Below are 57,306 nucleotides of genomic sequence, written 5' to 3' on the forward strand. Positions count from 1 at the left end.
TACGAGCGCCGCGCAAACAGGCCGGACACACGTCTGCTTCTGACCAGTGCGAAATTACTTCAAATATGTCTTGCTATGCAGGAGCTATCCACACAGGCCGTTCAGTTATCCCCGTCACTCAGGTATATTGTCGACGAACCCGATCAAACGCGGAGGATTTAGTATTGAACGATCAGAAGATTGACTACTCAAAGATTGACGAGGTTACTGAAGACGGTGTTCGCCTCTTTAAGGTTTTGATGCGACTTGAATTCGCTCTGAAAGATGCCGGGTATGTCGTGGCTGGCCAACGGCAAGCTGCCGAAGTCCAGTGGGATCGCTATGCCAACGAAAAACTCGGTTCAGTTTTCTGGAATGAGATCAAGGAGGCTACAAGCGCAGCGGCCTTGATTGAAACACCACCCAAGCGGCAGGTCGTTGACCAAGGAGGCAATCTGGCTTGGGAAGAAGCTGGCGCGGTTAAGTCAGTTCAGGAACTGGTCGGAGCGCTGAGGCGCGTAAGAAACAACCTATTTCATGGAGGGAAGAGCGGCGATCCTGATGCTGAGCGGAATGCTAAGTTATATGCTGCTTCGCTCTACATCATCGATCAAATTCTGAGAGAAGATGACATAGTCCAAACAATCTTCACCGGACAATATTAGATGGTTGAAGATGGTCGAGTACGGAGCGAGTTGAATGTGAGCGGCATGGGCGCACTACATAGCCAGCTTCACGGCGGTCTCTGGCACACCACCCGGCCAGACCGGGTGCCTTCCATCGTAACCTTTGGTTCGATCATGGTCGAACCGAATATTGATGACAAGGAGCGCTGGGGGTCTCGGGATCGTCCCCCATTCGTGAGAAAGCTAGGAGGTATAAGCCTTTTCGATTTTGACGACTTCGATCCCGAGAATTATGCCGTCAGTCATCCACTCAGTTCTTGGCAATATTTCGTACCACATCGAGATGATTGGGGGGGAGCAGTCTGGCTGAATATCGACCGAGCGGCTGTGTCGAATAGCTTTATTTCTCCAGATGAAATCGTGGAGAGGTGGGACGTTACGGGAAACCGAGGCCACAATGTTATGCCGCGGATCGAAGCTGCGCATCTTGGAAATTTGCCGGTCTCGGCGATCCGCTCAGCATTCCTAACATGGGACGGCGGGCGTGAGGTTCGTGTCTTTGATATTCAGAATTTCGACGCTGGTCACTTCGAGGGTATCGTCGGCGAATGGCATATGGCGATAGGTAAAGGTCGTGAAGGATAGCTGACGTTCTTGTTTGCAGAACTTACGGTAAGCTAGTTGTGCCTGCCACGTGCGGACATGCCGCTGCCATTGCGCCATTCAGTGATTGTGAGTTTGCGGCATCGCAGCTTCCGAAAAGCTAGCGTTCAACCTATAGTTATCAGAAATACTAGGGAAGGTGGAATGATGGCATCGCTTCAAGAAGCAGTTACAACCAAGTTTCTCGAGACACTTGGGGGAGATGAGGCCTTTGATCAATCCAAGACCGTCAAACTTGAAGCGCTCCTGACTGCGGACGGGAAGATCAAAGTAGACGATCTAACGGCGATCTTCGCCCTCCCGGAAGGAGGCGAGATCCTATGATCAAAATCGTCTCTGCGCATATCGAAGAGTTTCGCGGCATTAGAAAATTGGACATCAATCTTGATCAAAAGTCTTTTGCGATTTCCGGCCCGAACGGCTCCGGAAAAAGCGGGGTCATCGATGCGATCGAATTTGCGCTCACAGGTCAGATAAGCAGATTGACCGGAACGGGAACTAAAGGGCTGTCGCTTTCTGATCATGGGCCGCATGTAGACCACATTAAGTTTCCAGACGCGGCATTTGTAGAGCTCGAGGTGAATTTTCCGACACTTGGCAAGAGCGCCAAGCTGACCCGAAAGGTTTCTGCGCCCAAAAAGCCGAAAATAGAGCCGAATGATCCGGACATTGTATCTATATTGGATGTGGTTGCTCAGCATCCCGAAATTACTTTGGCGAGACGGGAGATTTTGAAGTTCATTCTGGTCGAACCAACGAAACGCTCTGCACAAATTCAAGAGATTCTGAAAATCGATGAGCTGGGCCAAACCCGTTCGGCGCTACACACTGCATCTAGCAAACTCAACCGGGCCGCGATGGCAGCGGAAAAGGATACGCAGGGCAAGAAGAACACACTGCTGCAGCACTTGGGCATCGCGTCGCTGTCTGCAGCTGAGATGCTGGGAGCAGTGAATGCAAAGCGCGAGCTGCTTGGCCTCGCGATCCACGATGCCATGACGGCCGAGACAATCATTGACCAAGGCTTGGCAGAGCCCAATGATGAACAATCGCTCAACAAACTTGCCGCACTGATAGAATTAGACAAGCTCACCAAGATGATTACTGGGCTTGATCAGGTAACGTCGCCAGACGCAGAAGCCCTTGTTGTTCTAATCGAACAACTTGAAAATGACGCACAGCTTCTTGTTTCATTGCAGCAACGCGAGTTGGTGGAGCGCGGATTGAAGTTGGTGGATGGCCCTGCATGTCCGATGTGCGACCACGAATGGCCAGATGAAGCACACCTTCTTTCACATCTGCACGAAAAGCAGCAGAAATCGAAAGCGGCTGGGGAGCTAAAGCAGAAACTCACGGATCATGCAGCATTGCTCTCCACGAATGTGGGTAGCCTGAAGGCCTTATTGCTTGAAACACATCGCATCGCGAAGGTTGAGAACGCGGCCGACATGCTGGCTAGCGTGATCGCATGGGGTAAAGATTTGGCCGTTCTACAGGAACGGCTAAAGTCATTTTCAACGATATTGGAGCTCAAGGATCGCCTAGCATCCGGATGGTCGGCTATTCCCGAAGACTTCGAAACCAAGCTGAAAGCTTTTGTAGAGGCGATCCGTGCGAAACCCGATCAGTCAGCAACCTTGGCCGCGCAGAGTTTTTTGATCAATGCGGAACAGAGATTTAAGGACTACAAAGGGGCCCGTAAGATTGAGAAAAATGCCCAAAAGGCCCATGAGGCCGGGAAAATCGCTTATGACGCTTGGTGTGCTGCAATGGAGTCCGAACTCGATGCGCTCTATGAGGCTGTCGAGGATGACTTCAGCAATTTCTACCGCGTCTTGAATGATGGCGACGAGCAAAAATTCGTTGCCCGCTTTAAGGCCACAGAAGGACGTCTCGACTTCGACGTGAACTTTTATGAGCGGGGTCTCTTCCCACCCGGAGCCTTCCATAGCGAGGGTCATCAAGATGGGATGGGTGTGTGTCTCTACCTTGCCTTAATGAAGCGTCTCCTCGGCAACAACTTTACCGTCGCGCTGCTCGATGATGTTGTGATGTCGGTCGATGCAGACCATCGATATCAGTTCTGCAAGCTGTTGATGACAGAGTTCCGAAACACGCAGTTTGTGATTGCGACGCATGATAAAGTTTGGGCAGAGCAGATGCGATCAGCAAAGTTGGTGACGCGAAAGACGTCGATGGTATTTGACAGTTGGTCGGTCGATACTGGGCCGTTGGTGGAGTCGAACCCAGAGATTTGGGCGGAAATTGATGCAGCTTTGGCCAAGGGCAAGGTCGAAGTTGCAGCTCCGATCTTGCGTCGTCACATGGAATTTGTGTCGCGCCTGCTTGCGGATCAACTGGGAGCACAGACGGTCTTCAGAGCTGACAACAGCTACGATCTCGGAGGGCTGTTACCGAGTGCTATGTCTCGGTTGTCAAACCTTTTGGGAAAGGCAGTCGACTCGGCGCAGTCTTGGGGTAACGAGGACCAAAAAACCAAAGCATATGCTCGCAAAAAACGGCTCAAGCAAGCCAATACCCAAAAGGGCGAAGACGACTGGACGGTCAACAAAGCGGTGCATTTCAATGAATGGGCCAATTTCAGTCCGAACGACTTCAAGCCCATTGTTCAGGCGTTCAAGGATCTTCTGGCCTGCGCGCAATGCGATGACTGCGGATCATGGCTCTACATCACGCCCAAAAGCATTTCTCCAGAGGGTCTCCGGTGTTCTTGCAACCTTGTGAACTTAAACCTCAAGCAAAAACCTAAGTAACCGCACAGACCTCTAAAGATTGTTTGGCCAAACGCAGAAAACAAAGTCTGCTTTGGGGACTTTATCTTGAGTTTCTCGCACCTGCAGAGAACTTCCGTTGTCCGCCGTCATGTCCTGGGCTCGGCTCAATGCTGCGCCGGGCACGAATGTCGTAGAAGGGCTGGCTGCGGTCGCCTGCGGGCAGCACTGAGGTGGTTGTGGCGCGATGACTCCGTGCGCGCCGCCGCAAGTCGGCTGCACACGAAATCGACGCGAAATCGGAAGGCGAGCGGCGGCACTGCGGACCTTTCAGACCTTCGCTACAAGTGGGCCAAGGTCCGGTTCGGCGACCTTTCAACAAACGGTCGATTTTGGTGTGGATTACCCGATCTTCGCCCGCAGGTTAATGATGCTGAACAGGCGCGGCTACCTGTTCCATCCCGGATGATCATGCTTCCCCTCGGCGATCAGCCCTGTTCATGGCAAGATCGATACTGAGGGACGTTCGGGACGGGGTGCGACCATGTTGATCCATCTTCATAGCCAAGCGACGACGACGCCCAAGGTTCGGTCGGCCATCCAGGCCAGTGACGAACCTGCTTCGGTTCTGGCAGAGCGATACGGGACGACGGAACAGACCGTCTACAAATGGCGGCACCGCGACGGCGTCGAGGATCGCAGCCACACGCCGCACCGGCTTCAGACTACATTGACGCCCGTTCAGGAGGCCGTAGCGGTCGCCTTGCGTCGGTCTCTTCTGGTATCGCTCGATGACCTGCTGGCTGTTGTGCGCGAGTTCCTGAACCCGAATGCCTCGCGTTCTGGCCTGGACCGCTGCCTGCGTCGGCATGGCGTGGGAAGCCTGCGCGATCTGAAGGCCAAAGCACCGAGGCCGAAGCACAGCACCTTCAAAGCCTATGAGCCCGGCTACATCCACATCGATGTGAAATACCTGCCGCAAATGGCCGATGAAAGTTCCCGCCGCTATCTCTTCGTGGCAATCGACCGCGCGACCCGCTGGGTCTTCATCCGCGTCTTTCAGACCAAGACTGCGGCCAACGCCCGGCGCTTCCTGCGCGATCTGGAACGCGCTTGCCCGCTGCGCATCCGCACGGTTTTAACCGACAATGGAAAAGAGTTCACTGATCGCCTCTTCGGCCTGCGCAAGCGCGCCGCGACCGGCGGGCATGAGTTCGACACGTTGTGCGCCGCCCTCGACATCGATCATCGGTTGACCCCGCCGAAGTCGCCCCAGACCAATGGGATGGTCGAGCGGTTCAACGGACGCATCGAGGAGGTCCTGCAAAGTCACCATTTCCGATCAGGCGAAGATTTGGAGACGACGTTGCACCGGTATGTCTGGCTCTACAACCAGCAACTTCCGCAATCAGCCTTGGCCAGCAAGTCGCCCTTGCAGGCGATGAAGGACTGGCACAAACTCAAGCCAGAGCTGTTCAACAAACAGCCATACTACCTCCCGGGATGTGACAGCTACCTTCTCATAGGTAATGCGACTATTTAATGATGAAGTCCTAAAATACATAACTGCGGAATGGAGTTCATCTAATGGCAGTCAGGCGTTCTTTTGAACAGCGACATAAATATCTGTTTGGCACTAAGGGCCTTAGAGAGGATGATTATTTGTACATTTCTAAGGTACTGAATCGGTATGGAGCCGAGGTTATTTATCAAGCCGGAGAATTTGAGTTTTCGACAATAGAAGAACTTGTTGGATTTTGCAAAAAAAAGCAGTGCAATACGTTGCTTGCACTTGGCACCCTTTCAAAGGGAAAAATAAGGTTCTCTCTCATCATAGGGGGAAGCATGAGTATATGGGAAGTAGACAACCCAACTAACGCTTCGCCCGAAGAGGCTGCAATTTCAGCTCAAACATTCAATGAAATCAAGGCGAGGTTAAAGCAGCGGTATGACTTCATCCCGGGATTTCCTTGGCATGTTGCTAGAAACACATTGGTTTTGCTACCTTTGCTTTTACTGTCCAGCACAGTTCTCGTTCCATCACGAGCACCTGAAACAAATTCGATCTTTCAAATTACGCTTTCAGTAGCTTTCATCCATTACACTTGGGCATGGGTAGAGCGACGTCGGTGGAACAAAAGTATTTTTGTTCAGCGAAGTCCCTTGGCTTTAAGATTAGTCAAGATGTGGCCCGAAGCACTTTTAGTCATATTTGGAGCTGCTTTGGGACCTATCTGTAATTTTCTTCTCAAGCTAGTCGCTGAGAAAATTCTATAAGACACTTTTGCCTTATATCATATGGCTATGTTACAAAACGCTCGTTATCGACACGCCTGCAAAACATCCCATTTGACGCTGCCACAAACCCCGTTCAAAACCCAAGCAGTTGTTGAAGGTTTTTGGCTCGTTCGTGATAGCGGACATCCCAACATCACGCAGCATCGGTCAATTTGGGCTCACTGCCGACCTTCGCTGCACTTGCAAGCGAAATCAGCGTCGAACCGGAGGGCGAGCGCCGGCACTGCGGAGGGAGCTGCCGTTGCACTATTTCTACTTCTGGCTTCTTATCCTGCACGACAGGGAGTGCAGGAACATGAAACTTTGGCCAGACATCTCAATCGCGGAGGACTTCAGGCGGTGGCGGTCTGCCTCGCACCTCTGGTTGCCCGTCGTCATCGAGATTGCGCAAAGGGCAAATATAGATGCCGTCTCCCCCACTTCGTTTAAAACCGGCACCAATCTTGTTGTCGATTTGAATGGCAACGCCATCTTAAAAATTTTCCCGCCGATCTATGCCGCACAGTTCGCGGCTGAACGACTTGCGCTGCGCCAGCTCGACGGCCGTTTGTCCGTCCCTATTCCCCGAATACTGGCAGAAGGAGAGGACAGCGGATGGTCATGGCTGATCATCACCAAGCTGCCCGGCACAGTAGGGTCCGAGGTCTGGCCGGTGCTATCCGAGCAAGAACGCATCTACATTCTGGGCGACATTGGGCGCACGATTGCAGAGGTCCAGGCCGTCGATCCCGGAGAGTTGCTTGAGATGCAGCCAGCGTGGCCAGAGTTCGTCAAGCGTCAAGCCGAAGGCTGCATCGAGCGACATAGACATCAGGGATTAGAAGAAGCGCTGTTGGCCGAAATACCGGCTCTTCTGCGCGCGGCGCCCTCAGTACTGCCTGCGGAAGTGGAGCCTGTTATCTTGACCGGGGAATGGATTCCGGAAAATCTGCTTCTGACAGAAACGTCTGATGGCTGGCGGCTAGCCGCTGTCATCGACTTCGGCGACGTGATGACAGGCTGGCGCGAATACGATCTTTTGGGCCCGAGCACCTTCATGTGTGCGGGCGTCCCCGACCGCCTCCAGGCTTTCTTTAAAGGCTATGGTATGCCTGCGAAGAACTATGACGATGCAATGCGGCGACGCCTGACGACACTAATGATGCTCCACGGGGCCAGTGACCTGCGCCACATCGCGATCAGCGACTGGAAGTCCTCCGTCAGAAGGCTGGAGGATCTTGAAGACATAATCTGGCCCAAGATCCTGTAAGCACCAACCCTCACGACTGGTGGCTCTGGGCTTATTCCGTTGAAAAGCTCCGCTACGCGAAAAATAACTCGGAAATTTGGATTTTTTTCGCACCATGGGTGTTGATTGTCATTGAGAACTGACCCCACGGGGGCGGGTTGGACTGACCCAGAACAGACATGACCTCTGCCGTCATATCTGGTCGCTCTGGTCGCCTAGCTGGAGTTTTGGTGATGAGACCTGGGGCGCAACGGCCCCCTCGTTCGACAATCCTGACTTTGTGGAGGTCGTGCTCCATTCCTACCGGCATCGCTTTGGCGGTGTTTCAGGTGATCCGTCATATGACCGAATCGAGGCGCTGCTGGCCGCGCAGCCGTATATCGCCGTGCCATGCATCGTACTTCAAGGGCAGGATGATGGGGTCGATCCGCCTACAGATGAAGACTTTGACCGCAAACATTTTGCTGAGTTCTACGAGCGCAGGATCATAACTGGAGCGGGTCACAACTTGCCGCAAGAAGCACCCACAGCATTCGTCGCTGCGATGCTAACCTTGGCCGGAGCGCAGTAGGTCCAGCGGAGGCCAAAGGCAGCAAAGTCCGCTCACCGGACCCTCGTGCAGGGCGCGCCGCAAGTCCGGTCGGAGCCCACTGCGGTTATTGTCAGAATCTGCTTTGGGTTGCAAAGTTTGGCTAGGAAGAGTGAAAGGTGATGGATGGAACGACCGCCAATCGAACGCTGGGGCATAGCGGCTGAGCTCGTTCCGCTGGTTGGGGGACACCGGAACTTGGTGTTCAAGACGGCCGGTCTCGGATTCGGGCGGGAGCTCGTATTCAAGTCTACTCAGCGACCTGAAGCGGCCATGCGCTGGCTTGCGGGGGTCCAGGAGATCGCTCGGGCGACCGGCTTCGTCGTTCCCGAACAGATGGCGGGCCGTAACGGTCATTTAGTCGAGGAGGGCTGGATCTGTGAAAACTTCGTAGAAGGCGAGGCGTTCTCGCCACAAGATGTTCCGTCCGTTCTTCCACTTGTCTTGGCTTTACATGGTGCGACGGCCGGTGTGCCGCAGCGGCCAGGCTTTCTGTCCTCTCACGACCTAATCCAAGAATCTTATGGCGGGGACGTGGATCTGCGCGCAATGCCCATCGATCTCGTGTCCAGCTGCCGCGAAGCATGGCTGACTGTTTCAGAGAGGATGTATGCCGTCATCCATGGTGATCTCAACTCCGGAAACCTGATCAGATGCCCGGATGGGCGTGTCTCTCTGATCGACTGGGATGAATGCCGCCGCGACCTGGTTTTGTTTGATATCGAGCCGTTGCGAGGGGGCGATGAAGAAGAGCGCAGGGCGCGTCTTGCATGGGAAGTTGCATGTTCGTGGCTGATAGAACCAGTTCATGCCAGACAGATCGCCACCCGGCTTTGAACGACAGTCCGAAAAGTCCGCACTGCTGCCGGTCGGCCGTGCTTGAATGATGCAGCTGCAGCGAACGGCGGCTCCTGCGCGCGGCATCGCAGGATGAAACGCCGCCAGATCTCGCCAGAAGGCTGAGTTTGCACCGGCTGCTATCTGCGCGTTGCTGCCGCCGATGCAGGCTGCAGCGTCGAAAGGAGCAGCATTGCCTTGCAGAGCGTCTGCTTCAGGAAAGGTGACCTCGGAATCTCGTGCCTGCGGCAGAACGGATGCTGCACCAGGTCAAAGGTCCCGAAAGGGCAGACACCGGTAATTCGCCGCATGCGGTGAAAAACCGATAGTAGTCTTGTGTTGGGCACTTAGGAGCGTTTATGGGCAAAATACCGTTCCACTTTCCTGAAGTCGAAATCGGATTCATGGAGGGCTTCACCGAAGCAATCGGCGAAAACGCTCGTGTTTTGCGCGAACGGTACATGGCACCTGACAACGTCTTGAAGTTCAGTCATGGCCGCACTTGGGAGGCCCCGGCAAACGCCCTTGGGGACACGAAGGGGGAGATAAATGAGCACAGCACAGAGACGGAACTGAACCTGAAAGACATTGCCGCAGGTAAGGTGGAAGCGGTTTTCGTGGCGGTCTCACAGATTACAGATGATATGAATGCCCAAATGGAACGACTGCTTATTGATACGATGACTAGGTCGACAGAGCAAAGCGGGCAAGTTGTTAATGGAGCCGAAAAAACGTTCCCAGAATCGATGTACGAAATGCTGGAAATGATGGAGCTGCCTCTGGATGAGGACGGAGAACTGTCTATGCCAACTATGCTTATTCACCCGTCCCAAAGTTCGAAGCTGCAAGCTCAAATTGAAACTGCTGGTGTGGAATTTGAAAGAAAGTTCTCGGCGCTTAAGGAGAAAAAGAAATCTGATGCTCAAGAACGTGAAAGACAACGCCTTGCTCGTTTTGAAAGACGTCAGAAGTGAATTTTTCAATTTGCATTGCTATCGGGGCCGCGCACTACAAGGATAGTTCGATTTCGAGCCTTCCCGGTGCGACCGTAGACGCGAAGAATTTCTATGGCGCAGCGACTAACAAGGAATTTGGCACCTGTGATGAAACGCTTTCAAAGCTCTTACTTGATCCGACGAAAGAGGACGTCAGGGTAGCAGTAGCCGATGCAGTATCAAACCCTACTGTGACAAGCCTGACATTATTTTTCGCTGGGCACGGTGCAGAAACAAAATCGGGCTACTTCTTGACGTGTCATGATGCCGATGCCAGCCGATTGGCGCTGTCCGGCCTTTCTCTGACTGATGTCTTCCAGCTTCTGAATGAACGCTCCGGTTTGCATACTAACATCGTATTGGACGCTTGCCAGGCTGGCGGAGTTGCAATTGATTTGTCGGCTGTTACAAAAAGCTTTGAAGTCGGTGTCGCAGGTGGGTCTAGTGTATCAATCTTAGCCATGAGTTCCAGAGGCGAGGCGGCCCAAGAGGCGTTGGATGGCTCGGGAGGTTTTGGCACGCAAGCGCTGCTAAGAGTGATGAAAGGCGAGGTAGATACAGGCAAAAACGTTGCGGAACTCACATTGGCGGACATAGCACAAGCCATAGATGTTAGCGAAAACGCCCAAACTCCATCATTCTGGTCGTTTAATCTCCAAGGGACATCTGCTTTTTGCAAGAATGCGTTTGCACTGCAATTTCGCGCCGCCGAGGTCTATGAGACGCCAGAAATTTTTAGCGAAGTTCAAGTTGAACTATCTCAACCGCATCGTGAACAGCTTTGGCAGTGCTACTTAGATTTCCACAAATCCTTAGATACACGAAGAATTTACGACGTCTTGTCAACGGTTTTAAGTGATGAGGAATATGGAGATTCCGCACCTGCGATACTGTCTGGTCTCTTTGTGAGTTTTCTTTATCGGTCTCACACTTCAGATGATGCCTTTGCGCCTGTTCTGCTCACATCTGTATTTTCGATGATAGCATCTGAAAAACTGCAAAATTTGCAACTATCTACTCATTTCGTCAAAGTGCTTTCGGAAGAGCTAGAGCGCACTTTGACTGAACTAGCCGATGATCTAGATTCGGATGACTTGTTTTTGGTGCGCGGAGGCGGCGGCTACAGTGAGTTTTTTACCCTGCCGCAACGTATCTCTAGCTTAGCAGCATGGTCGCTTGTGGCTGCTCGAATTTCCGTCCTAGCCGGAGTTGATCCCACCGACTCTTCGGAGACTTCACGCCGAATACTTGCAGCGTTGTCGAGAGATTATATCGAATCGTTTAACTTGATGAGTGAAAGGCAAGCTGCTGCAATATCTGTAGTGTGTGCGCTTGGAAAAGACTTTGATGATTGCTGGGTTGAGATGTTCATAGGATGCCTCTACAATTCATACCTTGAGAACAGCGGAAAAATCGCACGCGTCGACTTACCCGCTGACAAGGCGTTTCCCTTCTTGATGCAGCGCACTTCAACTGAAAAAGCAGACTTTCAAGAGTTTTGCGAAAGACCATCTGAAGCGTTGTTTGCATTGTTTGCGGCGTTCTGGCACTTGGGGCTTCTAGAGATAGTCCGATATGATATCGCCGATTTGGACGACGCGGTATTGGGTACATTTATTCCTGAATCATATTCAGCGTTTTCGGAGAAGGTTATACGAGACGGCACCAACGTTCATTTCAAGATTGGCTTCGAAGTTTTCACGATATCAGATTTATCCGACTTCTTTGAAAACGAACTAATGCCGCGCGCAGTGGCGGCTAGCGAAGACCTAAGCGACATAGAGAAGGCGGTCGCAACTTGTGCTACACTTGTATTTCCAGACAGAGTCCCTTGGCATTTGTTTGCTCGGGTGTCCGAATCCGTCACTTAGCATCGAAACAGGAAGCACAATGACTTTAGACGTCTTGGCAACGAAATTCCTTAGCGTTTATAACTCTTTGCGCTCCTAATCTGGAAATACCTTCTACGGATGGGCCTTCTCGACGTTCTGACGTTGGCCCTGCCGTCGCCCTCACAGAGCGTCAAAGACGTTTTGACCGGGGAAGGGCTAGGCGACCTTGACCTTGCCCGTGGCGGCGCACTTGGGGGCATTTCTCGCCACCGACCGGCCTACTGTCGCGGCCCTGTGCGAACACCCAAACGAAGCTTCCCTGCGCGCCAAGAGCAACTGACGCCGGTTTGCATTCTCGGTCGCAACCATGTTGTCATTTAGTAGAAAGTGAGCAATCGCAGCACTTTGTTATCGGGCCGATATTCCAAAGCGGCCATAAGGCGAAATGGCTCTCCGTCTTCGCCCGGCACTTCAATGACTATGCTGAACTTGGTGACGTTGTGTTCTGCAAGATACGACATATTGTATATGTAGTTGGATCGCAGTTTCCCACGGATTATTTCCTGCAACTCTTGAGTCGAAACACCGCTAAGACCTGCATGGTGAAGCGAACCTGCTTTAGCCGTTTTGATATATCCAAGCTTTGCATCTTCAACCTGAACGTCGAACCCACCCAAAGTTGACGGCGAAGCGTTCACCGAATTGATTGCCATTTCTCTGTCGGCTTCAAAGCCGTCGAACACAGGGCTTTCAATCTTGTAGGACAGCAACACGCCCTCCAAGTCTGAGCGAACGCTAATACACTCATAGCCGTTTTCTTCGAAGGGCATTCCCGACATGTTCACGTTGTCCGAGTCGTCGCGGTCGTCTTCGTGTCCTTGAATGATCTTTCTGCCAGCCTTCACGCAAAGATTAACCAGCTTCATTGAAAGAAGCGTCTTGAAGAAGGAATGATAGGTCGTGTTTGCGCAACCCACATACGGTTCATAGGCTATCAGACCGTCCGCAAGCTTTTGGAACGCAGTATCCGTCAAGTTGTTGATGTAGACCACGTAGAATTGGCTGCTATGCCGGTAGTCGATGCGACGCACTGGGCAAACCGCCTCGCAGAAGGCTTCATACAGGGTCTCTTGTTGGCTGTTGCTTCCGATGTAGTCGCCAACCAAAATGCTGTTCTTCGTTCTTGGATCGAGTAGCGGAATGATGCGTTCGAACACTTGGTAGCCATACCAGCTATCTTCAATCCGCATCGTGTCGAAGATCAAAGCTATCTCAAGCTTTTCGCGGTCGGGCACTAACGCTGCTCGCAGGTCGTCGTAGTTGATGCCCTTAGACTTCAATGTTCGTGCAATTTGCGCACGCATCCCCTGTATCTCAAGCAGCATCCGATCCGGGGACAGCCCAAAGTAGTCGCGAATAACCTCTAGCATCCCGTTGCCGCGTGCGTTCAGGGTATGGATCGGTAGAATTTCTGATGCCAATTTATCACCTCTCGCCGCACATCTTACCCTGAAAATCGCATGGGTAGTTCATGGGTAGGATTGGTCGAGCGCCAATTTATCTAATGAAATCAATGGGTAATGGCGGAGATGAAGGGATTCGAACCCTCGAGACCCTTCCGGGCCTACTCCCTTAGCAGGGGAGCGCCTTCGACCACTCGGCCACATCTCCACTGACGCGTATAGCCAAGCAAACATAGGGATTACAAGGCAAAAATCCCTCTTTTTGAAATTTGCGCTCCGGGCCTCAAAACCACTCAAAACTGCACTGAGAGGCACAGAACAGCACTGGTTTTGGGCAATATTTGGTCATTTCCCCTCCGCGGGTTCGCGGCTTTGGGGGCATGGGAAAGCGCTCCGTCACCTGAGCCTCTCGAAGATATTGGGCAAAATTTCCAGTACGGCTTCCGCCTTGACGGGAGCGATCCAATCTCCTGAACAACAAGAGGTCGCAAGATGACAAGCATTGAACAAACACCCGGATCAGCAAGCGTCGAAGAGTTGAAGGCATATTGGAGAGAATACCTTTCAAGAGAACTGCATGCGAGCTCGCCTTGAAGCGAGGCGTGCGTCGCGTCGCGGGTCAATACCCATGGCTGGCGATCTGGGCGGCAGAGCGTATGGCGCCCCCCGCGCGCAAGCTGTGGGATGAACCCAAAAAATCACACCTACCCGACAACCGATCCGGGCAATTCATGATTGCACGCTCAAATGCGCCCATCGCGCCATCAGCGCTGTTTCGGTGCCGGGGCGGCAACCGGTCCGGCACCGCGAATTGACACGAACCGTTTCAAAAGGTCGAACCAGAACGGAGCGCCAAGCGTCATTGCAAGCGCGGTCAGGAAAATGCCCAGGCCTTTCAGCAGCCAGCCTTGCGGTGTGGTGGGGACGCTCTGGGATACTTCCGGGCCGGACCAGCCGAAGGGCAGGTCGGCGCGCAGAGTTTCCAGCTTGTCGAGTATCTCTTTGGGCACGGTTTCGTCCACTCGGGAGGTTTCGATGGCGGACACTACGATTTTGTCGCGCAGTGCATCGTCTTTCCACAGGACGGCGGCGATGTGCAGCGTATCGGCATTCATGGCGGTCGCGACCAGCAGGGCCACCAGGAACGACGTCAGCTGCATCCGGCGCTTGTAGACCCCGGTGGCGCGATTCATCACCTGATCGAACCAGTCCGACAAACCGCTTTGCAGGTTTTCGTAGCGCGCTTGTCCGTCGGTGGCCAAGGTGTCGATGACCGACTTGAGGATCGAGGATTGCGGAACGTGGCCAGCCAGGCCCACGATGTCCAGCGGTGCGTTCCGGGTCAACTCGGCGCCGTCGATCTTCCCGGTGCCGGACAGCGCGTGCAGCAGTGCGATGGAAAAGGTGTTTGACTCCATATAGCTTGGCGCTCTGTTTCCCTTGGTGGAATCTGGTATGCCAATGCTGTGACCCAGCGACCGGACCAGCCCCGAGGACCAGAAGGCCGCGTTCACATCGTCGACTTCGATCATGCGCGATACCTCAGAAAACAGTATCCGTGCGCGCAGGCGCAGCAGCCCGGCAATCGCTTCGTTCGCGCTGGTGCACAACAGGCTGAGCACCAGATAGATAAAGATGAGACCGATGGTGAGGTCGAGCGTCGAGGACAGGGTCATAGCAGTCTCGCTTTTGCAGAAGGGGGCGGTGCTGAGGCAGCGCAACAAAGCGGATTAGGTGTCTCGGAGCCGCATCAGTGCGGCTTCCTGCACTTGGTCGATCAGGCCGTGCACGATGGTGTCACCCAGCAGGATGTTCGGTTCGGCGGTTGTGCCCTTTTCCTGGAAGGCGACGCGCGGAATCCAAGTCTGCCCGTCGCCTTCGATACCAGTTTGCTCTTCGAGTTGAAGCATACCGAAAAAGCACAGATCGAAGAGAATGCCGGACTGTTCCTCGGTCGTGGCGTCGACGGAAAAGGTGACAAGGTCAGAGTTCCGAAGCTGGTGCGCGATGGCGGTGACATAGCGGGTCGCGAATTCGGTTGCGACGATCTTGAACCGTGGGTCATTGCGGTCGATGGGCATCGGAACCTCCTGAAGCGGGGTGCGGGTCAGACCCGGGTGATCGGCGCAAAGCCGAGGATGAAGGGCGTGGCGAAGCACCACAAAACGAGGGTGTCAAAGCTGTCCAGATCGGTGCCGGGGTTGATCGTGCCAGAGTGTCGACCGCTGACCGGGACGAGGTTGCCGGGCAGGTTCAGGAACCGTGTCCGCTGCATGTTGCTGCGAAGCACCAGATCATGACGGTCGGTGGGCGTGCCGACATTCAGGCCGAAAGCGGGCTCGGGCGAACCGTCGAAAAAGAAATCGTCGCTGGTCTGCATCACGACGTCGCCGTCTTGGCGGGTCAGTGTGTAGGTGCCGCGCAGAACGTGCGGCATACCGGGGGTGAAAGAGCCTGTGGCGATGAGCATCGCGTCCTCCTGTTCGGTGTGAAAGGCGGTCGGCCCGAGGGCTGGGCCGACCGGGGTGTATCAGTTGGGTGTGCGTCCGGGGGTGGCCGACACCGACTCCAGCGTGCCATCCGAGAGGATGCGGACGGCCGACACCATTTCGTCCTTGCCGATGCTGCCGTCGTGGATCAGGCAGGCGGGTAACGTGCGCGGGACCAGCAGCGGCACGGTCAGGGTTACCTTTTCTTCGGCATGGTACATCATCATCTGTTCGCGCAGGATGCCCAGCGTGATCGCCTCGCCCAGCAGTGCGGATTCGATGTAATCGGTGTAATAGTGCACCCCGGCGATGTTGCGCGCGTTGGAAATGTTCCACATCAGCTTGTTCAACTCGCCTTCAAGCGTCAGCCCCTGCGGCATCTTCAGGCCCAGCATGTCGATGTTCACCGAGTCCGGCGCGGCACCGCCATCGGGAACAAGCGCAATCCCATCCCGTTTAACCAGAAGGGCCGGTGAATCGGGAGCGTCTGGGTCCTGCATGTCGAAAAACGCCTTGAGCAGGGTGACGCAGGCACCCGCCACGGTTGCGTGGCCCGCGCCGTAGGACGGATGCATCGGCGAGCCTTCGGGAAAGGCCATCGGCAGCAGCCAGGAATTTTCCTTCGTCTCTTTGAGGTTGTGCGCCAGCACCGCGCTGAGGATCGGATCCAGAGCCGGCTCCGGTCCCTTCGGCTTGTCGGCTACATAGGGGTGGGTATAGGCCCGCGCGACGTCCCGAGCGATCTGCCAGCGCGCCTTGGCCTCGACCGACCCGTCGTTTTCGGCATAGGGGGCGGTGCCTTTCAGGCTCTTGTGCGGGTGGTATTCGGTGAAAACAGTGTGAAACAGCGCTGCCGCTGCTTCGGGCCGCAACCGGCGGTGGACAGAAAATTTCTGATAGCGCACCGCCTTGAGCGCGCGGCTAGACACTTCGGTCACTAGGGTCAGAAGGTGCGGCGGCCCGAATAGTGCAAAAGGTTCGCGATTGTCGCGCGACAGCGGGTTGGCCGATTTGCCGTGAAACGGCAGGCCAGGGTCAAACGGGTATTTTTCGTCAAGCAGGATCAACGCGGCGTTGAGATAGGCCTGATACAACTGGTCGTCATGCACATAGGTGGCCATGTCTCGCAGCCGGGCAATCGGGCGGCGGGCACCTTTGATGAACTCTTGGCCGCGGTCCTTGACCAGCGCGCGCTTGTTCAGACCGTTCTGTACATCGAGCCAGTCGGCCCAGGTCATCATGTAGTCCTGCCCGGGGATCGCGACGCGCACCTTCTGGTCGATCTGCTGTGCGCCATATCCGATCTGGCCGGTCGCACGCTGTCCGATCTCGCGCTCGCAACCGCCCGATCCCATCACCATGAACTGGGATAGGAACGGCGTGTCCCAGCCGTCTTCGCCCATCCCGCGGAACAGGTTCGTCGCGCTTTGCTTGTGGCCAAAGCGGCGGCGCTCGCGCTGTTCTTTGACCATCACATCCTTGTCCGTGTAGGTGCCGCCGAACCACCGCAGGGCGGACAATTCACCGGCGTATATGCTCACTGTGCGGTTGGCTTTCTTGATCAGGTCAATGGCGCCTTTGCCGACGGGCGTGCCGTTGATATTGATCAGGGTGGCGATCAGACTGTCGGGCATGAAGGCGGCCACCGGCAGGTCGCGGGCGCGGGCCATCTGATAGACCTCGGCCATTTCCGCGGCGAATTCTGCCGATCCAACCTCGGGGGCAGGGGGCATGGTCACGGCCTGGGGATCGGGGCCTTCCATCGCATAGGCATGACCGGCGGTCGGGCTTTCCCATTGACGGTAGACGTTGTGATCGGCCTTGCACTTCAGGGTGGCGAACTGTGCCGGGTCTTCGGTGAGGTAGTTGTCTTTGGCCGGCGGGGTATCGGCGAAGACACGCGGATCATGCGTCTCTGTCCCTGCCCGAAAGGTTTCGAAATGCGTCGGGTCGATCAACAGCCCGTTCGGGCCGTGTTCCAGCCCTTTCGTGAAGTTGAAAACATACGGCGTCTTGTTGTCCCGATTGGCGACGTGTTGGGGGTGTTCGGCGGCGCTCGAGAGGTCAGTCGCGCAGTTACGGCGCAGCCGCGCCTGTTCCCGGCGTGGTTTGTCCTTGAAGTCCATTTCAGTGTCTCCTGTGTCAGGGGGCGGCGGCAAAGCGCCGTTCTTCGGCATCGAAATGCCAGTTGACTGCGGCGTCGTAGGACGGCGCCGGGTCGGGAATATCGTGCAGGATCAGGCGGCCGACGGTCATGCCACTGGTGTGTGCGTGGCGACCGAAGGCCTTCAGCCCCAGACCCTGTTCGCCCTGCGTGAGGCGCGCCGCGCCGTCGGCGGGAAAGAATGTCCCCGCGACCTGCACACCGGGTGGCAGGTGCCGCACCATCAAAAACTGCGGCGCGGATGCATCCGGCTCGGCAAGCAAAGCCAGTATGGTGTTGCGTTCGGACAGATCGGCGGGGGGCTCGTCACTGTCGGGCGACTTGGCAACGCCGGTGTCCGAGATCTGCAGCAGCGCTCCCTCTGGGCCGGAGCGGGAGACGATCAGCCATTCCTGACCGGCCGCCTGTGCACTGTGCGGGGTACCGAAGGGACCAATGCGCAGGCTATTGCACATGGCGATTCGAAAGTCGTTTGGGATCATTGGACCTGTCCTTTGTTCGGGTAGTGACAGTGTCGGCACAGCGCATCAGTGGGCTGTCAGCAGGGCATCAATGCGTCGTCAAATCGGTGTCAATCCGGCGGTCGATCCTGTCATTTGGCCGCGCAAAATCTATCCGGCGCCCGGGGACAGCCGGGCGCCGGTCAGGTCTGGGACAGATCAGGGGTCAGCGCGCGCGGGGACCCAGCAGAACCCGTACTCCGGTGCGCTCGGGCGTTCGGGAGGCCGCGAAATAATCGGCGCTGCTGATTTCAGCCAAACGTCTCAGGTCGTCGCGCGACTTAAGCTGGGGGTTGGCAAGCATCGCGGCGATCCAGCGCGCCACCTGTGGCGCTGCGCTGGACGTTCCGGCAAAGCGAAAGACAGAACCACTGTGAGTTCCGGCGGCCAGTACACCCGGAGCGGCATGATTGATCTCGGTCACGGCGGCCAGATCGACGCTGGCGCGGCGCAAGGCGCCGCTTTTCGCAAGCGGCTCCCCGGCGCTGGAAAATGCGCTGGTGCCGCCGTTGTCGATGCGGTTGCTGGCCAGGGTCCGACGGCTCAGCGCGGATTTTCGCACGCTGCCGACGCGGATTGTGCTGGTTCCGGTGCCGATGGCGTTCAGCGTGCCGCGGCGCAGAACCCAGGCGTTTGGCACATCCCCATCGTCGGGGCGTCCGTCGGGCCGGTATTCACTGTAGTTCGGATCCACCAGCGTGCACTGGCGCCCGAACGGGCGAAAGCCAAAGGGCGTGTCGTTACGCTGACAGCGCACGTCGATCTTCTGCGGCTCTATCTCGCGGGTGTCCCACAGACGAATTTCCCAGGTGCCAGACGGCACCGATGCCGGTTCCTGCTGAAATTCAACCGTCTCCAGCGGCTGTTCGAACAGCGTCGGGGCCAGGATCAAGGTCAGCTTGAACTGTTCGGTCAGGGGTCGCTTGCCGTCGGCTTTGTCGACATTCTTGCGGGGCAGGCTTTGCAGCACTTCGTGATAGGCCATGCCGACGAGGATGTCTTTGCCGCCGCGATGCTGAACCAATGGCACGGCATGGAAGAAGTCGATCTGTGAGTGCTGCCCGTCGATATCGAGCGCGATCCAATCCGCCGCATTCGGCGGGCGCAATTCCAGCCTGAGGGGGGACGGTCGGGTGCTAAGTTCCTCGACGATGTGCTTGCGGGTCTCCTCTGTCAGCGCCGTGGGTAGGGGGGAGGCGGGAGCGTCAGAGGGGGCATCGGGTTGGGCCGTGGTATTGTGCCCTATGAAATCGGTCTCTTGCTCAGGCCACCAGAATTCCACGATCGCGGCGGCTTTGTCCTCGGGCTGGCGGCGCAGCAGCAGCGGTGGGTTCTGCCGGTCGGGCCGGGTGCAGCCGATAGTCTGCTCGCCGCGTGTACGGCTTTGATAGCTGTTGCCTGCGGGCAGAGTCAGCCAGACCGGAATGCTGTGTACGTCTTGCATGGTCTGCACCGCGTCATCGATCCATTCCTCCATCTGGTCGCGGCCGTTCATCGGACCGGCAAAGATGCCGTAGGAAAAATTCAGCACCAGCGGAATCCGTGGCGCATCGCTGTCTTCCGGTTGTAGATGTATGGTGCGGGCAAGGATGAATTCGATCGCATGGGTGACATAGGTTGCCATGAATGCGCCCGAGGAGTCGCGGGTGGCAATCCGGGCCAGCTGCACCGCCACGATTGGACGCAGGTGCGCCATCTTAGCCGGTGTTTCGCCGAAGTCATCGACGGAGCGGTCGTTGCAGTCGTATCCTGTCGCAAGGTCCATCACATGGGTGCCGTGCTGGGCGCAGCGTGACAGCGCGCTCTGCATCTCTGCCAGCCGGTAGGCGGTGTCGGCATGGGGCAGGCCGACAGGATCGCGGCGCACGAACAGCCGTTCGTTGATTTCCGTTTCCACCCAATCCCGGCCAAAGGGTAGCACGTACCCATTGGTTTCACGCCCTGCCTCGCAGGCCGCGTCCTGATTCCAGAGTGCCGAAAGTCGCGTACCATAGCGGCCCGTGTTATCGCGTTTCAGAAAGCGTGCGTTTGCAAAGGCGATACCGTCATCGACGATCCCGATGATGACCTTTCGCGGCGCGGGTTCGAGTGCGGTAAAGCCAGGAGAACCTTTGAACTGGACACATAGGCTGTCAGGGCGAACCGGGGCCAGTTCTTTCGGATGGGCGGTTTGAAGCGCTCTGTCAACGGGTCTGGCGGTGCCACCCTTGATAGATACCGGGCCCCTCGTCAGGAAAGGCGTAGGAAACGGTAGGGTCGGTCCTTGGATAAAAGAGGGGGCCTGGGTCCGCAGCCACCAGTCGCTGTAGGGTGACAGGATCTGTGCGTCGTTGTCACCCCCATCGGCGCGCACGGGGCTGTCCCAGCGCAGGGTCATGATCCGGTGCCCCCTGTTTTGGCTGTCGCCCATTCCGCTCTGGCCCGCGCATAGAGTTCGCGCAGCACAGAACCGGTGTTGGACATGGTCAGCTTGTATGTCGTCGGCGTGCCATATTCGACCTCGGTACCATCACCTTCGTAGGCCACAAGCGGTGCATGATCAAAAAGCCCGCGGGACGTCTCGTGGGTGAAATCCGCAGCCCCGAATGCATCGCTTCTGCAATGCCAGCCGGTAGCTTCGACATTAAGGTGATCGGCTGATGTCCCTTCGGGGCGATGCGCGAGCGCGAGTATATAGCGCGCCAGAGAGATCCCCAGAGTGGCCCCCGCGGCGCTGTCGACGGGAAAGTGCACCCCTGCCACGGTACGGTTCTGCGCGATCCGGGTGGCTTGGCGCAGCAATTGTTGCTCGACCAGATAGGGCCGGACCGCCGCGTGCATCACGAGATCGCGCAGGATTGTTGCGACCAGAAACGCCTCGGTTGCGTGGCCAGACGGCAGCGTGCCGTGACCCGGGGTCTGGATCATCGGATGCACCTGGGCCGAAAATACGTTCGGCCGTTGGCAGGCCAGCAAATGCTTACACTGCATTTCGATTAACGACGCGGCCTGCAGCGCCACCAGCAAAAGCTCGTGCGTCCAGCGATTTCGCTCGGGCTCAAGCGGAACCACCGCGCCAAATGACGAAAGGATGTCCGTGAGTTGCAACAGGATCTCTGCCGCGCGCTCGACTCTCTGATCGGCGTAATATTCGATGTAATTCAACTGTTGGGCAAAGGCTTCCATCCCGGGCCGGTCAATTTGCGCGACGACGATTTCGCCAGACCCCAGCCGTGAAAGCACCCGCACGGTCGCGGGCGTAGGCACAGTTTGACCCTGCGCGTCCGGCGTTTCGCTGGCATGATGAGGAGTGACACACAGGGTCGAAATGATTTCCTGCACGGTGACCAGCATGCGCGTGTCCATCGACCACTGCTGCATGTTGTCGGCACTTGCGAAGGAAAGCTCTGTCGGGAGGGGATACGAGGGATCCCACGACCAGTGGCCGGTCAGGGAGGCATGGCTCATTGTAAGAGCTGCAGCGGCTGCGGGCGGCGTCCTGCCTCCGGCCATCAGTTGTCCGTGTTGGCCATGCTGTCCGTGTTGCCCGTGCTGTCCATGCTGGCCGTGTTGACCATGCTGCACAAATAATATGCTATTCGTCACCATATCGCCGCTTCTCCCAAATTACATGCACACAATTGCGGTCCATGGTCGGGCCACGTTCAATTTTGTCAACAAGCGATCCGAAATCGTGTTAGACTAACGGTCGAATTAACAATTTTTTAACAATTCAATCTTGTGACGTCGTCCATTTTGATGTCGAAACGGAGGTTTTCAAATGATGGAAAACCCATATAGGCTTTATTTGGCGGGGGCGTTTCGGTTCGAATGCCCGGCGGGCAACAAGATTGATATGCTGGGCAAGAAATCGCGCGCAATTATCGGTTTTCTTGGCACCGGTATCGACCACGAGAGGCCCCGCGCCTGGGTTCTGGACCATCTGTGGAGTGATCGGGGCGAACGTCAGGCCGCCGCCAGCTATCGTCAATGCATTTACGAATTGCGGCGCAGTCTTGGTGAGGGCAGCGATATTCTGGAGGTCGCGTCAAATCGTCTGGCTCTGAAACCCGGTCGGATATGGGTGGATGTGGACGACACCGACTATCTGACCACTCTGTGCGCAAATACCGCCGAATTGCCCGAATTCCTTGCGGATCTCGATATCCGCGATCCAGAATTCGAACACTGGCTGCGCGACCGGCGCAGTTGGTTGGCGTCTTGTATGGAAACGTTGCGCGCGCCACCAAACGAACAGCCGCGACAGAAGCCTATCGAATTGCAGAAACATCCGATGCGCCCGATCGTCATCCGCGGCAAAGTCTTCGGTGACAGCCAAAAGACCGCCGCGATCAATTCGGTCCTGCTGGATCTGATTTGCAAAAGTATAGACGAAAACGGCCGGGTCAAGATCGTGGATGAGGCGACGATGTCCGGCTTGCGGCCAACGGATGCCGCGCGTGCATTCCGCGTTCAGGTCAACAGCCTTGAAAACGGGGGCGGGGTCGGTGTGTCGACCACGCTCACACGGTCCTATGATGGGACGGTCTTTTCAAACGAAATGCGGGTGACGCAGGGTGCCGACCTGCTGGGACAGGACGAGAACGGTGGGATTGATCTGGTGAACGAGGCGGTTCAGTGCGCGCTGGATGAAATCGTAAGCTACGAGGAGCGCCTGTCGGAGTCTCAGATTGCCACCGCTCTGTGCCTCAGTGCCGTCCGTTCGGCTCTGGATCTTTCGGGCGGGTCGCTGGAGCGGGCCGACCGTCGACTTGAGACGGCCTACGAGATCGACCCGCAGCCGGTCTTTCTGGCATGGCGTGCCTATTTGCGCACCTTTCAGCTGGGCGAAAATGGCAACATCTGCCGCCAGTCGACCCAGGATGAAATGCAGCATCTGATTTCCCTGGCCGAGGAACAGCAGCCGGGCAACTCAATCATTCTGTCGCTGTCGGCCTTCATCCGGTCGATGTGGCTCTTGTCGAACGAAGAGGCGTTGGGTCTTGCGGTGCGCAGCACGGCGATCAATCCAGCCAACCCGGTCGGGATTGCCTATTTGGGCATGGTGCAGACCCATCTGGGGCATTTCGAAGAGGGTTATAAGCTGACGCGCAGGGCCAATGCGTTGACATCCCGGGGGTTGATGAAGCGGTCGATCCGCTACGTGGCCATGCGGTCGGCCGCCTGTGCGGGACACTATGCCGAGGCGCTCCGGATCGGGGAGGGGCTGTCGCGCGACTTGCCGGGGTTTGTTGCACCCAAGCGGCTGATGGGCCTGCTCTACATGAAGGACGGCCGCCCGGATCTAGCCGAACTGGTCGCCGAGGATATGCGTCAGGTCGAATCAGACTACAGCCTGGACAAGATGCAGGATTTCTTTCGCGCCTCGCCCCTGCTGTACCGTTGCGAACTCGGCGAGCCGACTTAGTTTCGTGATCGGCTTAAGGTGCTGCTTGAACTCCATCGCGTTTCGGTATGGAACAAATCTCAGTGGAAACTACCCGCTTACGCGGCTCACTTCTGCTCGAAAATCCACATGAAGGCAGGCCAAACTTGGTCAACGTCGCTGTGGCGCACGCGAAGCCGCCGCCCTAGGTGAGGATCGTCGGACCCTTGAGGCCTTCGACAGGGCAGGGGGCGCCGGTGCGGGCGGCGTGATGCCTGGGGACCCGCCGGGGCAAAGGCGAAATAGCTCTTGGTCCCTGGCTCAGCGTGGTCGCAGCTGGGACATCATATATAACTTGTCGCATTTGGGCCGCGGATCACGACGATCATCTGGCCCACCGGGTGATTTGCACTGCCAAGAGCCGAGGCAAAGAAGTTGCTGTGCGCGCGCACCTCCGTCGCCCCCAACAAATTCGACGCTGGCTTGATGAACAATCGCGCTTCATCTACTTCCCTAGGGCGCAACCGGGACCATCTAGTCGCGCCACCGGCGCGGTCTGGGTCGTTGGTCGGAACATGAACTGGTTTCACAAAATGGCGGGGCGGTTCCAGGCCTCCTCCACACGATGGACATGCCTGGAGCGTCTCTGCGTCGTATGGGAGGCGTCCCACGTTTCGACAGCTTTGATAAATTTGAAGGTGACCTTCGTTCATCCAGACATCATGTACGCGTTGTAACATTCGTCGAGAGATGCCTGCGCTGGTCCAGCTCCGCCGGGCTGCGATGGTTTCTGCCTCAGGCGTGAATTCGGAGCCCGGCGACCAGCGCGCTGTCGGTGGTCTGCGTTCCACGGCGGAACTCACCGTCGGATGGCACTCTCGACGTCTCCAAGATCGGCGCGCAGTTGGGCACGGGAGTTACACCGATATCGTTCGGAGCTCTCGCCGAGCTTGATCTTGTCTAAGTCGACCGACACAACAGCTCCTGTGGGCGGGTCTGAAAACACTACCTGCCTGATCCAGGGCCGTGTCAAACTAGCTATTACCTTCGAAGGTGGAAAGCGGTAAGAATACCAGAGCGGTCCGGAGTTGGACGCGATTGTAAATTAGGCCTGTATGCTATCATGAGTGTCGCAACCGGAGATGAGACAGATCCACAGCGTGCAACGCTGTTTGGTGGCATTCCGCTCGAGTCCCTTATTGCCTGTCCGCAGTGCGATGCGCTTTATGTCGCGCATATGCCAGCCGTAGGGGAACGCGCGGTCTGTGAGCGGTGCCACACCGTCCTGATCGCGCCCAAACGCAAGGCGGGGCTCAAGATCATCGCGCTGACTTCGGCTGTGATCATCCTTGTTGCTGCCGCGCTGTTCTTTCCGTTTCTCACCATCAGGGCCGCCGGGTTCGGCAACGAGGCTTCGATCCTCGATTCCGCTTCGAGCTTTGAATCCGGGCCGATGGTGCTGTTGGCGCTTGCCGTCGCGGCGATGATCGTGGTGATACCGCTGATCCGCACTCTGCTGATCCTCTACGTGCTCATACCCGTCGTGGCGGATCGTCCACCCTACGCCCATGCCAAACATGCCTTCCGCCTGACGCAGGAATTGAAACCCTGGGCGATGGCCGAAATCTTTGCCATCGGTTGTGCTGTCGCGCTGGTCAAGGTGGCGGATCTTGCGCATATCGGGTTCGGTCCCGCCTTCTGGATGTTTGCCGTTCTGGTGGTCATCGTCATCTTCAACGATAATTATATGTGTACATGGTCGGTATGGAAATCACTGGAACTGGATCAGAAAGAGGCGTGACCGCACGCGACGCAGGCCTTGTGGCCTGTCGCCGCTGCGGACGCGTCTGGCCGATGAGGACCGAGCGGTGTGGCCGCTGCGGCAGCCATCTGCAATCGCGTGATACCGGTAGCCTGGGCCGTGTCTGGGCCTTCTGGCTGGCCGGACTGATCTGCTATGTACCGGCGAACCTGAATCCGATGCTGATCACCCAGACGCTGTTGAGCAGTTCCAAAAGCACCATCGTCGGTGGCGCGGTGGATTTGATACACCACGGGGCGATCGGCGTGGCGATCATCATTCTGGTGGCGAGCGTATTGATACCGGTCGGAAAATTCATGGCCATTGCCTATCTTGCCGTGTCTGTGCGGCGCGGTTCCAGCATTTCATCTGCCCGCCGTCACCACCTTTTCGAGGTCGTGGAATTCATCGGGCGTTGGTCTATGGTCGACGTTTTTGTGGTGGCAATCCTCAGTTCACTGGTACAGTTGTCGGTGGTTGCGTCCATCCATCCCGGATCGGCCGCGCTGACTTTTGCGCTTTCGGTGATTTTTACAATGTTGTCGGCGCAGGCTTTCGATACCCGTCTCTTCTGGGACACCAAGGACGCAAGGAATGAAACGACGTGACTGACTCATCCAAGGATACAAATCCAACCCAGCCCGGGAACGTCCCGATCAAGGCCGGCAAGAGTTCTTTCTGGGACAGCGCATCAATCATCTGGCTTATTCCGATCCTAGCCCTGGCGATTGCCCTGGGCGCTGCCTGGCGCAATTATAACGCGCAGGGCCCGTTGATTCAGGTATCCTTTGAAAATGCCGCCGGTATCCGTGCCGGAGAAACCCAGATGCGCTACCGGGACATCCGTGTCGGTACGGTCGAGGAGTTGAGTTTCAGCAAAGACTTGACAGAGGTCGTGGCTTCCATCCGTGTGGAGAAGTCTCTGGCCCCATATATCAATAGAGACGCCGTTTTCTGGATCGTGCGCCCCGAGGTCAGTGCGCGGGGGGTATCTGGGCTCGATACTGTGCTCTCGGGCGTTTACATTCAGGGTTCATGGGACAGTGAGCCCGGTATTTTTTATAATGATTTTGAGGGGCTAAAGGACGCGCCATTGCTGAGTCTGGACCGCGAGGGCATCAGCTTTACCCTGCGCTCGGACGACGGCCTGCCTGGGTCGGGAACACCCATCCTGTACAAAGGGGTTGAGGTTGGCCTAGTTGGCAATTCAACCGTCAATGACGACGGTACCGGAGTGTCCGCCGTGGCTGTGATCTACAAGCCCTACAGCAGTTTCGTGACCAGCTCGACCAGGTTCTGGGACATCTCGGGATTCAGCTTTTCAGTCGGGGCCAGCGGTGCGCAGTTGAATTTCACTTCGCTCGCCTCGTTGATCTCGGGCGGTGTGACCTTTGCCGAAATCGGGTCGGGCGGCACGCCGCTGGCCGAAGGCGCGACATTCGAGCTATTCTCCGACGAAACCGCAGCGCGCGACGACTTCCTTGTCGATGGCGACGGTCAGGCCGTCAACGTGTCGATGATCTTTGACCAGAATCTGGCCGGACTTGCCGCTGGGTCTCCGGTCGAACTTGGCGGGTTGAAGGTGGGCGAAATCACCGGAATCAACGGAATCGTGGACCGCGAACGCTTTGGTGACAACGAGGCGCGGCTGATCGCGACCGCGCGCATCAACCCCGGCCGGATCGGCCTTGGGCAGGATGCGGGCGAAGATGAACTATTGCACTATCTGTCCGTGCGTATCGGCGAAGGCCTGCGCGCGCGTCTGACGAATGCCTCGATCTTTACAGGCGGGCTCAAGGTTGAACTTGTGGTGCTGCCCGGTACGGGGGTTGCCACACTGGACCGGGGGGCTGATCCGCTGCCCCGGATCCCGACGGCGAATGCCGATGTCACCGATGTCGGCGCCACCGCGCAGGGGGTGCTGCAACGCGTCAACGACCTGCCGGTCGAAGAGGTCATGCAGTCCATCACCGATTTCCTCAACAACGCGACTGCCCTTATCAGCAGCGAAGAGTTGCAGCGCGCTCCGGCGGAGTTGACCGGCATTCTTACCGCCGTACGTGGCGTCGCCGAAAGTGAGGGCGTGCAGGGTCTGCCCGAGCAGATCAGCACGGTGCTGAGCGATCTGCAAGAAACCGGCACCATGTTGAACCGCGTGATTTCGGTCCTCGAAGAACAGGACGCGGCCGGCAAGCTGACGACCGCGATCGACAACGTGGGCGTGGTCTCCGCGACCCTGCCGGAACTGGTTGCCGACATCCGCGCCGTACTGGTCAATGCACAAGAGGTGCCGCTGGCAGAACTATCGCAGAACATAACCGAACTGCTTGCTTCGGCGGACTTGTTGCTGACCGATGCAGATACCTTGATAACAAGCGCCGATGTGCAGGCCATTCCGACCGATCTGCGCGGCATCCTGTCTTCGGTTCGTGACGTAACCACCAGCGCCGATGTGCAGGCACTGCCGACCCGTGTCACCGAACTTTTGGCCGGGCTTCAGAGCACCAGCGCGCGGCTTGACAGCATGATCGCCGATCTGCAGGAGCAGGACGCAACCGGCAAGCTGACCAGCGCGATCGACAATGTGGGTACCGCCACCGAAAGCCTGCCGGACCTTCTGGCCGACATCCGCTCCGTTGTCGCCAAGGCCGAGGCGCTGCCGCTTGCGCAACTCTCGCAGGATGTTTCGGATCTGCTGACCACCGCAGAGGCGCTGATCGCGAATGAGGACGTGCAGGCCGTTCCGGTCGAGCTGCGCCAGGTTCTGTCGTCGCTGCGTGAAGTGACGACCAGTGCCAGTGTACAGGCCCTGCCAACGCGCGTGACCGAATTGCTGACCGGGTTGCAGGATAGCGCAACCACGTTCAGTCGACTGCTGCGGGATGTCGAAACCCAGGATACCGTGGGCAAGCTCACTGCGGCCGTGGATGACGTGGCACAGGCGGCGGAGGGGCTTCCGTCGCTTGTGGAAGAGGCGCGAGGCATCGTTCAGAACGCCAACGAGATCCCCCTTGCCAGGCTGTCTGATCAGGCGACGAAGTTGCTGGAATCGGCCAATGCGCTGGTGGATCAGGACTCCACCCGTGCGCTGCCGGGCGAGCTGAACACCGCGCTTGCCGAAGTCAGCGCCGTGCTGCGCGAATTGCAGGACGGTGGGCTGATCAACAACGCAAACGCCACGCTGGCTTCGGCCCGCGACGCGGCGGATGCCATCGCAGAGGCTTCGGCCACGCTGCCACAACTCGCGGCGGATCTGCGTGCGGTGGCCACTCAGGCCGGTACGACCCTGTCGGCCTATTCCGAAGACTCAAGCTTCACCCGCGATACTCGGGGTGCGATCCGGCAGATTCAGTCTGCCGCCGAAGCGATAGAGCGCCTTGCGCGCACTATCGAACGCAACCCGAATTCGCTGATCCTGGGACGGTAATGTCATGAAGACTACGTTTATATCGAAAAGCCTTCTTTTGGCGGCCACTTTGTTAGTCGCGGCCTGTGCCGGGGGCGATGTCCGGTTTGCCACGCCTGCGGTCGAACCAACGGTCAAGGTAGCATCGCGCTATCGCAGCCTGGAGGTGGTCGAGGTCACGTTGCCGTCCTATGCCGGGGCCGAGGAAATTTATTTCCAACAACCGGATGGTTCGATCGAGGAACTGGGGCCACTCTGGGCAGACCTGCCGTCACGTGCAATAACGCTGGGGCTGGCCCGCGATCTGGGCGCCATCACCGGCGCGACAGTGGCTCCCGCGCCATGGCCCTTCCGCGGTTTTTCGGATGCGCGCATTGATGTTCGGATTGAGGAGATGGTCGCCACCGCATCCGGTCAGTTCCGCCTGTCAGGACAGTATTTCGTCGCACCTGAACAGGATGGCGGCGACCGGTCCGGCCACTTCTCGATTGCTGTGCCATTGCCTGAAAAGGCGACCGCTGCGCAGATCGCTGCGGCCCGTGGCGCTGCGACAGCGCAACTGGCGGAACAGATCGCCAAGGCCGCACTCCGCTAAACCGTTTGGCCTGCACGCCTGGGTATCAGACCACGTCGAAGGCGTGCAGGAACCGGTCTATGGCACCTTCGATGGCCTCAGACGGGTCATCGGGGCAGGGCATTCGGTAGATGTGCTGGCGAATGCCGATATAGACGATTCCGCCGTGCAGATTCCACAGATCCTCCATCCCCGGGCGACTGCCCGTGCGGGATGCCGCACCGATTTCGGCCAATAGCGGCGTGAGAATCACACTGCCCAGATGTTCAAGGTATCGGCGGTTCAGTTCGGCCCCCGCCAAGCCCGAGAACATGAAGATCCGCATCCATTCGTACTGAAAGATCAGCGTGCTGTATTCGGCATAGAAGTCCAGCAGCCGGTCGCGCAGGGGCCGCGTGCGGTCGGTCAGTCGGCGTGGCCAGTCATCCGAAAGGCGGTTCAGATACACATGTTCGTACACCGCTTCGATCAGATTATCCTTGCTTGAGAAGTAGTTGAACAGCAGTGACTGGGTCACGCCCAGCCGTTTTGCCAGATCGCGGGTCTTACCCTCCAACCCGACATCGGCAAAGAAGGCGACTGCCCCGTCGATGATCTGTTGGCGTCTCTCTTCCGGCTGCAATCGGCGACGAGAGACTGGGTCGGTTGTGGCCGCTGCGCTCACTGGTCTCTCCATCCTGAAATCCCCTGATTTGTGACAAGTAAAAATCATACTTGCAATGTTTCGGCATTTATAGATCATATGATCAATAAGGGATGATCGTCTGATCCATGAGGCCCCGGGGAGGGGGCGGGATCGCCGGTCTGAGGGAGGGAGTCGCAATGAAAGCTTCGGCAGGCGGATACGCCCGGGCCAGGGATCTGAGCCATGCGCTGGATCTGCTGGCGGATGCGGATGGGATGGGTCGTGTGCTGGCCGGTGGTCAGAGCCTGATCGCGGCGATGAACATGCGGCTGAGCACGGGTGACATGCTGGTGGATATCTCGCGGATTTCCGATCTTTCCGGAGTAAGCGTGCAGGGTCGGCGCCTGCGCATCGGCGCGCTGACGCGGCATGCTGAACTGGGGCGCGATGCGCTGATTGCGCGGCATGCGCCTCTGCTCGCGCAGGCGGTAAATCATATAGCTCACGCAGCGATCCGCAACCGGGGCACGATTGGTGGTGCACTTGCTCATGCGGACCCGGCGGCCGAGTTCCCGGCATGTGTGCTGGCGCTTGATGCGGTCCTGCACCTTGAGGGGCCGGAGGGCAGCCGCGAGGTGCGGGCCGAGGATTTCTTTGTCGACGTGTTTGAAACCGCGATTGCCGAGGGCGAGATCCTGACGGCGATCAGCATGCCCCTCGCGGAACCTGACGAAGTGCAAATGCTGAAAGAGGTGGCGCGGCGGTCCGGGGATTACGCCTTGGCCGGGCTTTGTTTTGTGCGGCGTGCAGGCGGGGTCAGGCTGTCCGTGCTGGGCGCTGGATCAACCCCGCTGCTGGCGCGTGCGGCGATGGCGCGGCTGGATATGGAGGACATCGGCGGCGCGGTGGCGGCGCTGCGCGGCGAACTCAACCCGCCCAGCGATACGCAGGCAACTGCGGCCTATCGTCGGCACATCGCGGGCGTGCTTCTGCGCCGGATCTGGGAAGAGATCGGGGGCGAGAGCGCATGAGCGATGTGTTCCGGAACAAGGTCGACATTACGCTGACAGTGAATGGTGAAGAGGTCGAGGCGCGCGTTCCCGCAGGCCGACATCTCATTGATTTTCTGCGGCTGGATCTGGGACTGACTGGCGCGCATGCCAGTTGTGAGCACGGTGTCTGCGGTGCCTGCACGGTCAAGGTGGATGGCGATGCTGTGCGCGGTTGTCTCATGCTTGCGGCGCAGGCGGACGGGGCCGAGGTCTGGACCATCGAAGGGATGAGCGACACCGGAGCGATCCGGGATCTGCAGGACGCCTTTGTGACCCGCAACGCGTTGCAATGCGGGTTCTGCACGCCCGGGATGCTGGTCGCCTGCGAAGAGCTTTTGACACGCGACGCGTTGCCGGAACGCGACGAGATCCGCGATTATCTTTCGGGCAATTACTGCCGCTGTACGGGCTACGAGGCCATTGTCGATGCCGTCGAGGACGTGGCCAAGGCGCGGAGGGGGCTGACATGACGATATCCTTTGGCAATCCCGACCGTCCCAACAGCTATATCGGCAAGACCGTGCCACGCCCCAATGCGGGGCGTCTGGTCGAGGGGCGCGGGCACTACGTCGATGACATGACCCTGCCGCGGATGGTGCATGTGGTCTTTGTCAGATCGCCCTTTGCCCATGCGCGGATCAAGGGGATCGAGGCGGCTGACGCGCTGGCGGTCAAGGGCGTCCTGCGGGTATTCACAGGCGCAGATATTGCAAAGGTCTGCACACCCTGGGTCGCGGTTCTTGCGCACCTCAAGGGCCTGAAATCGCCGCCAGAGCATGCAATTGCCGTGGATCGCGCCTGCTGGGTGGGCGAGCCCGTGGCGGCGGTGGTGGCGACGTCCCGTGCGGCGGCCGAGGACGGCGCGGCGCTGGTCGAAGTGGACTTTTATCCGCTGCCGGTGACGGGTGACATGATGACTGCGCTGGATGCCGACACACCGGTTCTGCATGCAGACATGGGCGACAATCTGGCGTTTCGCCGCGAACATCACGAGGGCGACGTGGATGCGGTGATGGCGGGGGCGCACAAGGTGGTCTCGGCGCGTTTCAAGACCGCGCGGCACACTGGCGTGACGCTGGAACCTCGCTCGATCCTCGTGGATTGGAACGGTGCCGAAGGGCAGCTGACTGCCTGGCACGCAACCCAGGCCCCCCACATGATTCAAAGCGTCCTTGCCCAGCATCTCGGGCTGGAAGAGGGCCGCGTGCGGGTGATCTGCGGCGATGTGGGCGGATCCTATGGCATCAAGGTGCATGTCTATCCGGATGAGGTTGCCACAGCGGCGATTGCCAAGATCATGGGGCGGCCGGTCAAGTTCATCGCCGACCGGTTGGAGAGTTTCACAACCGACATCCACGCGCGGGACCACGAGATCAGAGCGAAGATCGCTGTCGATGAGACCGGCAAGATCCTGGCCTTTGATATCGACGACTGGACTGCGATCGGCGCCTATTCGGTCTATCCGCGCACATCCGCGATTGAGGGCAATCAGGTTGTTAACCTGTGCGGTGGGCCCTACGACTTTTCCGATTACCGGGCCAAGACGACCGTGGTTTTCCAGAACAAGACGCCGACCTGCCAGTACCGGGCCGTGGGCCACCCTATCGCCGTCGCGGTGACCGAGGGGCTGGTGGATATGGCGGCGGCGGAACTGGGCATGGACCCGGTCGCGATCCGGCGGCGCAACATGTATGCCGATGACTGTTACCCGGTGACCTCGCCCGCCAAGATGCGGTTCGAGGGGTTGTCGCATCATGCGAGCATGGACACGCTGGTCGCGCTGATGGACTATGACGGGCTGCGCTTGGAGCAGGCAGAGATGCGCGCCAAGGGCATCTATCGCGGCATCGGCATTGCGAGCTTCATCGAACTCACCAACCCGTCGCCGTTTATGTACGGCATCGGCGGCGCGCGGATTTCTGCGCAGGATGGCTGTACCGTGCGGATGGACCCGGACGGCTCGCTTGTTGCCCTATCGGGCGTCACCGAACAGGGCCAGGGAACCGAGGCGATGCTGTCCCAGATCGTGGCCGAAGGCGTCGGGGTGTCCCCGTCACGTGTCCGGGTGATCACCGGGGATACACAGGTCACGCCCTATGGCGGCGGCACCTGGGCATCGCGCGGGGCGGGCATTGGCGGAGAGGCAGCACTTCAGGCGGCGCTGGCGCTGAAGGCGTCAATCCTCGAGGTGGCGGCATCGATGTTGCAGGCACAGGCCAAGGCGCTGGATATCCGTGACGGCAAGGTGGTCGACGCAGACAGCGGCGCGGAACGCTTGGCCCTCGAAGAACTGGGGCGGATCGTCTATTTCCGCGGCGACACCCTGCCAAAGGGTCTGCCGCGCGAACTGGTGCAGACCCGGCATTTCATCACATCGGAATATCCCTTTGCCTTCACCAACGGGGTGCAGGCCAGCTACCTTGAGGTCGACACCGACACCGGCATCGTAAAGTTGCTGAAACACTGGTGTGTCGAGGATTGCGGCCGCATCATCAATCCTCAGCTGGTCGATGAACAGATCCGCGGTGGTATTGTACAGGGCCTTGGCGGTGCGCTTTACGAAGAGATCCACTATGACGCCGAAGGGCAGCTGCTGAACGGATCGATGGCTGACTACCTTGTGCCGATGGCGGGCGAAATGCCGGATATGGTTATCGGCCACGTCGAAACACCAACGATGGAAAGCACGCTGGGTGCCAAGGGCGCAGGCGAGGCTGGCACGGCGGGCGCGCCCGCAGCGGTGATGAATGCGATCAACGACGCACTACGCGGGCTGGGCGCTCAGGTGACTGAGATGCCCTTTACCCCGGAACGTATCCTGCGGGCATTGGGCAAGATCGAGGACTGAATCAACGTAAGGGCGGCTGAGGAGAGGCGCCCGTTTCCAGGGAGGGAAACCAGAATGAAGATGACGACCTTTACAGCCGTGGCGGCCTTGACCGTATGCGCGGCAGGCTGGGCAGCGGCGCAGCAGACGATCACCATCAATATCGGAAGCAGCCACCCGGAACAGAACATCTGGGTCTATGCGATGAAGAACACCTTTCAACCCGAGGTAAATCGCATTCTTGCCGAAAAGGGTGAATACACCGTGGACTGGAACGAGGCCTATGCCGGCACGCTCTACAAGTTCACAGACACGCGCGAGGCGGTGATGGATGGCATCGTCGATGTCGGGATGGTCGGCACGGTCTGGGAAGGCGCGAACATGCCGTTGCAGAACGTGACCTACTTCACGCCCTTCGCCACCTCCGATCACAAGATGATCATCGAGATCTTTGACGATCTGAGCGCGAACCTGCCCGAACTGCGCGACAGTTGGGCCGAAAACAACATGGTGCATCTGTCGTCGCTGATCACCGACAGCTATGACATCTATGCGACCTTCCCGGTCAACACGATGGCCGATCTGCAGAACCGCAAGCTTAACGCGCCGGGGACCTCGGCCAACTGGCTGCGCGAAACGGGGGCAACGCCGGTCGATGGCGCGCTGACCACCTATTACACCAATATCCAGACCGGCGTGACCGAAGGCACGCTGTCCTTTGCATCCGGGATCCTGCCGACGCGGGTTTACGAGGTCGCGCCCGAACTTACCCGCGTGGGAATTGGATCGATGTATTTCGGTGGCATCGCGGCGAACAAGGATTTCTTTGACGGCCTGCCGGAACCGGTTCAGGTGGCCTTCAGGGACGCGGCCAAAGCGACGTCGACGGCGCATGGTGATTATGTTGCCGACCTTGCCGCGCGTGCCATGACGGAAATGCAGGCGGCGGGCCTGACCGTGCACGAGCTTCCGGCCGAGGAAAAAACCAAGTGGGTCACCGGCCTGCCCAACATCATCGAACCCTGGCTGGAACAGACCGGCGATGCGGGCAAAACCGTGCTCAAGGCGTATTTCGACGCTCTGCGGGCGCATGGAGCCACGCCTCTGCGCAACTGGGACGAAGGTTTGTAAGCCTTTCATACAATGCGTCTTTCGCCTGTCCGGATCACCCGGGCAGGCGTTTTATCTGGAAGTGCGAGCGTTATGACTGACCAGACCACCGAAGTTCCTGATGACGGCACCATCCCGTCGTTTTCACGGGCGCCCGTTGGGGCCATGCTGGGGGTCGTGGCGGCTTGTCTGTCCTCGGTCGGCACGCTGTGGATTGGTGGCCTCATGGCGCTGGTCGTGGCGGATGTTCTGGGGCGCAATTTCCTGAATGCGCCGATCACCGGCGTGTCCGAAATCGCGGGCCGCTCGGTCGTGGCGATCGTGTTTCTTCAGGTTTCGGCAGCGGTGCTGCAAAAGCGGCTGACCCGTGCGGATTTTCTGCTGCGTGCTATCGGCGGAGGCAACCCACGCGGGGCCCACGTGCTTGAGTGCGCTTTTGCGCTGACTGGGGCTGTGGTCTTTGCGCTGGTGCTCTGGGCATCCTGGCCCAAGACATGGGAGGCGCTGGCCACCGGTGAATTCTTTGGCGTGCAAGGGGTGTTCACCATCCCGACCTTTCCCTTTCGCCTGATCACGGTCGTTGGCGCCGGGTTGGCATCGCTTTGCAGTCTTTACCGCGCCGCCTGCGAAATCCGCGCGCTGAAGGGAGGCGGGGTATGACGACCCTGACACTCGGGTTCATCCTGATCGGCGTGCTGATCCTGCTGGTGCTGCTGGGCATGCAGATCGCCTATGCGCTGTTCATCGTAGCCTTTTCCGGGATCTGGCTGATCCGTGACAATCTGGGCCTGTCCTTCAAGATGCTGGAGCTGACGGCCTACAGCGGGATCGACGATTATCTTTTCGCCACCATTCCGCTATTCGTGTTGATGGGGCTTCTGGTCAGCGTCTCGAATGTCGGGCGCGACACATTCGAGGTGGCCGAAGAACTGCTGCGCCGGATGCTTTGCGGACTGGGCGTGGCGACCGTGGCGGCGAATACCGTGTTTGCCGCCGTCACCGGGGTGTCTATCGCCTCGGCGGCGGTATTCACGCGCGTGGCGGTGCCTGAAATGACGCGGCACGGTTATCGCCCCGCGTTTTCGGCCGGAACGGTAGCGGGCAGTTCGGTACTGGGCATGCTGATTCCGCCCAGCCTGCTTCTGATCATCTATGGCGTGCTGGCTGAGGTTTCCATCGGTGGCATGTTCCTTGCCGGGATCGTGCCGGGGCTGTTGCTGGCGCTTGGGTTCGTCGCGATGCTGATGGGGGTGACGCTGCTGTTTCCCGGTTTCGTGTTCGCCGACCCCGAGGCAGCGAGAGAGAGACGGGTTGCGGTTGACGTCCGTGGCATGAGCGCGACAACCATGTTCGCAAAGATCACCCCGATCCTGTTGCTGGTGTTCCTTGTTCTGGGGGGACTTTATTCCGGCTATTTCACCCCGACCGAGGCGGGCGGCATCGGCGCGTTCGGCGCGCTGCTCATCGCTCTGGGGCGCCGAAGCCTGAACCGGGGCAAGCTCTGGCAGGTGATGAAGCAAACCGGCACGATTTCGGTTTCGATCCTACTGCTGTTGATCGCGGCTGGATTCTATTCGCGGATGCTGGCGATTGCGGGCCTGCCGAACGCCATCGGTGATCTTGTGCGGTCCGGCGGTTTCAGCCCCTTGGGGTTCCTGTTCTGCCATGCGGTGATCATTCTGCTGATGGGGATGATCCTCGACAGCACGTCGATCCTGCTGATCATGGTGCCGATTGCAGCACCAATTGCCCAGGGCCTTGGGATAGACCTCAGCCATTTCGGGATCGTCACGGTGCTGGCGGTCGAAATCGGCTTGCTCACGCCACCATTTGGCATTTCCGTTTTCACGGTACACAACACGCTGAACGATCCGGATGTGTCGGTTGAGCAGATCTTTGCCGCGACGATGCCGTTTATTCTGGTGATGGTCGCAATCCTCGTGCTGGTCGCGCTGGTGCCGTGGACTGTGACGGTATTCCTGTAGGTCCGTGGAAATTCGGCAATCAGCGCCAAGCGTGCGTCGAGCAGTGTCGTCTCCAGTCGCTGCACCGCATCTTTCGAGACGCTGAAAAACGGCGCCAAAACACGGGATCTGGCGTTGATAATCCGCTGCCAGCCTCTATGCTGCGACCGCACAATCATTGGGACATATCATGGATTTCATCGCACGCGCGACGGCCATCGTGGGGGGCACGATGGTCTTACTGAGACGGATGAGCGCACCTGCCGCGCAGGCCGTCGGGCTGACGCCGACCATCCCCGAGGCGAAAAAGCAGGGCATCATGACGTTGAAGATGCCCACGGCGAAAGGCTGGGAACCGGGCCACAAGCCGACTGCGGCGCAGGGATTGAAGGTCAACGCCTTTGCCAGCGGCCTTGCCCATCCGCGGTGGATCGAAGTGCTGCCAAATGGCGACGTTCTGGTTGCCGAAGCACTGCAGACGGAGCGCCCGCCGACCAGCCTGATGGACCGGGTGATGCAGGCCACGATGAAGCGGGCCAAGGCGATCGGCGTCAGCGCAAATCGCATCAGCCTGTGGCGTGACCCGGATGGTGACGGCGTGGCCGAGGTGCGCAAGGTGTTTTTGGAAGGGCAGAACCAACCCTTTGGCATGGCACTGGTGGGGGACACTTTCTACGTCGGGAACACCGATGGGATCGTCGCCTTTCCTTACGAAAAAGGTGCCACAAAACTGACCGGACCGGGGCGTAAGCTGGTCGATTTCAAACCTGGTGGGCACTGGACGCGCAGTCTGATCGTTTCGCCCGATGGCACAAAGATCTATGCCGGGGTCGGATCGCTGTCCAACATCGGTGACAGCGGGATGGAAGCCGAAGAGGGTCGCGCCGCGATCTGGGAGCTGGATCTGGCGACCGAAAAGGCACGGATCTTTGCCTCGGGTCTGCGGAATGCTGTCGGTACGGCGTGGGAGCCGGTGACAGGCCAACTCTGGACTGTGGTGAATGAACGCGACGGCCTGGGCGACGAGACGCCGCCGGATTACCTGACCTCGGTACAGGACGGCGGTTTTTATGGCTGGCCTTACTGCTACTGGGGCAAGACGGTGGATGACCGGGTCGAACAGGACGCGGAACTGGTCGCGCGTGCGATCACGCCCGACTACGCCTTGGGCGGTCATACCGCGTCGCTGGGTCTGTGCTGGATGCCCGAGGGCACGCTGCCCGGCTTTGGCGATGGCATGGTGATCGGGCAGCACGGGTCGTGGAACCGCTCGACCCTCAGCGGGTACAAGCTGATCTTTGTGCCGTTTGTGGATGGTCGTCCCTCTGGTGCACCGCGCGACATCCTGTGGGGCTTTCTATCCGAGGATGAAAAGGTGTCCTATGGGCGTCCTGTCGGCGTGACGATCGGGCCGGACGGCAAATCGCTGCTGATGGCGGACGATGTCGGCGACGTGATCTGGCGCGTGACCGGAGCGTAAAGCACAGTTTTCGGGCTGCCAATCTTGGCCTAAATGGCAGGCGCTACTTGGCGCCTGCCTGTTACGTCTCTCAATCTTGGAGGTTTTCGGCCCGGCAGGTCCTTAGAACCCGACCGCTTGGCCGTCCTTACGCGGATCGGACCCCGCCGCATAGCCGCCCGATTCCATCCGGTGAACTAGCTGCGCACCACCAAAGCCAAAGGCGCTGTCCGGGGCCTCGACCACGATGCCGTGACCCAGACCGCTCAGCGTGTCACGCGTTTCGGCGGGCAGGGCGGTTTCAACAGCCACCTCGACCCCTTGGGTGAACCGCCAGCGGGGGGCGTCCACCGCCGATTGCACATCCTGACCCCAAAGCTGAGTGCGCAGTGTCATTACCACATGGCCCTGTGCCTGCATCGGCCCGCCCATCACGCCAAAGCTCATCTGGGGCGCGCCGTTCTTCATCAGGAACCCGGGGATGATGGTGTGGAACGGGCGTTTGCCAGGCGCGACAAGGTTGGGATGCCCCGGCTTCAGCGAAAATCCCGCGCCGCGGTTTTGCAGGCTGATGCCTGTATCCGGCACTACAACGCCCGAACCGAAACCGGCATAATTCGACTGGATGAAGGACACCATCATGCCGCTGCTGTCCGCCGTGCTCAGATACACCGTGCCGCCATTCTTGGGGACGCCTGATCCAAAGTCCTGCGCCCGGTCGGCCCGGATCAGCGCGGCACGGGATTTTAGGTATTCGGGATCAAGCAGCGCCTGAGGCGTCACATCCTGCATATGGGGGCGATCGGCGACATAGGCGTAGAGGTCGGCAAAGGCGAGCTTGATCGCCTCGATTTGCAGGTGCAGGGCCTGTGGATCATCGGGCCCAAAGTCGCGGATGGCGGTGTGATCAAGGATACCCAGTGCCATCAGCGCGGCGATGCCCTGCCCATTTGGTGGGATCTCGTGCAGGGCCACGTCGTCAAAGCCCATGGAAATCGTCCCGCACCACTCCGGGCTGAAGGCAGCCAAGTCCGCCTCGTTCAGCGCGGCGCCATGCTCACGGGCAAAGGCGGCGATCTTTGTGGCCAGCGCACCTTCGTAGAAATCGCGTCCTTTGGTTTCCGCGATCCGCGTCAGGCTTTTGGCCATCGCCGGGTTGGCAAACCGTTCTCCGGCGCGTGGCCCGCGCCCGCCGGGCATGAAGTTCTGTGCGAAACCCGGCTGATCGCTCAGGGTGTTGGCCCCGATCTCCCACAGCTTGCCAATGACGGGGGAGACGGGAAAGCCGTTTTCGGCATAGCCGACGGCCGATTCCAGCAGCGTCGCAAAGTCAAGCTTGCCGAACCGTTCGGACAGCGCAGCCCATGCGGCGACGGCGCCGGGAACAGTCACGCTTTCCCAACCACGAAACGGGATCTTGTCCTGTCCGGCAAAGCGTTCCGGCGTCCAGCCCATCGGCGCTGGACCTGATGCGTTGAGGCCATGCAATTCCGCGCCATCCCAAAGGATGCAAAAGGCATCTGACCCCAGACCGTTTCCCGTCGGTTCCACCACGGTCAGGACCGCAGCAGTAGCGATGGCCGCATCAACGGCGTTTCCACCCTTTGCCAGCATCGCAAGGCCTGCCTGCGCCGCAAGGGGGTGTGAGGTCGAGACCATCGAGTCGGCCAGAACGGGAGAGCGCCGCGAGGCATAGAGTGAGTCGTGACGCAGGTTCATGTCGTGCCTTTCCAAGACAGTAGGTCGGTCTATTCAGATGCAGGCGGACCTTAATGTGCGTTTTCCGGAAAGCCCATACGCAAGGCCAGGCGAAACGCGCAGGGAAAGATCAGACAACGGCGCGCCCCTCCGAAGATCCCGAGTGGCAACGAAAACGGCCATTTCCCCTGTGCCCCGCGCTGGTCGTCAAATGCTGTGCGATTGAAAAAACGGCGGAATTCGTATCTTTGATCAAAAAATCAGCCAAGATTCTTGACCCGCTGCAAAGCCCCCCCCTAGGGTCGCAGCAGAAATAATAAAACGCTTCCGACAGCCAGAGGATACAGCCATGCGCGACCGACACTTCCTTTCACAGACTGGCCTGATCAGCCGCCGCGGCCTCTTGCAGCGGGGTCTTGTCGCCGCCGCGGCGACGGGCGTTGCCAGCCTTCCGCTGCGCGCCTTTGGGCAGGAACCTCTTTCGGTTGCAGGCATCTATACCGTGCCGGTGGAACAACAGTGGGTCAGCCGCATCCACATCGCCGCCTTAGCGGCCAAGGAAGCTGGGCAAATCAGCTATACCTTCTCGGAAAACACCGCCAACACCGACTATCCCCGTGTCATGCGCGAATATGCCGAAAGCGGCGTCAAGCTGATCGTGGGTGAGATTTTCGGCGTTGAGCAGGAGGCGCGCGAGGTGGTGCTGGATTATCCCGACACCGCGTTTCTGCTGGGGTCGTCCCTGCCAGCGGATCCCGAATACCCAAACCTTGCCGTCTTCGACAATTACATTCAGGACGCATCGTATCTATCTGGAATCATTGCCGGGGCGATGACAGAGACCGGCAAGATCGGTATGGTCGGCGGATTTCCGATCCCCGAGGTCAACCGGTTGATGCACGCCTTTATGGCCGGTGTGAAAGAAACCCGTCCAGACGCCGAATTCCAGGTGAGCTTTATCGGGTCGTGGTTCGATCCGCCCAAGGCCAAGGAGACGGCATTCGCCATGATCGAGGGCGGTACGGATCTGCTTTACGCTGAACGCTTTGGCGTCTCGGACGCGGCTCAGGAAAAGGGCATCCTGGCCATTGGCAATGTGATCGATACCCAAGCCGAATACCCCGATACGGTTGTCGCTTCGGCCATCTGGCATTTCGAACCGACCCTTCAGGCTGCGCTTGCCAACATTGCAGCCGGAACTTTCAAGGCGGATGACTACGGCCTCTTCTCCTTCATGAAGGAAGGCGGCTGCTCGCTTGCCCCACTGGGTACCTTCGACGGCAAGGTGCCGCAGGGCGCGCTTGATCTGGTGGCCGAGAAGGAGGCCGCGATCAAGGCGGGCAGCTTCGTGGTCGAGATCGACGATACCGAACCGACATCGGTCTGATGCCCTTCGGGAAGTTGGCCTGATGACATCTGAAACCGCAGCGCAGGGCGATCCCGTCCTGCGTCTGTCCGGCATCACCAAACGTTTTGGCGCGCTTGTTGCAAATGACGGCATCAGCTTTGACCTCGCCCGTGGCGAAGTCATCGCCCTGCTGGGCGAAAACGGCGCGGGCAAGACGACGCTGATGAACATCCTGTTTGGCCACTACAGCGCCGATGCAGGAAGTGTTGAGGTCTTTGGCCAGACGCTGCCGCCGGGCCAGCCGGGTGCTGCGCTAAAGGCCGGTGTCGGCATGGTGCATCAGCACTTTACGCTCGCTGACAACATGAGTGTGATGGACAATATCCTGCTGGGGACCGAACCGCTGTGGCGGCTGGGTCTGGGGCGCAGGGCGGCGCGGGCCCGTGTGGCGGCGTTGTCGCGGGACTTTGGGCTGGAGGTCGACCCGGATGAGACCATCGCCGCGCTGTCGGTGGGGGAACGCCAGCGGGTCGAGATCCTCAAGGCGCTTTACCGCGACGCAAAGATCCTGATCCTTGACGAACCCACTGCGGTGCTCACTCCGCAAGAGACGAACGCACTGTTTCTGACGCTGCGCAAGGCCGTGGCACTGGGGCTGTCGGTGATCTTCATTTCCCACAAATTGCACGAGGTCATGGCGATTTCGTCCCGTGTTCTGGTCTTGCGGCATGGTCGGCTGGCTGGGTCCGTTGTGGCGGCAGAGACAGATCGCCAAAAGCTGGCCGAATTGATGGTTGGGGCGGAAATTACCCCGCCTGCACCGTCCAAAGCTACTCCCGGCGCGCCGCTTCTGGTGCTGGACCGGGTGGCGACCGAGCCCCAAGGTCAAAGGCCCGGCCTGCACGACGTTTCGCTGTCTTTGCGCGCGGGCCAGATCACTGGACTGGCGGGCGTTTCGGGCAACGGGCAGGGGGCACTGGCCGATCTGCTGTCAGGGCTTGCGTTGCCAACCGAAGGCAGTCTTGAGATTGTCGGAGAGCGGGTGACAGGCTGGAGCCCCCGCGCCGCCATTGCGGCCGGTATCGGGCGGATCCCCGAGGACCGGCATCGCACCGGCACGATTGCGGATTTTACCCTGACCGAGAACGCGATCCTTGAAACCTACGCCCAAGCCCCGGCCAGCCGAAGGGGCTGGATGGACTGGCGCGCTGCGCGCGAGCGTGCAGAGGACATCATCGCGCAGTACGATGTACGCTGTCCCGGGCCGCAGACCCGCATTCGGCTGCTGTCGGGGGGGAACATGCAAAAGCTGATCCTGGGCCGGGTCCTTCAGGGAAATCCGCGCGTGATCATTGCCAACCAGCCGGTGCGCGGCCTTGATATCGGCGCTGTCACCTATGTGCAGAACCAGTTGATCAAGGCGCGCGATGCAGGCGCGGCAGTGCTGCTGATTTCCGAGGATCTGGACGAGATCCTCACGCTGTCGGACGTGATCCACGTGATATCCGAAGGCCGACTGTCGCGCGGATTTCCCCGTGGCACGATGAAGCCCGCAGACCTTGGCCAGTGGATGGCCGGGCAGGGGTTTGATCATGCGGCTTGAGGCAATCGAAAATCCAACCCTGGCCCGCTCTTTGGGCCTTCCTGTGCTGGCGCTGGTGGCGACATTCATGGTGGGTGGGTTTCTCGCGATGCTTGCGGGCGCCAACCCGCTGCTGACCTTCGGGCTGATCGTGAAGGGCGCGGTGGGGTCGAAATTCGCTTTGCTGGAAACGTTGAACCGCGCGACGCCGTTGATCTTTACCGGCCTCGCCGTCGCGGTCGCCTTTCGTGCAAAGCTCTGGAATATCGGGGCCGAGGCACAGTTATACGCGGGGGCACTGGTCACCATCCTGATCGGGACCAAGCTGGCGCTGCCGGGGCCTTTGCTGATCCCACTGATGGGCATCGGGGCGATGATCGCTGGGGGCGTCGTTCTGCTGGGGCCGGTCCTGCTCAAGACCCGGCTGGGCGTGGACGAGGTGGTGACGACGCTGCTTTTCAACTTCATTATGCTTTTGTTGATTTCAATGCTGCTTGAAGGGCCGCTGAAGGACCCGATGGGAATGGGCTGGCCGAAATCCGAGGCGATCCCAAGAAATGCGCGCCTGCCAAGGCTGGTCGAAGGGCTGCGGCTGCACTGGGGGTTCGGAATTGCCATCCTGTCGGCTGTGGTGGTCTGGGTGGTCCAGACCCGTACGACGCTGGGCTATGAAATCCGCGCGGTGGGCCTGAACGCCGAAGCGGCGCGGTTTGCGGGCATCCCGGTCGGCGCGGTGATGGTCAAGACGGCGCTTTTGTCGGGGGGGCTGGCGGCACTCGCCGGCTATTCCGAGGTGGCGGGTCTGAAGGGCAACCTCACGCTCGATCTGTCGCCGGGGTTTGGCTACACGGGGATCGTTGTTGCGATGCTGGCGCTTCTCAACCCGCTTGGCGTCATCGTCTCGGCAATCTTTGTCGCGGGTATATTCGTCGGTGCCGACGGGATGAGCCGCGCGGCCGAAGTGCCGACCTATATCGCCGATATCCTGCTCGCCTGTGCGTTGCTGTTCATGGTGCTGGCGATTCTTCTGACCAAATTCAGGGTGCGCAAAGGATGAGCGAGATTGTCGATATCCTGATCTCGGCCAGCTTTTGGGCGGCCGTATTGCGCATTGCCTCTCCGCTGATCTTTGCGACGATGGGGGAACTCATCTGCGAACGCGCCGGGGTGCTGAACCTCGGGATCGAGGGAATCATGGTGATCGGCGCCTTCGCTGGCTGGATTGCGGTTTACGCAGGCCTGCCGCTCTGGGGTGGTGTGGCGGTGGCGATGCTCTCGGGCATGTTCTTTGGCCTCATCCACGCCGTACTGACTGTTCCCTTTGGCCTCTCACAGCATGTTGTGGGAATCGGGATCACCCTGCTTGCCACATCATCCGCCTATTACGCCTACCGCCTCAGCCTGCCCGAGGTGTCATCGCCGCCCAGGATTGAGCCGTTCCAACCGATCGACATCCCGGGCCTCTCGGATTTGCCATTCGTCGGCCCGGCGCTGTTCTCGCAGACGCCGCTCACCTATTTCGCCTTCTTTACCGTGCTGGTGGTGGCGCTGGTGCTTTACCGCACGCCGCTTGGGCTGGCACTTCGCGCGGTTGGCGAAAACCCCTCGGCGGTCGAGGCGCAGGGCCTTTCGGTCACGGCCCTGAGGATGGGGGCGGTCATCGTCGGATCGGGATTGATGGCGGTCGGCGGGGCATTCCTGACAATCTCGGCGTTTTCGTCGTTCTTCTTTGAGATGGTGAACGGGCGCGGCTGGATCTGCATCGCGCTGGTTGTCTTTGGCGCCTGGTCGCCATCCCGGGCGCTTCTGGGCGCTCTGCTGTTCGCGGCGTTTGATGCTTTGCAGGTGCGGCTGCAGCAGACGTCATATGGCACGCTGGTGCCCTATCAGGTGTTCCTGATGATCCCCTACATCCTGTCCATTCTGGCCCTGATCCTCATGTCGCGCCGCGCAAATGTGCCGGCCGCACTGATGACCCCCTACAATCGCGGAGAACGCTGATGGCCGATTTCGATCTTCTGGTGAAAGGTGGTACGCTGCCCGATGGTTCGCATGCTGATATCGGCATCCGCGGTGATCGGATCATCGCCATCGGTGCGCTGTCCGGGGCGGTGGCGGGCGAGGTCATCGACGCCACAGGGGATCTTGTCGCGCCGCCTTTTGTAGATCCGCATTTTCATCTCGATGCGACGCTCAGCTACGGAACGCCGCGGATCAACGCATCCGGTACTCTGCTTGAAGGGATTTCTCTGTGGGGTGAGTTGCGGGATACCGCGACGGTGGACGAAATGGTGGCCCGTGCGCTGACCTACTGCGACTGGGCGGTTTCCATGGGGCTGCTGGCGATACGGTCCCATGTGGACACGACGTCGGATCATCTGAATACCGTGACCGCGATGCTTGAGGTGCAGAAGATCGTGCGCCCCTACCTCGATCTGCAACTGGTGGCTTTTCCGCAGGACGGGTTGTACCGCACGCCGACAGGACGGACCAACCTGTTGCGGGCGCTGGATATGGGTGTCGATGTCGTGGGCGGCATCCCGCATTTTGAGCGCACGATGGAAGAGGGGCGCGCTTCGGTGCGCGATCTCTGCGAAATCGCGGCAGAGCGTGGCCTGCCGGTCGATCTGCATTGCGACGAAACCGATGATCCCCTCAGCCGCCATATCGAGACGCTGGCCTATGAGACGCAGCGCCTTGGCCTGCAGGGGCGGGTGGCGGGGTCGCATCTGACCTCGATGCATTCGATGGACAACTACTACGTCTCAAAGCTTTTGCCGCTGATCGCCGAGGCCGAGGTGGCCGCCATCCCGAACCCGCTGATCAACATTACCCTTCAGGGACGGCACGACACCTACCCCAAACGGCGCGGCCTGACCCGGGTGAAAGAGATGCAGGCCATGGGCATCACTGTCGGCTGGGGGCAGGATTGCGTGCGCGATCCGTGGTATTCGCTTGGTACCGGCGACATGCTCGACGTTGCCTTTATGGGGCTGCACGTGGCGCAGATGACGGCACCGGAACAGATGAGCCGGTGTTTCGACATGGTGACCGTGGAAAATGCGCGGATCATCGGGCTTGAGGGCTATGGCTTGCACGAAGGCGCTGTCGCATCGCTGGTGGTTCTGGATGCCGGTGACCCGATCGAGGCAGTTCGCCTGCGGCCAGACCGGCTTGCCGTGGTATCCAAGGGCCGCCTAGTGTCACAAAAGGCGCGGAATGACGCGCGACTGGCACTTGAGGGGCGGCCCCAAAGTGTGCGTCGGCGGCATTGATCCAACAATGAATTTACAGACCCCGGCCCGGAGCCAAGGCGTAAGGGCCGGGCGAGCGCCACACAACGGGCAGGCGCTCGCCGGGGTTCCTTATCGCCGCTTCATCGCATCCAGCAGCGCTGAGCCAAACGCACCCGGTGCATCGCTTTTTGGCGGTGCGGCAGAGGTCACCGGCTTGCTCTTGCCTCGGAAATTTCCCTGCGGCTTATCGCCTTTGGGTCCGCGTTCCGCACGATCCTCGCGCGCGGAGTAACCGCCGTCCTTGCGCATCGAAAGACCAATCCGTTTGCGGGGAATATCGACCTCTGTCACGCGGACCTGAACCACGTCGCCTGCCTTGACCACTTCGTGTGGATCCTTGACGAACTTATCTGCCAGCTGGCTCACGTGCACCAGCCCGTCTTGATGCACGCCGATGTCCACGAAGGCACCAAAGGCCGCGACATTGGTCACGGTGCCCTCAAGCACCATGCCGGATTTCAGATCTTTGATATCCTCGACCCCGTCCGCAAAGACTGCCGTCTTGAAGCTCGGGCGCGGATCGCGGCCCGGCTTTTCAAGCTCTGCCAGAATGTCGCGCACGGTCGGCAGGCCGAATGTGTCATCGACGAATTGTTCGGCGTGCAACTGGCGCAGAGCCGAAGGGTCCGCCATCACGGCGCGCAGGTCCCGCCCGCAGGCCTTCACGATCTTGCGAGCCAGACCATAGGCTTCGGGGTGAACTGAAGAGGCATCCAGCGGCTCGGCCCCATCGCGGATGCGCAGGAAGCCGGCGCACTGCTCAAAGGCGCGCGGGCCAAGCCGGGCCACCTTCAGCAATTCCTTGCGCGACTTGAACGCGCCAGAAGTATCGCGATGCGCCACAATCGCCTCGGCCAGCCCGGGTCCAAGGCCCGACACATGGGCAAGCAGCGGCGCAGAGGCGGTGTTGAGGTCGACGCCGACGGCATTCACTGCATCCTCGACCACGGCCTCAAGCGATTTGTCCAGACGGGACTGGTCCACGTCATGCTGGTACTGGCCGACGCCGATGCTTTTGGGTTCGATCTTGACCAGTTCGGCCAACGGATCCTGCAACCGGCGGGCAATGGACACCGCACCGCGCAAGGAGACATCAAGATCGGGGAACTCCTTTGCCGCCAGTTCAGAGGCGGAATAGACAGAGGCCCCGGCTTCGGAAACAATGACTTTGGTCGGCTTTTTCACGTCCTTGGGCAGATGCGCCAGCGTGTCGGCGACCAGCCGTTCCGTCTCGCGGCTGGCTGTGCCGTTGCCGATGGCGATCAGTTCGACGTTATGCTTGGTGATCAACCGCAGGATCGCCGCCTCGGCCCCGCGCAGATCGTTCTTGGGCTGAAACGGATACAGCGTTTCAGTTGTGAGCACCCGGCCCGTGGCATCGACCACCGCCGCCTTGACCCCGGTGCGGATGCCCGGATCAAGACCCAGAGTCGCGCAGGCCCCTGCAGGTGCCGCCAGCAGAAGGTCACGCAGGTTGCGGGCAAAGACGTCAATGGCCTCTTGATGGGCGCGAGCACGCAGATCGCCCAGAAGATCCAGCATCATGGTCGAACTCAGCTTGACCCGCCATGTCCAGCCCGCGATCTTGCGCAGCCAGGTGTCGCCGGGCCCGTTGCCCGGAACACCGATATATTTGCACACGATGCCTTCGGCCCGGGCGGCGCCGGTTTCGGGATCAGGGGCGATGTCGACATAGACGACGCCTTCCTTGCTTGCGCGCAACATCGCCAGCGCGCGGTGCGACGGCACCTTGGACCAAGGTTCGGAATGGGCGAAGTAATCCGAGAATTTCGCGCCTTTCTCTTCCTGTCCCTCGATCACGCGGGCGGTCAGCAGCGCCTCGTTCTGCATGAAGCCGCGCAGATCCCCCAGCAGGGCGGCGTTTTCGGCCAGCCGTTCGGCCAGAATGTCGCGGGCCCCCTCCAGCGCTTCTTTGGTTCCGGGAACGGCTTCGCTCACATAGGTTTTTGCCAGGGCTTCGGGATCAGTGGCACGGTCCGACAGGATCGCCTCCAGCAGCGGCTCCAGGCCGTTTTCGCGCGCGATCATCGCCTTGGTGCGGCGCTTTGGTTTGAAGGGCAGATAGATGTCTTCGAGCACGGATTTCGTCTCGGCTCCGGCCAGAGCACGGGTAAGCGCGTCAGTCATCTTGTCCTGCGAACGGATCGAATCAACGATCGCCGCGCGCCGGGATTCAAGTTCGCGCAGATAGGTCATGCGGTCGGCCAGCTTGCGCAGTTGGGTGTCGTCCAGCCCCCCGGTCGCCTCTTTGCGGTAGCGGGCGACGAAGGGCACCGTGGCACCACCGTCAAGCAGGGCAATCGCCGAGGAGACCTGATCAGGGCGGGCGGCGATTTCGGTCGCGATGGTCTGTGCGATACGCTTTTCGGTGTCCAATTGCGCCTCCTGTGAGCATTCGGGAGCCGAGACATACCGCCGGCATGGGCAGAGGCCAAGGGCCATGGGGCTTGCAGAAGGGCTGACGCGCAGTTTCCCGCACGAAACCCACTTCAGCTAACGGCGATACGGGTGGCGGGCATAGTGATGCGGTGGCGTGTCGGCGGCAATTAGTTCGCTTGGTGTTGTGTCCTGTCGCGCAAAAGGTCATCTGGTGGCCATGACTTTGACAGGCGACAGGAATCAATCCGTGCGCAAAGGCACCACAGCTCAGTGTCGATCCCGGACCGTCTTTGCCCGGGTCACCAGCGCGGCACGCACCATTGCATGGACGCTGTTTGCGACGCTGCCTGCCGGGGTCTGCGCCGCGGACACCCTGCCAAGGGTTGTGTCGATGAACCTGTGTACCGATCAGCTTGTCCTGCTTCTTGCCGATCCCGATCAAATCCTGTCGCTCAGCCGGTTGGCGGGTGATCCGCGTTCGTCGTCGATGATGGCAGAGGCCGCAGCCTATCCACTGAACACTGGCGCGGCCGAGGAAATCTTTGCGCTGAACCCCGACGTGGTCCTGGCCGGGCGCTATTCTGACCCAACGGTGCTGGCCATGCTGCGCCGTCTGGGTCTTCGGGTCGAGCAGATCCCGATCACCGCCGCGCTGAACGAGATCCCGGAACTAATCCGAACGGTGGGTGCGATGTTGCAGCAAGATTCGCGGGCAGAGCGACTGGCGGGTGAAGTCGCCCCACGGATCGCAGCCTATGGCACCCCTTCTCCGGATGCCCCTGTGGCGGCTTTTTTCTATCCCAACGGCTATTCACTGGGTGCGGATACGCTGAGCCATGAGATCGTGTCGGCGGCCGGTTTTCGCAACCTGTCCGAGGCGTTGGGGATGACCGGTGGCGGTCGGTTGGCGCTGGAACAACTGGTGGCACATGCGCCGGATGTCCTGATATCCGCGCCGCGTTATCCGGGTCATTCGCGGTCCGAAGACCTGTCCTTTCACCCGGTGCTTGCGCGCTATTCCGATGAGGGCAGGCTGATTTTCAGCACCTCGGACTGGGTGTGCGGCACGCCCTTCAGCCTGCGTGCGGTCGACACAGTGGCAACGGCGCGTGCGGCGTTGGAGCGTGATCAATGACCGCGCGCGCCATCATGATTCAGGGCACCGGGTCAAACGTGGGCAAGTCGATGCTGGTGGCCGGGTTGTGCCGGGCGGCCTTGCGGCGGGGGCTGTCCGTCGCGCCGTTCAAGCCGCAGAACATGTCCAACAACGCTGCCGTGACCGAAGACGGCGGCGAAATTGGTCGTGCGCAGGCGCTGCAGGCCATCGCCTGCGGCAGGGCGCCCAGCGTGCATATGAACCCCGTCCTGCTGAAACCCGAAAGCGATACTGGATCGCAGGTTGTTGTTCAGGGTAAGGTGGTCAGCCGACTTGACGCCCGCGACTTTGGCCGTGCGCGAGGTGCCCTGCTGGCGCCGGTGTTAGAAAGTTTTGCGCTGTTGGCCGAAACGGCGGATCTGATCATTGTCGAAGGTGCTGGCAGCCCGGCCGAGACGAACCTCCGCCGGGGTGACATCGCCAACATGGGTTTTGCCTGTGCCGCCGGGGTGCCGGTTGTGCTGGCCGGTGATATCGACAGGGGCGGCGTGATCGCGCAGATTGTCGGGACCCATGCGGTTCTGGACCCGGAAGATGCGGCCATGGTCGCGGGGTTCCTGATCAACAAATTCCGTGGTGATGTTTCCCTGTTTGACAATGGCTATACCGATATCGCCGCGCGCACAGGCTGGCGCGGGTTCGGCGTGCTGCCGTGGTTCGCGCAGGCGCATCTGCTGCCTGCCGAGGATGCTGTGGATCTGGCCCGGGCCAAGGGCAACGGTGCATATCACATCGCCTGTCCGATGCTGTCACGCATCGCAAATTTCGATGACCTTGATCCGCTGGCGGCAGAGCCTGGTGTGCGGCTGACAATGGTTCCGCCGGGCAGCCCGTTGCCCGGTGATGCGGATATGGTTATCCTGCCGGGGTCGAAATCGACGCGTGGTGATCTGGAGTTTCTGCGCGTGCAGGGCTGGGACATTGATCTGTTCGCGCATATCCGCCGGGGTGGCCGGGTCCTCGGCCTGTGTGGCGGTTACCAGATGCTTGGCCAGCGGATCGACGATCCAGATGGGCTTGAGGGCGCACCGGGGTCGGTCGCCGGTTTGGGATTGCTGGAGGTCGATACGGTGATGGCAGCAGACAAGACGCTGACCCGCGTTTCGGCGCAACACGCACCCACAGGTGTCGGATTTTCCGGGTATGAGATCCATATTGGCCGTACCACCGGCCCGGATTGCGCGCGGCCCTTTGCCCGGATCGGGAACGATCTGGATGGCGCGTACTCTTCTGACGGGCAAGTCAGCGGCACCTATCTGCACGGGCTCTTTTCCGATGACGCCTTTCGCGCGGCTTGGCTGGCCGAGCAGGGGGCCACGGTGGGGGCAACCTGCTATGGCGACACGATCGAGAAAACGCTGAATGCCCTTGCCGATCATATGGAGCGGCATCTGGACGTCAGCGCCATATTCGATGCCGCTGCCATTGTCCGACCCTCTGACGGAGGTCTTTCATGAGGACACTCGCACTTGTCACCGGCGGGGCCAAATCCGGCAAAAGCCGCTTTGCCGAGGGGCTGGTGCGCGGTATAGGCGACCGGCTGGTCTATATCGCCACCGCCGAGGCGCTGGATTCCGAGATGGAAGAGCGCATTGCTGCCCATCTTGTCCAGCGTGGGGCCGGGTGGCACACGGTGGAAGAGCCGCTGGATCTGTGCGGCGCGTTGGTGCGTAGCGACGGACAGGGGCCGCGGCTGGTGGACTGCATGACGCTCTGGCTTTCGAACCTGATGATGCAGGACAGAAATGTTGATGCTGAATTGGACGCGCTTCTGGAGACGCTGACGGCTCAGGTGAGCCCGGTGGTGATGGTCACGAACGAGGTCGGATCAGGCATCGTCCCGGCGACGGCGCTGGGACGGGTTTACCGCGACAGATGCGGAGCGATGAACCAGAGGCTCGGGGCCGTCGTTGACCGGATCGATCTGGTTGTCTGTGGACATCCGCTGCGGGTGAAGTAGCGACTTGCCGCAGTTGGCAGCAGAACCCTGACGCACAGTTCGCCGTTTGGGTACAGCACCTCGCCTGCGGTTTCAGTCGAGGTTGATCTACGGCTTATCCAATGGGGCTGTCCGGACAGTGAGATATATCACTGCCCGGACAGGATTATGCGCTTTAGGCCTTTTCCGTGCTCGGAAACTCGATGTTGATCTCAAGGCTCGACCATTCATCGCCGCGATCCATCTTGATCTCGACGGCGTCCTTGTCGATCTTCATGTGCCGACGGATCACTTCGAGGATGTCGCGCTGCAGTTCCGGCAGGCAATCGGGACCCGATCCGGCGCTGCGTTCATGCGCGAGAAGGATCTGCAGGCGGTCCTTGGCGGTCTGCGCCGATTTGGCCTTGCGGGGGCGGGGGCGGAAGGTGAAACCGAACATCGTTACGCCGTCATCCCGAAAAGCCGCTGCAGCAGGCCGGGGCGCTTGTCCGATTCAACCCGCATTTCGACCTCTTCGCCCGTCAGACGCGCCACGGCGTCCATATAAGCTGCCGAAGCCGGCGAAGGTTCGTCCATCGTGACCGGCACACCTTCGTTGGAGGCGCGCAGAACGGCGGTGCTTTCCGGCACGATGCCCAGCAGCGGCACGGCAAGGATTTCAAGCACATCCTCGACCGTCATCATCTCGCCTTTGGCGATGCGGTTCGCGTCGTAACGCGTCAGAAGGACCTGCGCCTTGATCGGCTCGGCGCCGGGGCGCTCGGCGCGGGCTGTCTTGCTGCTCAGCAGGCCAAGTACACGGTCGCTGTCGCGCACCGAAGATACTTCGGGGTTGGTCACGACCACGGCTTCGTCGGCAAAATACATTGCCAGATGCGCGCCGCGTTCGATCCCGGCGGGGCTGTCGCAGATGATATAATCGAACTCCTCGCGAAGTTCGTTCAGCACTTTCTCCACGCCCTCCTTGGTCAGGGCGTCCTTGTCGCGGGTCTGCGAGGTGGGCAGAATCGACAGATTCTCAAGGCGCTTGTCTTTGATCAGCGCCTGTTTCAGCCGGGCATCGCCCTGGATCACGTTGATAAAGTCGAACACCACGCGACGTTCGCAGCCCATGATCATGTCGAGGTTGCGCAAACCCACGTCAAAGTCGATCACAACCGTCTTGTGGCCCAGCATGGCAAGGCCAGCGCTGATGGCGGCGGCCGAGGTCGTCTTGCCCACGCCGCCCTTGCCCGAGGTGATCACGATGATCTTGCCCTTTGCCGGGGTGTCTTGTTTCAATTGCGATGTCATCCGAGTGTCTCCACACAAAGGCGTTCATCCTGGAGGAAGACTTGTACGTTGCGTTTGTGGACCTCGTGCTCCAGGTTTTCACTGGTCCGGTACAGGCCTGCGATGGCCAGAAGTTCGGCATCCAGGCTCTGGCAGAAGATCCGCGCGCTCAGGTCGCCATGACATCCAGCCATGGCCCGTCCGCGCAGGGTGCCGTAAACATGGATATTGCCGCGCGCGATCAGTTCGGCACCTGACGCGACGGGGCCGATCACCACCAGATCGCCATGATCCGCAACCACTGTCTGACCCGACCGCACCGGCGTTGTCACGACACGGGTGGCGGCGGATGGCGTTCGTTCGGTGGTGCGGCGGCGATCCGGCCGTTCGTCCCGCAACGGGGCGTCGCGCCCGGGGGGGACGGGGATTAGACCAGCCTCAGTCGCGGCGGCCAACTGTGCGTCGCTGGCATTCTGCACACCGAAGGCCATGAATTTGCGCGCCTTCAGGTTTTCGACCAGCTGCCGCAAATCATCGGGATCTGTCAGACCTTCGGCCCCGTCCAGATCAAGGATCAGCGGTGCATCGACCAGAAAATGCGGCCTTTGGCGCAAGAGGTCGTCCAATCCGGCGTAAAAGGCGTCATCGGGCGGGCCGCCATCGACCCGCAGCGCGACAGCGGTCAGAAACCGGCCACGAATCTGGATGGGCCGCACCGAAGTGCGCGCCTCTGCTTGACGTTCCATTGGATCATCTACTGCCACGTTCAACTGCTGCTCCTGCTCAGGGCCTGCCGCAGATTCGAGTCTGCCGCGTTTTCGCCGTGTCTAGTCCCAAGGGCCCGTGCGGTCCACCACCTGTTTCCCAGTTATTTGGCTTTGGCAGACTCATGCCGGTGGGTTCGAGTCCGGCAGGCGGAAATCGGGGGGGTGAGAACGGCATGCCTCTTGTAAGGATGCTGCACGGCATCCATATACCATCCATACGGATGGAGAATTGAACATGAGCAACGTTCGGCAACTGCGGGACAAGACCCCTGATAGCGAAAAGATCACCATAAATCTTGGGTTTGTGGATTTGGGGCGGATCGACCTGCTGGTGCAGGAAGGATTCTACTCCAACCGCAGTGATTTCATTCGCACCGCGATCCGCAACCAGATCGAAAGCCACGGCGAAACGGTGACCCGCTCGATCGAACGTCACACGATGGAGCTGGGGTTGAGGGACTTTTCCGCAGCGGATCTCGAATCGGCCAAGGCCGCCGGAGAGATCCTGCACATCAAGGTTGTGGGGCTGGCGCGGATCGCGGCGGACGTAACCCCGGAACTTGCGCTGCAAACCATCGGATCCCTGACCGTGCTTGGTGCGTTGCAGGCAAGTGCGGATGTCAAAAAGGCCCTTGCCGACCGAATTCTCTGAAAGCTGAAACCGATCACCAAGACTGGATATAAGATGAAAAGAACCGTTGGCGCACCGCGCTCGACGACAGAAGATGCACGCTCAGCGCATGTGTCCGCCGCAAATGACCTCGTAAACCGTACGCTCGCCCAACATGGTCTGGCATCACCTGCCGGATTTGGCGGCGCGACGATGCAGGACACTCTGCAGTCCATGATGTCGAAACTGCAGGGGATGGGCGGCGCCTTTGGGCAGTCAACCTCTGGCGTGACGATCGAGGGGATGTTGCCCGGCAGCTATACCTGCTCCGCCGGAACCCGCCGCTATCGGACCTATGTGCCAAAGTCGGCGGATCAGGGCGCAAGCGGCTTGGTCGTCATGCTGCATGGGTGTACGCAGAATCCCGAAGACTTCGCTATCGGCACGGGCATGAATGCCCTGGCGGAAAGGCATGGATTTGTTGTGCTTTATCCTGAACAATCGCGCGGTGACAATGCACAGTCCTGCTGGAACTGGTTCAGCATTGGTGATCAGCGCCGCGACCGGGGCGAACCGGCCATTCTTGCCGGGATGACCCGGCAGGTCGCGCAGGAAAATGAGGTGCCAACCGGCCGGGTCTTTGCCGCAGGCCTGTCCGCCGGGGGGGCGATGGCCGTCATTCTGGGCGAGACCTATCCGGAAGTCTTTTCCGCCGTTGGCGCCCACTCCGGCCTGCCCGCCGGGGCCGCCCGCGACGTTGCATCGGCCTTTGCGGCGATGGCCGGGAACGGTCCCGATCTGGCCACACCGGTGGCAGGTACGCAGACCGTGCGAACGATCGTCTTTCATGGCACGGCGGATGCCACAGTGCATCCCATGAACGGCGAGCGGATCTATCAGCACGCCCTGAACCGTGGTGCGGCGCAGACACTGCATTCCGATGCAAGCGGCAGCACGGGGGGGCGCAGTTACCAGCGCAAAACCGTTACCGGGACGGATGGGGCGGCCATGCTGGACTACTGGGTCATCGACGGGCTGGGCCATGCCTGGTCTGGCGGGCAGGCGGCGGGAACCTATACCGACGCGGGCGGCCCGGATGCCAGTGCCGAGATGGTGCGGTTCTTCTTCGAGACCGACCGGGGAGCTGTCTGATGGCCAGCATGTCCCTGACCTTTGATGCGGTGAACGAGGCGACTCCGGGTCCGAAATGGCTCGCGCGGTGGAACCGGTCCTGGCCTGCTTACGAGGCCTGGTTCCTCGGGCGCGGCGGTGACGCGGGCCCATCCGCAGCTGCCAGCCGCGACGCACTGCAAAAGCATATGCCGGAACTGGTCCCGGTCTATGACCGGCTGGTGGCGCTGACCGGGGGCGGCGACAGGGCGGCCCGTTTCCTGTCGACCTGGTGCCCGCCAAAATACCTTGGCGGCTGCTCGCTCGCCGCTATGGCCGATGGGGCTGAAGTGCGTCTGGTGCGCAACTACGACCTGTCCCCGGACCTGAACGAAGGCCTGCTGCTGCGCACCGAATGGGGCGGTCGGGCGGTCATGGGCATGGTCGAATTCCTTTGGGGCCTGTCTGACGGGATCAACGATGCCGGTCTCAGCGTGGCGTTGGCCTATGGCGGGCGGTCGTGTACCGGGCCCGGGTTCGGGATCACCACGATTCTGCGCTATGTGCTTGAGACCTGCGATACCGTTGCCGGTGCGCTGAAGGTTCTGCGGCGCGTGCCATCGCACATGGATTATAACCTCGTGCTGGCCGATGCGTCAGGCGCGACAGCCAGTGTCGAGATGATTGCCGGCGGCGGAATGCGCCTGATGCCCCGGGCGATTGCAACCAACCACCAGAGCGGGTCTGACCTGCCGGATCGGGCGCCTTTTACCCGGACCTACGAACGCCACGATCACCTGTCAAAGTTGAGGGTCGCGCCAGACGCCCTTAACCGTCAGTTCCTGCAGCACCCCCTGCATCAGGACCGCTACGGCGAAGGCTTTGGCACCCTGTTCACAGCCGAATATAACCCAGCGACGGGTGGCATCTGTCTGCACTGGCAAAATGCGCGATGGGAGCAATCCATTGATGCCTTTGAGGAAGGCAGCCGCGTCGTGGACTATGCCCGCGGGCACGCCTTTGATGCCGCGCTGAACGATTTAGCGACGCAGGAGGCCATGCCCGACTGGAGCCGTGCAGCCCAGATCGACTGGCAGGCGCTGGCGCGTGACTACGCCAACGGCTGCGGTCGAGAAGTGCACAGCTACTTGCCTCACTGAGAAATTTCTTCAAAGCATCATGGGGTGGCTCCGGTCTGAGAAGGGGGCCACCTAGCGCTGATCCCGGCTGGGGACTCAATTTTTCGGGCGGAGCATGCGATTGTTGGCAGAAAGACCTGCTTCTATATGCCATAAAATCATTTGTTCAGCGGGCTTTCGGTACTGTGCGATGGTGTCGTGCCGAACGGCATCCAATGCTCCGCGCGGGAAGGAAATCTCTTCCTTGGAGCGGTGGCGGCGTCACTGATCGGGCTGCATTGACAATCCCTACTATAACAGTAGGTTTTATGGTCTGAAGGGATTGTGGCTTGTTTTGGCTGCGCGCCCCGGGTTTTTTATTGTGATGCTGACGGAGCTCTGATGGACGCCTATCTGACATATGCCAGGGAT

General features: G+C 59.6%; 47 protein-coding genes and 1 tRNA gene. 33 read left to right on the top strand and 15 right to left on the bottom strand.

Going from position 1 to position 57,306, the window contains the following annotated elements:
* The first annotated feature begins 164 nt into the window (after positions 1-164).
* From CHB75_RS18200 to CHB75_RS18245, 10 genes are all read left to right on the top strand, one after another.
* Positions 165-644, top strand: a complete 480-nt coding sequence (locus CHB75_RS18200; protein ID WP_089273134.1) for a hypothetical protein — start codon at positions 165-167, stop codon at positions 642-644.
* Positions 645-1,250 (top strand): hypothetical protein, encoded by a 606-nt coding sequence (locus CHB75_RS18205; RefSeq protein ID WP_089273136.1) that lies wholly within the window; start codon positions 645-647, stop codon positions 1,248-1,250.
* Positions 1,251-1,412: 162 nt separating this feature from the next.
* Positions 1,413-1,592, top strand: a complete 180-nt coding sequence (locus CHB75_RS18210) for a hypothetical protein (protein WP_089273138.1) — start codon at positions 1,413-1,415, stop codon at positions 1,590-1,592.
* Complete coding sequence (locus CHB75_RS18215; protein WP_089273140.1) at positions 1,589-4,042, top strand: AAA family ATPase; 2,454 nt, start codon at positions 1,589-1,591, stop codon at positions 4,040-4,042. Before CHB75_RS18210 ends, CHB75_RS18215 begins: the two co-directional genes overlap by 4 nt.
* 502 nt (positions 4,043-4,544) lie before the next feature.
* Entirely contained in the window at positions 4,545-5,543 is a 999-nt protein-coding gene (locus tag CHB75_RS18220; protein WP_089273142.1) for an IS481 family transposase, read from the top strand.
* A 44-nt stretch (positions 5,544-5,587) separates the two neighbouring features.
* Positions 5,588-6,277, top strand: a complete 690-nt coding sequence (locus tag CHB75_RS21450; RefSeq protein WP_141135146.1) for a hypothetical protein — start codon at positions 5,588-5,590, stop codon at positions 6,275-6,277.
* A 262-nt stretch (positions 6,278-6,539) separates the two neighbouring features.
* The gene (locus tag CHB75_RS18225; protein ID WP_217898809.1) at positions 6,540-7,547 is read left to right on the top strand and encodes an aminoglycoside phosphotransferase family protein; all 1,008 of its coding nucleotides are present in this window, start codon (positions 6,540-6,542) and stop codon (positions 7,545-7,547) included.
* A 694-nt stretch (positions 7,548-8,241) separates the two neighbouring features.
* Complete coding sequence (locus CHB75_RS18235) at positions 8,242-8,952, top strand: phosphotransferase (RefSeq protein ID WP_089273146.1); 711 nt, start codon at positions 8,242-8,244, stop codon at positions 8,950-8,952.
* A 359-nt stretch (positions 8,953-9,311) separates the two neighbouring features.
* Positions 9,312-9,926 (top strand): hypothetical protein, encoded by a 615-nt coding sequence (locus CHB75_RS18240; RefSeq protein ID WP_089273148.1) that lies wholly within the window; start codon positions 9,312-9,314, stop codon positions 9,924-9,926.
* A complete protein-coding gene (locus tag CHB75_RS18245) occupies positions 9,923-11,818 on the top strand; it encodes a caspase family protein (RefSeq protein WP_089273150.1) in 1,896 nt (631 codons plus the stop codon). Before CHB75_RS18240 ends, CHB75_RS18245 begins: the two co-directional genes overlap by 4 nt.
* Positions 11,819-12,156: 338 nt before the next feature.
* Here the strand turns inward: CHB75_RS18245 and CHB75_RS18250 are convergent, their stop codons facing one another.
* The 9 genes from CHB75_RS18250 to CHB75_RS18290 form a co-directional block, all read right to left on the bottom strand.
* Positions 12,157-13,260, bottom strand: a complete 1,104-nt coding sequence (locus tag CHB75_RS18250) for a hypothetical protein (protein ID WP_141135147.1) — start codon at positions 13,258-13,260, stop codon at positions 12,157-12,159.
* A gap of 100 nt (positions 13,261-13,360) precedes the next feature.
* Positions 13,361-13,450, bottom strand: a tRNA-Ser gene (locus CHB75_RS18255).
* Positions 13,451-14,006: 556 nt separating this feature from the next.
* On the bottom strand, positions 14,007-14,918 hold the full coding sequence (locus CHB75_RS18260; protein WP_089273154.1) for a hypothetical protein: 912 nt from the start codon (positions 14,916-14,918) through the stop codon (positions 14,007-14,009).
* Between the two features lie 54 nt (positions 14,919-14,972).
* A complete protein-coding gene (locus CHB75_RS18265) occupies positions 14,973-15,323 on the bottom strand; it encodes a hypothetical protein (protein WP_089273156.1) in 351 nt (116 codons plus the stop codon).
* A gap of 26 nt (positions 15,324-15,349) precedes the next feature.
* Complete coding sequence (locus CHB75_RS18270) at positions 15,350-15,712, bottom strand: hypothetical protein (protein ID WP_089273158.1); 363 nt, start codon at positions 15,710-15,712, stop codon at positions 15,350-15,352.
* A gap of 60 nt (positions 15,713-15,772) precedes the next feature.
* Positions 15,773-17,857: a phosphatase PAP2 family protein gene (locus CHB75_RS18275; protein ID WP_089273160.1), complete on the bottom strand. Its 2,085-nt coding sequence runs from the start codon at positions 17,855-17,857 to the stop codon at positions 15,773-15,775.
* Between the two features lie 16 nt (positions 17,858-17,873).
* On the bottom strand, positions 17,874-18,377 hold the full coding sequence (locus CHB75_RS18280) for a hypothetical protein (RefSeq protein WP_089273162.1): 504 nt from the start codon (positions 18,375-18,377) through the stop codon (positions 17,874-17,876).
* A 184-nt stretch (positions 18,378-18,561) separates the two neighbouring features.
* Positions 18,562-20,772: a S8/S53 family peptidase gene (locus CHB75_RS18285; RefSeq protein WP_089273164.1), complete on the bottom strand. Its 2,211-nt coding sequence runs from the start codon at positions 20,770-20,772 to the stop codon at positions 18,562-18,564.
* Positions 20,769-21,842 (bottom strand): phosphatase PAP2 family protein, encoded by a 1,074-nt coding sequence (locus tag CHB75_RS18290; RefSeq protein ID WP_176439197.1) that lies wholly within the window; start codon positions 21,840-21,842, stop codon positions 20,769-20,771. Before CHB75_RS18290 ends, CHB75_RS18285 begins: the two co-directional genes overlap by 4 nt.
* A gap of 313 nt (positions 21,843-22,155) precedes the next feature.
* Between CHB75_RS18290 and CHB75_RS18295 the strand changes: the two genes are divergently transcribed.
* The 5 genes from CHB75_RS18295 (at position 22,156) to CHB75_RS18315 (ending at position 29,562) form a co-directional block, all read left to right on the top strand.
* The gene (locus CHB75_RS18295; protein ID WP_089273168.1) at positions 22,156-23,802 is read left to right on the top strand and encodes an AfsR/SARP family transcriptional regulator; all 1,647 of its coding nucleotides are present in this window, start codon (positions 22,156-22,158) and stop codon (positions 23,800-23,802) included.
* 1,081 nt (positions 23,803-24,883) lie between these two features.
* Complete coding sequence (locus CHB75_RS18300; RefSeq protein ID WP_089273170.1) at positions 24,884-25,561, top strand: paraquat-inducible protein A; 678 nt, start codon at positions 24,884-24,886, stop codon at positions 25,559-25,561.
* Entirely contained in the window at positions 25,525-26,169 is a 645-nt protein-coding gene (locus CHB75_RS18305) for a paraquat-inducible protein A (protein ID WP_425439519.1), read from the top strand. Before CHB75_RS18300 ends, CHB75_RS18305 begins: the two co-directional genes overlap by 37 nt.
* A complete protein-coding gene (locus CHB75_RS18310) occupies positions 26,166-28,988 on the top strand; it encodes a PqiB family protein (protein ID WP_089273174.1) in 2,823 nt (940 codons plus the stop codon). Before CHB75_RS18305 ends, CHB75_RS18310 begins: the two co-directional genes overlap by 4 nt.
* Positions 28,989-28,992: 4 nt before the next feature.
* The gene (locus tag CHB75_RS18315; protein ID WP_089273176.1) at positions 28,993-29,562 is read left to right on the top strand and encodes a PqiC family protein; all 570 of its coding nucleotides are present in this window, start codon (positions 28,993-28,995) and stop codon (positions 29,560-29,562) included.
* Between the two features lie 25 nt (positions 29,563-29,587).
* On the opposite strand, the gene CHB75_RS18320 is transcribed toward CHB75_RS18315, so the two are convergent.
* A complete protein-coding gene (locus CHB75_RS18320) occupies positions 29,588-30,205 on the bottom strand; it encodes a TetR/AcrR family transcriptional regulator (protein WP_245841064.1) in 618 nt (205 codons plus the stop codon).
* A gap of 158 nt (positions 30,206-30,363) precedes the next feature.
* Here CHB75_RS18320 and CHB75_RS18325 point away from each other — a divergent pair, with 158 nt between their 5' ends.
* The 7 genes from CHB75_RS18325 to CHB75_RS18355 all read left to right on the top strand — a co-directional run bounded on the left by CHB75_RS18325 (position 30,364) and on the right by CHB75_RS18355 (position 38,599).
* On the top strand, positions 30,364-31,197 hold the full coding sequence (locus tag CHB75_RS18325; protein WP_089273179.1) for an FAD binding domain-containing protein: 834 nt from the start codon (positions 30,364-30,366) through the stop codon (positions 31,195-31,197).
* Complete coding sequence (locus CHB75_RS18330; RefSeq protein ID WP_089273181.1) at positions 31,194-31,688, top strand: (2Fe-2S)-binding protein; 495 nt, start codon at positions 31,194-31,196, stop codon at positions 31,686-31,688. The genes CHB75_RS18325 and CHB75_RS18330 overlap by 4 nt, the downstream gene beginning before the upstream one ends.
* Positions 31,685-34,066, top strand: a complete 2,382-nt coding sequence (locus CHB75_RS18335; RefSeq protein ID WP_089273183.1) for a xanthine dehydrogenase family protein molybdopterin-binding subunit — start codon at positions 31,685-31,687, stop codon at positions 34,064-34,066. The genes CHB75_RS18330 and CHB75_RS18335 overlap by 4 nt, the downstream gene beginning before the upstream one ends.
* A gap of 54 nt (positions 34,067-34,120) precedes the next feature.
* Positions 34,121-35,176: a C4-dicarboxylate TRAP transporter substrate-binding protein gene (locus CHB75_RS18340; RefSeq protein WP_089273185.1), complete on the top strand. Its 1,056-nt coding sequence runs from the start codon at positions 34,121-34,123 to the stop codon at positions 35,174-35,176.
* 72 nt (positions 35,177-35,248) lie between these two features.
* Positions 35,249-35,815: a TRAP transporter small permease subunit gene (locus tag CHB75_RS18345; protein ID WP_089273187.1), complete on the top strand. Its 567-nt coding sequence runs from the start codon at positions 35,249-35,251 to the stop codon at positions 35,813-35,815.
* Positions 35,812-37,140 carry a TRAP transporter large permease gene (locus CHB75_RS18350; protein ID WP_089273189.1) on the top strand — a complete coding sequence of 443 codons (1,329 nt, stop codon included), beginning with the start codon at positions 35,812-35,814 and terminating at the stop codon, positions 37,138-37,140. The genes CHB75_RS18345 and CHB75_RS18350 overlap by 4 nt, the downstream gene beginning before the upstream one ends.
* A gap of 169 nt (positions 37,141-37,309) precedes the next feature.
* Positions 37,310-38,599 carry a PQQ-dependent sugar dehydrogenase gene (locus CHB75_RS18355; protein ID WP_089273191.1) on the top strand — a complete coding sequence of 430 codons (1,290 nt, stop codon included), beginning with the start codon at positions 37,310-37,312 and terminating at the stop codon, positions 38,597-38,599.
* Between the two features lie 102 nt (positions 38,600-38,701).
* Here CHB75_RS18355 and CHB75_RS18360 read toward each other — a convergent pair whose 3' ends face one another.
* Positions 38,702-40,297: a gamma-glutamyltransferase family protein gene (locus CHB75_RS18360; protein WP_089273193.1), complete on the bottom strand. Its 1,596-nt coding sequence runs from the start codon at positions 40,295-40,297 to the stop codon at positions 38,702-38,704.
* A gap of 328 nt (positions 40,298-40,625) precedes the next feature.
* Between CHB75_RS18360 and CHB75_RS18370 the strand changes: the two genes are divergently transcribed.
* From CHB75_RS18370 to CHB75_RS18390, 5 genes are read left to right on the top strand one after another with little or no spacing between them, the layout of a single operon-like run.
* Positions 40,626-41,663: a BMP family protein gene (locus CHB75_RS18370; RefSeq protein ID WP_089273197.1), complete on the top strand. Its 1,038-nt coding sequence runs from the start codon at positions 40,626-40,628 to the stop codon at positions 41,661-41,663.
* Between the two features lie 22 nt (positions 41,664-41,685).
* Positions 41,686-43,227, top strand: coding sequence for an ABC transporter ATP-binding protein (locus CHB75_RS18375; protein ID WP_089273199.1), 1,542 nt, complete (start codon positions 41,686-41,688; stop codon positions 43,225-43,227).
* A complete protein-coding gene (locus CHB75_RS18380) occupies positions 43,217-44,263 on the top strand; it encodes an ABC transporter permease (protein ID WP_089273201.1) in 1,047 nt (348 codons plus the stop codon). Before CHB75_RS18375 ends, CHB75_RS18380 begins: the two co-directional genes overlap by 11 nt.
* On the top strand, positions 44,260-45,207 hold the full coding sequence (locus tag CHB75_RS18385; RefSeq protein WP_089273203.1) for an ABC transporter permease: 948 nt from the start codon (positions 44,260-44,262) through the stop codon (positions 45,205-45,207). Before CHB75_RS18380 ends, CHB75_RS18385 begins: the two co-directional genes overlap by 4 nt.
* Positions 45,207-46,481 carry an amidohydrolase family protein gene (locus CHB75_RS18390; RefSeq protein WP_089273205.1) on the top strand — a complete coding sequence of 425 codons (1,275 nt, stop codon included), beginning with the start codon at positions 45,207-45,209 and terminating at the stop codon, positions 46,479-46,481. The genes CHB75_RS18385 and CHB75_RS18390 overlap by 1 nt, the downstream gene beginning before the upstream one ends.
* 90 nt (positions 46,482-46,571) lie before the next feature.
* On the opposite strand, the gene CHB75_RS18395 is transcribed toward CHB75_RS18390, so the two are convergent.
* Positions 46,572-48,899 carry a Tex family protein gene (locus CHB75_RS18395; protein WP_089273207.1) on the bottom strand — a complete coding sequence of 776 codons (2,328 nt, stop codon included), beginning with the start codon at positions 48,897-48,899 and terminating at the stop codon, positions 46,572-46,574.
* A 250-nt stretch (positions 48,900-49,149) separates the two neighbouring features.
* Between CHB75_RS18395 and CHB75_RS18400 the strand changes: the two genes are divergently transcribed.
* The 3 genes from CHB75_RS18400 to cobU are packed head-to-tail and all read left to right on the top strand — an operon-like array spanning position 49,150 to position 52,018.
* Entirely contained in the window at positions 49,150-50,037 is an 888-nt protein-coding gene (locus CHB75_RS18400; RefSeq protein ID WP_245841065.1) for an ABC transporter substrate-binding protein, read from the top strand.
* Positions 50,034-51,515 carry a cobyric acid synthase gene (locus tag CHB75_RS18405; RefSeq protein WP_089273211.1) on the top strand — a complete coding sequence of 494 codons (1,482 nt, stop codon included), beginning with the start codon at positions 50,034-50,036 and terminating at the stop codon, positions 51,513-51,515. The genes CHB75_RS18400 and CHB75_RS18405 overlap by 4 nt, the downstream gene beginning before the upstream one ends.
* Entirely contained in the window at positions 51,512-52,018 is a 507-nt protein-coding gene (cobU, locus tag CHB75_RS18410) for a bifunctional adenosylcobinamide kinase/adenosylcobinamide-phosphate guanylyltransferase (RefSeq protein WP_089273213.1), read from the top strand. Before CHB75_RS18405 ends, cobU begins: the two co-directional genes overlap by 4 nt.
* A gap of 154 nt (positions 52,019-52,172) precedes the next feature.
* Here cobU and minE read toward each other — a convergent pair whose 3' ends face one another.
* The 3 genes from minE to minC are packed head-to-tail and all read right to left on the bottom strand — an operon-like array spanning position 52,173 to position 54,033.
* A complete protein-coding gene (gene minE / locus CHB75_RS18415) occupies positions 52,173-52,436 on the bottom strand; it encodes a cell division topological specificity factor MinE (protein ID WP_089273215.1) in 264 nt (87 codons plus the stop codon).
* A 2-nt stretch (positions 52,437-52,438) separates the two neighbouring features.
* A complete protein-coding gene (gene minD, locus CHB75_RS18420; protein WP_089273217.1) occupies positions 52,439-53,290 on the bottom strand; it encodes a septum site-determining protein MinD in 852 nt (283 codons plus the stop codon).
* On the bottom strand, positions 53,287-54,033 hold the full coding sequence (gene minC, locus CHB75_RS18425; RefSeq protein ID WP_342745319.1) for a septum site-determining protein MinC: 747 nt from the start codon (positions 54,031-54,033) through the stop codon (positions 53,287-53,289). Before minC ends, minD begins: the two co-directional genes overlap by 4 nt.
* A 238-nt stretch (positions 54,034-54,271) precedes the next feature.
* On the opposite strand from minC, the gene CHB75_RS18430 reads away from it, so the two are divergent.
* The 3 genes from CHB75_RS18430 to CHB75_RS18440 are packed head-to-tail and all read left to right on the top strand — an operon-like array spanning position 54,272 to position 56,916.
* Positions 54,272-54,688 (top strand): CopG family transcriptional regulator, encoded by a 417-nt coding sequence (locus CHB75_RS18430; protein ID WP_089273221.1) that lies wholly within the window; start codon positions 54,272-54,274, stop codon positions 54,686-54,688.
* Between the two features lie 33 nt (positions 54,689-54,721).
* Positions 54,722-55,798 carry an extracellular catalytic domain type 1 short-chain-length polyhydroxyalkanoate depolymerase gene (locus CHB75_RS18435; protein WP_089273223.1) on the top strand — a complete coding sequence of 359 codons (1,077 nt, stop codon included), beginning with the start codon at positions 54,722-54,724 and terminating at the stop codon, positions 55,796-55,798.
* On the top strand, positions 55,798-56,916 hold the full coding sequence (locus tag CHB75_RS18440) for a C45 family autoproteolytic acyltransferase/hydrolase (protein ID WP_089273225.1): 1,119 nt from the start codon (positions 55,798-55,800) through the stop codon (positions 56,914-56,916). The genes CHB75_RS18435 and CHB75_RS18440 overlap by 1 nt, the downstream gene beginning before the upstream one ends.
* Positions 56,917-57,306: the final 390 nt, after the last annotated feature.

It is taken from the genome of Puniceibacterium sediminis (assembly GCF_900188035.1).
Taxonomy (GTDB): domain Bacteria; phylum Pseudomonadota; class Alphaproteobacteria; order Rhodobacterales; family Rhodobacteraceae; genus Puniceibacterium; species Puniceibacterium sediminis.

What these genes read in the sequence shown, in the direction of transcription:
- CHB75_RS18345 (WP_089273187.1), top strand. Translation starts at nt 35,249, where the DNA reads ATGACTGACCAGACCACCGAAGTTCCTGATGACGGCACCATCCCGTCG.
- CHB75_RS18350 (WP_089273189.1), top strand. Translation starts at nt 35,812, where the DNA reads ATGACGACCCTGACACTCGGGTTCATCCTGATCGGCGTGCTGATCCTG.
- CHB75_RS18270 (WP_089273158.1), bottom strand. Translation starts at nt 15,712, where the DNA reads ATGCTCATCGCCACAGGCTCTTTCACCCCCGGTATGCCGCACGTTCTG.
- CHB75_RS18385 (WP_089273203.1), top strand. Translation starts at nt 44,260, where the DNA reads ATGAGCGAGATTGTCGATATCCTGATCTCGGCCAGCTTTTGGGCGGCC.
- CHB75_RS18285 (WP_089273164.1), bottom strand. Translation starts at nt 20,772, where the DNA reads ATGACCCTGCGCTGGGACAGCCCCGTGCGCGCCGATGGGGGTGACAAC.
- CHB75_RS18355 (WP_089273191.1), top strand. Translation starts at nt 37,310, where the DNA reads ATGGATTTCATCGCACGCGCGACGGCCATCGTGGGGGGCACGATGGTC.
- CHB75_RS18280 (WP_089273162.1), bottom strand. Translation starts at nt 18,377, where the DNA reads ATGATCCCAAACGACTTTCGAATCGCCATGTGCAATAGCCTGCGCATT.
- CHB75_RS18315 (WP_089273176.1), top strand. Translation starts at nt 28,993, where the DNA reads ATGAAGACTACGTTTATATCGAAAAGCCTTCTTTTGGCGGCCACTTTG.
- CHB75_RS21450 (WP_141135146.1), top strand. Translation starts at nt 5,588, where the DNA reads ATGGCAGTCAGGCGTTCTTTTGAACAGCGACATAAATATCTGTTTGGC.
- CHB75_RS18220 (WP_089273142.1), top strand. Translation starts at nt 4,545, where the DNA reads ATGTTGATCCATCTTCATAGCCAAGCGACGACGACGCCCAAGGTTCGG.
- CHB75_RS18260 (WP_089273154.1), bottom strand. Translation starts at nt 14,918, where the DNA reads ATGACCCTGTCCTCGACGCTCGACCTCACCATCGGTCTCATCTTTATC.
- CHB75_RS18435 (WP_089273223.1), top strand. Translation starts at nt 54,722, where the DNA reads ATGAAAAGAACCGTTGGCGCACCGCGCTCGACGACAGAAGATGCACGC.
- CHB75_RS18295 (WP_089273168.1), top strand. Translation starts at nt 22,156, where the DNA reads ATGATGGAAAACCCATATAGGCTTTATTTGGCGGGGGCGTTTCGGTTC.
- CHB75_RS18305 (WP_425439519.1), top strand. Translation starts at nt 25,525, where the DNA reads ATGGAAATCACTGGAACTGGATCAGAAAGAGGCGTGACCGCACGCGAC.
- CHB75_RS18240 (WP_089273148.1), top strand. Translation starts at nt 9,312, where the DNA reads ATGGGCAAAATACCGTTCCACTTTCCTGAAGTCGAAATCGGATTCATG.
- minE (WP_089273215.1), bottom strand. Translation starts at nt 52,436, where the DNA reads ATGTTCGGTTTCACCTTCCGCCCCCGCCCCCGCAAGGCCAAATCGGCG.
- CHB75_RS18290 (WP_176439197.1), bottom strand. Translation starts at nt 21,842, where the DNA reads ATGAGCCATGCCTCCCTGACCGGCCACTGGTCGTGGGATCCCTCGTAT.
- CHB75_RS18380 (WP_089273201.1), top strand. Translation starts at nt 43,217, where the DNA reads ATGCGGCTTGAGGCAATCGAAAATCCAACCCTGGCCCGCTCTTTGGGC.
- CHB75_RS18340 (WP_089273185.1), top strand. Translation starts at nt 34,121, where the DNA reads ATGAAGATGACGACCTTTACAGCCGTGGCGGCCTTGACCGTATGCGCG.
- CHB75_RS18390 (WP_089273205.1), top strand. Translation starts at nt 45,207, where the DNA reads ATGGCCGATTTCGATCTTCTGGTGAAAGGTGGTACGCTGCCCGATGGT.
- CHB75_RS18440 (WP_089273225.1), top strand. Translation starts at nt 55,798, where the DNA reads ATGGCCAGCATGTCCCTGACCTTTGATGCGGTGAACGAGGCGACTCCG.
- CHB75_RS18430 (WP_089273221.1), top strand. Translation starts at nt 54,272, where the DNA reads ATGAGCAACGTTCGGCAACTGCGGGACAAGACCCCTGATAGCGAAAAG.
- CHB75_RS18205 (WP_089273136.1), top strand. Translation starts at nt 645, where the DNA reads ATGGTTGAAGATGGTCGAGTACGGAGCGAGTTGAATGTGAGCGGCATG.
- CHB75_RS18235 (WP_089273146.1), top strand. Translation starts at nt 8,242, where the DNA reads ATGGAACGACCGCCAATCGAACGCTGGGGCATAGCGGCTGAGCTCGTT.
- CHB75_RS18360 (WP_089273193.1), bottom strand. Translation starts at nt 40,297, where the DNA reads ATGAACCTGCGTCACGACTCACTCTATGCCTCGCGGCGCTCTCCCGTT.
- cobU (WP_089273213.1), top strand. Translation starts at nt 51,512, where the DNA reads ATGAGGACACTCGCACTTGTCACCGGCGGGGCCAAATCCGGCAAAAGC.
- minD (WP_089273217.1), bottom strand. Translation starts at nt 53,290, where the DNA reads ATGACATCGCAATTGAAACAAGACACCCCGGCAAAGGGCAAGATCATC.
- CHB75_RS18370 (WP_089273197.1), top strand. Translation starts at nt 40,626, where the DNA reads ATGCGCGACCGACACTTCCTTTCACAGACTGGCCTGATCAGCCGCCGC.
- CHB75_RS18275 (WP_089273160.1), bottom strand. Translation starts at nt 17,857, where the DNA reads ATGGACTTCAAGGACAAACCACGCCGGGAACAGGCGCGGCTGCGCCGT.
- CHB75_RS18210 (WP_089273138.1), top strand. Translation starts at nt 1,413, where the DNA reads ATGATGGCATCGCTTCAAGAAGCAGTTACAACCAAGTTTCTCGAGACA.
- CHB75_RS18265 (WP_089273156.1), bottom strand. Translation starts at nt 15,323, where the DNA reads ATGCCCATCGACCGCAATGACCCACGGTTCAAGATCGTCGCAACCGAA.
- CHB75_RS18405 (WP_089273211.1), top strand. Translation starts at nt 50,034, where the DNA reads ATGACCGCGCGCGCCATCATGATTCAGGGCACCGGGTCAAACGTGGGC.
- CHB75_RS18330 (WP_089273181.1), top strand. Translation starts at nt 31,194, where the DNA reads ATGAGCGATGTGTTCCGGAACAAGGTCGACATTACGCTGACAGTGAAT.
- CHB75_RS18300 (WP_089273170.1), top strand. Translation starts at nt 24,884, where the DNA reads ATGAGTGTCGCAACCGGAGATGAGACAGATCCACAGCGTGCAACGCTG.
- CHB75_RS18335 (WP_089273183.1), top strand. Translation starts at nt 31,685, where the DNA reads ATGACGATATCCTTTGGCAATCCCGACCGTCCCAACAGCTATATCGGC.
- CHB75_RS18215 (WP_089273140.1), top strand. Translation starts at nt 1,589, where the DNA reads ATGATCAAAATCGTCTCTGCGCATATCGAAGAGTTTCGCGGCATTAGA.
- CHB75_RS18375 (WP_089273199.1), top strand. Translation starts at nt 41,686, where the DNA reads ATGACATCTGAAACCGCAGCGCAGGGCGATCCCGTCCTGCGTCTGTCC.
- CHB75_RS18325 (WP_089273179.1), top strand. Translation starts at nt 30,364, where the DNA reads ATGAAAGCTTCGGCAGGCGGATACGCCCGGGCCAGGGATCTGAGCCAT.